A 54,417-nucleotide genomic window follows, 5' to 3' on the forward strand; every position below is an offset into this window, starting at 1 on the left:
AAAGAAACCCACCCCCCCCCCCCCCCCCCCCCCCCCCCCCCCCCTCCCCCCCCCCCCCCCCCCCGGGGGGGGGGGGGGGGGCCGGGCCCCCCCCCCCCCCCCCCCCCCCCCCCCCCCGGTGACCGGATGCGTCAGAACTTGACGTCGGAGCACGCGTAGAACGCGTTGGGTGTGTCCGCGACGTTCCAGACGGCGAGAATGACGTGCTTGCCGTTCTTCTGGGTGGGGATCGTGCCCTGGTGGGACAGGGTGGACGGGGGCTGCTTGTTCCCGTACGGCACGGTCATGAACGGCTGCGACTCGAGAGCCGCGCGGGTGAGCGGCTTGGTGGAGTCCCAGCCGTCCTTGGTGATGTAGTAGCGGAAGTCACTCGTGGAGTGACGGGCGGTGAACTGCCAGCGGAAGCTGTAGCCCTGTCCGCCGGTGACCTGGGTGGCGGGCCAGTTGCCGCCGCGCGGGTCGTCGAGCTGGGCGAACTGCCCGTTGCCGCCGGAGCAGATCTTGCCGTCCGCCGGTCCGGCCGCCGGGAAGCCCTTGGGCCCCTCGACGCTCTGCGGCTCCCACTGGATGTTGCCGCAGCCGGTCACCGTGCCGTTGGCACAGAGCTTCTGGCGGCTGATGGGGGAATCCGTGTAGCCGTGGCTGCTGGCCGGGTTGGCCGCGAGCACCGAGACGCCCGCGATCGCCAGGCCGAGTACGGCCGCGCTTGCCCTTTTCCGCATTGCTGTCGCTCCTCTTGAACGTGGGGGAGGCTCCTTGAGCATTGCTCACGTGCTGCGCGCTTGGTGCGGGGTCGTGCGTACTGCGGTCTAGACCAAGGTCCAGATTATTGACAGGACGTGAACATGTCCAGACCAATTCCCCTTGGATATTCCCGCGGCCCGCGACGGCGCTCCCCCGACGCTCACGCCGCGCCCCCGCCCCCTCCCCCGCCGCGACCGGTGTAGAAAGCCACCGTCAGATCCCTGACCAGCGCCTTGCGTTCGTAGTCGTCCAGCTCGACGAGGCCGCGCGAGGTGAGACGGTCGACCGTGTCGTCGACCGCGTCCACCACGGAGGTGAGCACGCTGTCGCGGTGCCGGGCGTCGATGGCGGCGACCCGCCGCCGCTGCATCGCCGCCGCCACCTCGGGGGCGTACTCGATGCCGGTCGGCTGCGCCGCGTACACCTCCACGCCCACGGGCGCGCACTCCGCCCTCAGCATCCCGGTCAGCGCGTCGCCGACCGCCTCCGCGTCGCGCAGCGTCGGCGCGTCCTCCAGGAACGCGTCGGCGGGCAACTGCGACAGGACGCGGGCCAGCGCCGCCTCGACCTGGGCGCTCAGGTACGCCTCGTGGTCCTCGACGCCGAACACGGCCCGCACGGTGTCCGTGATCCGCCACACCACCAGGACGACCACGCGCAGCGCGGTGCCGTGCGCGTCCACGGCGGGCAGCGGCTCGCTGCGCCAGTGCCGCAGCCGTACGTCGACGCGGCGGCGCAGCAGCAGGGGCGAGACCCAGACGAGCCCGGTGCGGCGGACGCTGCCCCGGTAGTCGCCGAAGAGCGTGAGCACCCACGCGTACCCGACCCGGCCCCGGCCGAGGCCGCCGAACGCGAGGAGCGCCACGGTGACCAGCACGGCCAGGAGGCCCCAGCCGACCGCGCCGACACCCGCGTCGGCGCGGGGGGCGAGGCCCACCGCCGTCTGCCAGGGAGCGGGCAGCGCTCCGCGCCACCACAGGACGGCCAGCCCCCCGGCGGTCGCGGCCGCGCCGACGAGGAGGGCGGCGGAACCGGGCAGGACGGGCCCGGCCCGCTCGACGAGCCGGGGATCGGCGTCCGGGGCGGGCCGGGTCGGCGGCCGCATCCGGGCCCGCGGCGCACGCGGCTGCGGGGGCCGCCGGGTGGCCGGCGCGCGGTCCCCGGCGGCGGGGCGGCGGGCCAGCGCGGCGGGCAGCGCCGCCGCTTCGGCGGACTCCGGGTCGTCGCGGAAGAGCAGGTGTACGGGGATGGAGGCGGTGGACTCGTTGGCGATGACGCAGGGGCGGCGGCCGGAGGACGAGGCGGTCGCGGCGGACGGCGCCGTGACGGCGGGGGCGGGCACGGAGAACGTGGCGGAGGCGGCCCGTTCGCCGGGGGCCAGGTCCAGCACGAGGTCCAGCCCGGTGTCGGGTCCGGGGCCGGCCGCCGCGCCCCGCCCTCGGGTTGCGCCGCCGGTCGGCTCCGCCCCGTACGGGGGATGCGGCGTCCGCTCCGCCGAGGAGCGCGTCGCCGTCTGCCGGGCGGGGGTGAGGCGCGCGGCCCCGTCCGGCGCGACGGTCCGCGCGGCGGACGCGGAGCCCGAGGCCGGGCGGTCGGCGACGCGGCGGTCCGGGGCCCCGCCGGGGGCGGCCTCGCGGTCGGGGCACGGGGCCGATCGGGACGGAGCCGCGTCCGGGGGCGCGGGGGGCGGGGGCGCGGCGTCCGTGATGGCGGCGTCCGAGGCGGGGCTCACGCCGGGACCGGGATGGGGGCCCGGACCGGGGCCAGGACCGGCACTGGGGCGGGCGGGGTCGGAGCCCGGACCGAAACCGGAGCCCGCACCTGAGCCCACGCCGGAGCCGGGGCCCACACCGGAGCCCACACCAGAGCCGGGGCCTGAGCCAAGGCCGGGACCGGCACCGGCACCGGGGCGGGCGGGGTCGGAGCCCGGACCGAAACCGGAGCCCGGACCTGAGCCCACACCGGAGCCGGGGCCCACACCGGAGCCCACACCAGAGCCGGGGCCTGAGCCAAGGCCGGGACCGGCACCGGGGCGGGCGGGGTCGGAGCCCGGACCTGAGCCCACACCGGAGCCGGGGCCCACACCGGAGCCCGGACCGCACTCAAGGCCGGGACCGGCACCGGGACCGGCGGGGTCGGGGAACACGGCGGCGGCCCGGCCCGGCTCCCCGTTCGCACCCGGCGGCGGGGCGGCCCCTTCCGCACCCCCGGCCACCGGCGACGGCCCACCGGCGGCCACACCCTGGGGCGACGGCAGCGGACCCCCACCGGCCACCCCCTGCGACACCGGCGACGGGCCCCCGCCGGGCACGCCCCGCGGTGTCGGCGGGGGCTCCTCCGCCACGCTTCTGAACAGGGGCGGCGGCGGCCCGGAGGGCACGGGCCGGGACACCGGCGGGGCCGTCTCCGCCACGCTCTCGAACAGCGGCGGCGGCGCCCCGGCCGGCCCGGTCCCGGACGGCGGCGGAGGCGCGGCGCTCCTGAACAGCGGCGGCGGGGTCCCCTTGTACGGCGGGCCTTGCAGGGGCGGCGGAAGGTGGTCGTCCGTGGGGCGGGGGGTCTGGTCGTCGTCTGGGGTCACCGGTTCCCGTTTCCTTTCCGTCACGTGCGTCACCTGCGTCCCGTCCGTCGCGTCCGCGACGTCCGTCACGCGAAGAGCCGGCGCCAGGTCTCCGGCCCCGGATAGCCGTCGGCCGCGCCGCCGCGCCAGCCCTGGGCCCGCTGGAACGCCTCGACGTTGCGGCGGTCGGCCTCGGTCCAGCGCCGGCCGGGTCCGGTCGCGTAGTGCCGGCCGTATCCCTTCTCCACCAACTGCCTGCCGAGCCGATCGACATGGCTGTTGGACCGACCCGGCCGGAAATAGTCCCGTCCGGGGAAGACCGGGACCGCTTCCGTGCCGCCGCTCGCGTCGGCGGCCGGGATGGAACGGCCGCCGCCGGTGGCCAGCAGCCGCCAGGTGCCCGGTCCGGGGATGCCGTCGGCCTCCTCGCCCCGCCAGCCCTGGGCGCGCTGGAACGCCTCCGTCGCGCGCCGGTCCGCCGACCCCCACACGGGCCCCGGTCCGACCGCGTAGAAGCGCCGGGCGCCCCGCTGGACCAGCATCCGGCCGAGTCGGGCGACGTGCTCGTTGTCGGCGCCGGGGCCGAACCGGTGGACGCCGGGGAAGGCCGTGGCGGAGTCCGACCCGGAGGCGCCGTCGCCGAGCCCCTTGTACCGGTACGCCACATAGCGGTCGGAGTTGTTCCAGTACGCCATGGGCGTCGACTGCTTCCGCGTCCGCGGGCGCGCCTGCTCGTAGGCGATGTAACGGGTGCGCGCGGAGTCGGCCCAGCCGCCGAAGATCGTGACGTGGGAGCCCATGGAGGGGTCGGCCGCGTCGTGGAAGAGGAGGATGTCGCCGGGCTGGAGGTCGGCGCGGGCGATCCGGGTGCCGAAGGCGGCGAGGCTGCCGGTCCACTCGTTGCCGCCGAGGTTCCAGGCCATCGAGACGTAGCCGGAGCAGTCCTGCCGGTAGCCGTCCGACCAGTGCCTGCCCATGTCGTACGGGACCTTCGCGGCCACCCACCTCTCGGCCCGCTCGATGATCTCGGCCCGCGTCGTCCTGGGCAGGGCCGACCCGGCGGACGGGGGCCCCGACGCGCCCGCGCCCTTCAGCGGGCCCCGCTCGCCCTGCGGCGTCGCCGGTTCGGGGTCGGCGCCCCCGTCGGCGTACGGGGGTCCGGGGGCGTGGCCCGCGGCCGCCGCGCCGGCGGCACCGCAGGACAGGACCACCCCGGCGGCGGTGGCCAGGACCAGGGCGCGGCGGGCGCCGTGGGCGGCCGGGTGGCCGCCGTGCCGCACCGGCAGGGCCCTCGCGGCGGCCCGCCGTCGCAGGGCGCACCCCGGACACGTGCAGTCGATGGCGGGCTCGTACTCCTCGAAGACCGGCACAGGCATGTGCTTCCCCTCCGCACTCGTCACTCGTCAGGATTTCTTCGGTCGCGGCCGGGGCGGACGCCACTGGCCCAACTCTGCCGATATAAGGCATTTTGACGGATTGATGGGAAAAAACGACCATCCGACGGGGCGTGGCGGCCGGTAAATGGTCTGGAGCACCCTTCGAGGTCGGGTAGAGTTCTCCAGGTCAGCAGGCGCCGTTAGCTCAGTTGGTTAGAGCAGCTGACTCTTAATCAGCGGGTCCGGGGTTCGAGTCCCTGACGGCGCACGCACAGGCGAAGCCCCCTCACGGAACGTGAGGGGGCTTCGCCGTTTCGCGCCCCCCTCGGCACCCAGCGCCGCGCGCGCGGCCGGAACGGCTCGCCCCGGGGACTTCGAACGGATTCCCCGCCCCATGCCCTGCCGTCGCCCGGCAGGAGGCGGCGCACACATCCGCGCCGCCGCGTCGACACGCGACCGCGAAGGGTGCGGTGCGCGGCCCGCGGCGCCCCCGGCCCGGCCCCCGACGGCGACGCGGCGGGCGGATCCGCCCCGGCGGAACACACGGCCGGACGGGCGGAGTCCGCCCGGCGTGTCACCTTGCGGACTCGTTCGTCCGGCGTCCGTTGACATCTATTTGATCTACGGCGAATATGCCTCTTGAGCCCGGCCCACAGGGCGTTCCGGGTGATTCCCCCTTCTCAGTGGCGCGTTGCGTGCTGCCATACGCGCGCCCTGGAGTCGATCTTCCAGCCGGGCTCCCTCCTGCCATGCATCAGAAAAAAAGGAAATCCATGCTGCACAGCTACGCCCGGCGTGTGCCGGTGTCCATAGCCCTGGTTCTCGGGGCGACCGTGGCGGCCACCGGCACCGCTGCCGCCGACGGCGGCGCCGGATGGCGCGACAAGGACGCCACCGGCTACACCCAGCCCCGGACGCTGCCGGGCGGCGTCGACCCGGCCGAGACCAAGTGCGCCTTCCTGTCGGACGGCAAGCCGTGGACCGCCCGCAAGGGCCTCCCCGGCATCACCCCGGCCGCCGACGGCACCATCAGCCTGGAGGTGCGCGGGGACGGTGGCGGCTGCACCGTCTCGCTGGCCTCCTACCTGGCGCACGGCCCGACGTTCGCGACGTCGGGGCAGCAGGTGCTGGTCGGCTTCGACACCGCCAGCGTCGCGGACGGGGCGTCCGACACGCTCACCATCCCCGTGCCCGACGCGGGCTGCTTCGGGCAGATCGACCTGTACAAGGGCAGCACGCGCTACGACGGCCAGACGGGCGAGGGCCACGGGCCCGCCCCGAAGGGCCCCGACAGCCCGGTCATCGGTGACAAGCTGATCGCCGCCTGGAACGGCCCCGAGGGTGGCGAGAACTGTGTGACGAAGCCGCCGGTTCCGGAGCCGAGCGCGCCGTCCCCGAGCCAGAGCCCGTCCACGGAGCCGTCCCCCGAGGCGACGCCGTCCACCACACCCTCGGACACGCCTTCGGACGTGCCCTCCGAGACGCCCTCCGACGCGCCTTCCACCGCCCCGTCGGACACGCCGTCGGCCACCCCGTCGACGCCGGGCGAGCCGGCCCCCACGCCGTCGGCGACCGAGTCGCAGCCCGCCGCGGGTGGTTCCGGCGACCTCGCCGAGACCGGCAGCAGCAACACCACGGCCATCGCGGGCGGGGCCGCGGCCCTGCTCCTGGCCGGTGGCGGCCTGCTGTTCGCCATGCGTCGCCGCAGCGCCCAGCGCAACGGCTGACACGGTCCGCTCCGTCTGCCCCGATGAACGGCCTCGGCCGTCCGTCGGGGCAGACGGCTGTCACGCGGGGCCCCGCGCGTCCCCCGCCCCCGTCGCGCCGGTGAGGTAGGCGGAGACCACCACGTTCGCGGAGTACGAGCGGGTCCGGCGGTCGTACGTGCCGCCGCAGGTGATCAGCCGCAGCTCGGCCCGGCCGTCCTCGCGGGGTCCGTAGGCCCGCCGGGCGTCGAAGCGTTCGCGGGTGACGACCTGGACGTCGTCCACGGTGAACTCCGCGACGGTGCCGTCGCTGCGGGCGACCCGCACCAGCGCGCCCGGCCTCACCGCGCTGAGCCCGTAGAAGACGGCCGGTTTCGTCTCGGTGTCCACGTGGCCGACGAACAGGGACGGGCCCTCGGCTCCGGGTGCGGCGCCGTCGCCGTACCAGCCGGCGGTCCCCGGCATCCCGTACGGGGGCGGTTCGACGGCCCCGTCCTCGTCCAGGCCGCGTGGGACGACGGGGGCCGAGATGCCCACGGAGGGAACCTCGACGCGCTCGGGGGCCGCCGCGTCGAGCGGTGCGCGGGCCGGGGGCAGCGGGGTGGCGAGCGGGCGGCCGACCGCGGCGACGTCGCCGGTGGTGGGCCCCGTCGGGCCGCCGGGCCCCCCGGTCTCCCGGCCCCAGAGCCAGAGGCCGAGCAGCAGCACGGCCCAGGCCACTCCGGTGAGCGGTCGCCCGGCGCCCGCCGGGCGGTCCGGGGCGCTCACGTCACTCCGCGGTCGGGCGGCGGCGGCGCGAGCTGCGCAGGGCGACGGCGACGGCCGCGACGGCGGCGAGCGCCAGACCGGTCACCGCGTGCCGGGCGCCGGGGCCCTGGGACGCGGACCGTTCGGCGAGGGCGGCCGTCCCTCCGCCGCCCGCCTTGACGGGGGCCGCGGGCGAGGGGCGGGTGTGGTGGATGACGGTGAGCGTGCCGGCGGCCCGGCCCCCGCCGCCCTCGCACACCACCCGGACGTCGTAGGAGCGGGGGGCGGCGTCGGGCCGGATGCGGGCCTCGGCGAAGAGGCCCTGTTCCTCGGCGGGGGTGAAGTGGGCCTCCGCGGCGAAGGCGTCGGACCGTCCCTTCGCCGCGCGGCCCCTGCCGCAGGCGTCGGTCCACAGCTCCACGCGCCCGCCGGGGGCGATCGTGGAGGGGGTGACCGAGACGGCGCCTCGGTCGTCGTCACCGGCCGGGGCGGCCGGGGACGCCAGAGCGGCGGGCGCCGGCGCGGCTATGAGCGCGGCCGCCGCCGCGGCACAGATGGTGAGGGGCAGTGAACGCATCGTGAACCTCCTACCGGAAGGTTCACGCCTGCGGGCGCGGCCCGCATCCGCAGTCCGCCGTTGGGGCGACCGCGGACGCGGGCCGCGCGCGGGTCAGGACCGGTCGGCCGGCTCGGCGGGGTCGGGCGCCTCGACGAGGTCGACCAGGTCGGCGATGGAGTCGACGATGGTCGAGGGCCGGAACGGGTAGCGGTCGATGTCCCCGAGCGACGTCAGCCCGGTGAGGACCAGGAAGGTCTGCATCCCCGCCTCCAGGCCCGCCAGCACGTCGGTGTCCATCCGGTCGCCGATCATGGCGCTGGTCTCGGAGTGCGCGCCGATGGCGTTGAGCCCGGTCCGCATCATCAGCGGGTTGGGCTTGCCCGCGAAGTACGGCTCCTTGCCGGTGGCCTTGGTGATGAGGGCGGCGACCGAGCCGGTGGCGGGCAGCGGGCCCTCGGCGGAGGGGCCGGTCTCGTCGGGGTTGGTGCAGATGAAGCGGGCGCCGGCGTTGATCAGCCGGATCGCCTTGGTGAGCGCCTCGAAGCTGTACGTGCGGGTCTCGCCGAGCACCACGTAGTCCGGGGCGTGGTCGGTGAGCACGTACCCGATGTCGTGCAGGGCGGTGGTGAGGCCGGCCTCGCCGATGACGTACGCGGTGCCGCCGGGGCGCTGGTCGTCCAGGAACTGGGCGGTGGCCAGCGCGGAGGTCCAGATGTTCTCCACCGGCACGTCCAGGCCCATGCGGTTCAGCCGGGCGTGGAGGTCGCGCGCGGTGTAGATGGAGTTGTTGGTGAGGACGAGGAAGGGCAGCCCGGAATCGCGCAGCCGCTTGATGAAGGCGTCGGCGCCGGGGATCGGCGTGCCCTCGTGGATGAGGACTCCGTCCATGTCGGTCAGCCAGGATGTGATCGGCTTGCGCTCTGCCATGTGTCGGGACTCCTGCCGTACGCACTGCGTGCTGGGGGTGCCCGGACCACGCCGTCCCGGCGCCCCCAGCATAATTAGTCGGAGGTCACGGTGACCCCGTCGATCACCCAGTACCAGTTGTTGGAGCCGGTGTAGCGGAAGCGGAAGCCCACGTTGGCGGCGCCGGGCGGGACGTCCAGGGTCAGCGACTGGGTCTGCGAGATGACGTCCGCGGTGTAGGAGCGGACGAGGACCGGGGCGCCGCCGTTCCAGGAGGCGAGGACCTGGGCGCTCTGGCTGCCCTCCTGCCGGTACAGGGTGGTGAAGCCGAGCGTCACGGTGCGCTTGCCGGCGACCGCGTACGCCGGGGTGGCGAGCGTGGAGTCGAACGTGCCGGAGTGGGTCTTGTCCGCCCACTCGTCGGAGTCGGCGACCGCGAAGACGCCCCGTGCGCGGACGTTCAGTTCGCGGTACTGGTCGCGCTGGCTGCGGCTCCAGAACTCGTCGGTGGCGAAGGACCAGCCGCGCCACTCCGCCACACCGCCGGTGCCCATCGCGGAGTTGGCGACGGACCAGCCGCTGGGCGCGGTGTGCGTCCAGCCGAGGACGCCCGCCGGGACGCCGGTCTCGTCCGCGCGGCCGGCGAGCGCCGGGTACAGCGTCTCGAACGGGTCGGTGGAGCGCTCCTGGATCGGCTTGCCGTCCAGGCCCCAGGCGGGGTCGGGGACGATGCCGAGCTGCCGGAACACGGTGGCGGCGACGTCGACCAGGCGGGTGTCGGCGGGGCGGGCGCCGGCCGCGATGCCGGGGCCCTGGGCGAGGACGAAGGTGCGCCGCTCCTCGACGGCGCTGCCGCCGTGGCCGCCGGCGTCGGTGTGGCCGTGGTCGGTGGTGACGATGACGGTCCACCGCTCGCTCGCGTACGCGGGGCGGGCCTTGATCGCGGCGAGGAGGCGGCCGAGGTGGGCGTCCTGGACGTCGATGGCCTCGCGGTACACGGCGCTGGCCGCGCCGGAGTTGTGGCCGACGATGTCGGTCTGGCCGAAGTAGACGAACAGGACGTCCGGGTTGCGGTCGCGCAGGACCGCCTCGGTCTCGGCGGCGATGGCGGCGTCGTGGCCGGTGTAGCCGTCGGCGTCGCCGTCCAGGACGAGCTTGGCGTCCGCCCCGGCGGTGACCGTGCCCTGGGTGTCCAGGGGCTTCCAGTCGACGGCCGCGTACGTGGAGAGCTGCGGCCGGACCTGGGAGAGGCGGGCGAGGAGGCCGGGGTACTTCCCGTAGTTCTTCCCGGCGAAGGTGTTGTCCCGCACGCCGTGCTTGTCGGGCCAGACGCCGGTGGAGATCGTGGACCAGCCGGGGCCGGAGGAGGTGGCGGCCATCGGGTTGGCGTACAGCAGCGAGGTGCCGTACGTGCCGTTCGCCATCATCGCCTTGAGGTGCGGGGCCCTGGCGGCGGCGATGACGTCGTGGCGCAGCCCGTCCATGCCGACGACCAGGACCTTGTCCCGGCTGGTGCCCTCGGGGAGGGCGGGTGCGGCGGTCGCCGCGGCGGAGGCGGCGGTGGCGGTGGCGAGCGGGGCGACGGCGGCGGCCGTGGCGGCCGCGGCGGTGGTGGTGAGCACGGAGCGTCGGGACATGCCTCGGGACACGTGGTCCTCCAAAGGAGCGGACGTGACGGGACAGGACGGGTGGTGACGGGTCGTGCGGTGGGACGTGCGCCGGGGCGTGCCGTGGCGCGGTGGGGCCGGTCCGGGGCGGTCGCCGCCCCGGACCGGACCCGTTACCCCGGCGAGATCAGTGGGCCGGGTCCGGACGTTCGCAGCCGTCCGTGGCCGGCGGGTGGCCGGTCAGCTTCCGGTGGCCGACTTCCAGGCGTCGATGTACGCGTCCAGGTTGGCGCCGATGTCCGCCCAGTCCGGCTCGAAGATCTCCACGCCCTCCATCAGCCCGGCCAGCTCCACGGCGTTGGCGTCGGTGGCCTTGATGTCCTTGCGGGCGGCGAAGCCCCCGCCGACGGCGCTGACGTCGCGCTGGGCCTGCTCGGAGAGCATGAAGTCGAGCAGCTTCTTGCCGTTCTCGCTGTGCGGGGCGTCGGCGACGAGCCCGGCCGCGTACGGCAGGGCGAAGCTGGTGGGCTTCCCGCCGCCCTTGGCGGGGAACCAGATGCCCAGGTTGGGCATGTCCTTGGACTGGGCGAAGTTCATCTGGACGTCCCCGTTGGCGACGAGGAGTTCGCCCTTGTCGACCTTGGGGGCGAGCTTGCCGGTGGAGGCGGACGGGCCGACGTTGTTGGTCTGGAGCTTCTTCAGGTACTCCATGGCCGGCTCCTGGCCGCCGAAGTCGTGCAGGGCCTTGATGAGGACGGCGGTGCCGTCGCCCGCGACGCCGGGGGTGGAGTACTGCACCTTCTCCTTGTAGGAGCCCTTCAGCAGCTCCTCCCAGGTCCGGGGCGGGGTGGTCAACTCCTTCTTGTTGTAGACGAACCCGAAGTAGTTGTTGACGACCGAGGTCCACTTCCCGTCGGCGGCCCGGTCGGCGCCGTCGACCTGGTCGGCGCCCTCGGGCTCGTACGCCGTCAGCAGCCCCTTGGCGTCGGCCTGCTGGATGAAGGGCGGCAGGGTGACCAGCACGTCGGCCTGGGTGTTGGACTTCTCGCGGGCGGCGCGCTGCACCATCTCGCCGGAGCCGCCCTCCACGTACCGGACCTTGATGCCGGTCTTCTTCTCGAAGTCCTTGAAGACCTTGTCGTACCAGCCGTCGCCGTTCTCGCCCTTGAGGCCGTCGGCGCTGTAGACGGTGACGGACTTCTCGTCGGAGGCGGTGGAGGCGCCCCCGCAGGCGGTGAGGGCGACGGCGGCGAGGGAGAGCGCGCCGAGGGCGGCGACGGGCCGGGTCAGGCGGTGGGTGGAGGTGCGCATGGGAGGTCTTCTCCTGGGAGGGGTGGGCGCCGGGTTCATCGGTAGGAGGCGCGGGTGCGGATGCGGGAGACGGCGGCCAGGACGAGGAGCGTCGCCGTCATCAGGACCACGGCGAGGGCGGCGCCGGTGAAGAGGGAGCCCCGGTCGGTGGCGGCGAAGATGTGCACCGGGAGCGGGGTCCAGTCGGGCGGGTAGAGCATCATGGTGGCGCTCAACTCCCCCATGGACAGGGCGAAGCAGAGCCCGGCCGCCGAGGTGAGCGAGGGCAGCAGGAGCGGCAGCCTGACCTGCCACAGGACCCGTGCGGGCCCCGCGCCGAGTCCGGCCGCGGCCTGTTCGTACATCGGGTCCAGCCGGCGTACGGCCGCCGCGACCGACTGGTAGGCGAACGCCGTGACCAGGACGGTGTGGGCGATGATCACGATCCACCGCGTCCCGTTGAGCAGGAGCGGCGGCTGGCTGAAGGCGACGAGCACGGCGAGGCCGACGACGACCGAGGGCACGGCGACCGGGAGGATGAACAGCGCGTCCAGGAGCCGCTTCCCGCGTTTGCGCAGGGAGGCGGCGGCCAGCGCCGCCCAGCCGCCGAGGCCCAGCGCGAACACGCTGGCGGCCAGGGCCGTGACCAGGCTGGTGGTGAGCGCCCGCAGCGAGTCGCCGCTCGTGGCGGCGGCGTACCGCTCGGCGGTGGGGCCGGAGGGGAAGGCGCCCGACCAGTTGGTGGAGAGGGACGCGGCGAGGATGACGAGCAGGGGGACCGCGAACAGCGGGACGAAGAGGAGGAGGAAGACGGCCCAGGTGGCCCACTTCCCGGCCCGGCTATGCACCAGCACGGCGGCTCACCACCCGGTAGAGGCCGTAGAGGCCCACGGAGATCGCGATGTTGACGACGGCGACGACGCAGGCGGCCGGGTAGTCCGACTCCAGGATCGCCTTGCTGTAGACGAGCATCGGCAGCGTCGTGACGCCCTTCGCCCCGGTGAACAGGACGATCCCGAACTCGTTGAGGCACATGACCAGGACGAGGCTGCCGCCCGCCGCGAGGGCCGGCAGCGCCTCGGGGAGGATCACCTGGCGCACGATCCGCACGGGCCCCGCGCCGAGGGAGGAGGCGACCTCCAACTGGCCGGTGTCGAGTTGGGAGAACGCGGCGAGCAGCGGGCGCATGACGAACGGCGTGAAGTAGGTGATCTCGGCCAGCAGGACGCCCCAGGGGGTGGTCAGGAAGTGGAACGGCCCGTCCGCCGCCCCCGTGGCCCCGGTCCACAGGCCGTTGGCCATGCCGACCGTGCCGTAGACGAACAGCAGGGCCAGGGTGATCAGGAAGGACGGGAAGGACAGGAAGACGTCGACGAACCGGGCGACCGCCCGGCCGCCGGGGAACGGGACGAACGCGATGACCAGCGCGAGCGTGAACCCGAGGACGAGGCAGCCCGCGGTCGAGCCGACGGCGAGCCAGACCGTGGTGGTCAGCGCGGAGCGGAAGACGTCGGAGGCGAAGACGTCGGCGTACGGGTCGAGCGAGACGCCGCCCTCGTCGGGGGTGAAGGACTGCTGGACGACGAGGGCCAGCGGGTAGAGGAAGCCGAGCGCGAGGACGACGACGGGCGGCAGCGCCCAGAGCCAGGCGGGGACGCGGCGGGGGGCGCGTGCGCCGGCCGGGGCCGGTCCGGTGGGCGTCGGCGTTTCGGCGGGCGTCGGCGTTTCGGCGGGTGCGTGCGTCGCGGCGGTGCTAGCCATGGCCGGCCCCCGCCTTCTGCACGGGGCTGTCCCGGACGGCCTCCGCGGGCTGGGAGGGCGCCGTGCCCGCCGGGAGCAGCACCGCGTCCTCGGCGGCGAAGTGGAGGGTGACGGGGGCGTCGAGGACCGGGGGCTCGCGCAGTTCGCGCAGGTCGGCCAGGACGCGGTGGCCGCCGACGTCGGCGTGGACGCGGTGGGTGGAGCCGCGCCACTGGACCTCGGTGACGGTGCCGGTGAGCGCGTTGGGCCCGTCGCCGAGGCCGACCAGGTGCGGCCGGACGCAGAGGGTGGCGGCGGCTTGCGGGGCGGCGTCGCCGGTGGGGGCGGTGAGCGCGGTGGTCCCGGCCCGGCCGTCGGCCCCGGCCAGGGCGACGCGGCCCGGTCCGGTGACGGTGACCGGGAGGAGGTTGGCGTTGCCGACGAACGAGGCGGTGAACTCGGTGCGCGGGCGGCGGTACAGCTCCTGGGGGGTGCCGCAGTCCTGGAGCCGGGCCCGGTCCATGACGGCGATCCGGTCCGCGAGGGTCAGCGCCTCGACCTGGTCGTGGGTGACGTAGAGGATGGAGACGTCCGGCAGCTCGCGGTGGAGCCGGGCCAGCTCCGCGAGCATCCCCGAGCGCAGGGTGGCGTCGAGCGCGGAGAGCGGTTCGTCCAGGAGCAGGACGCCGGGGCGGATGGCCAGGGCGCGGGCGATGGCGACGCGCTGCTGCTGGCCGCCGGAGAGTTCGCGGGGGTGGCGGTCGGCGTAGGCGGCCATGCCGACGAGGTCGAGCGCCTCGGCGACCCGGCCGGGGATGTCGGCCTTCGGGGTGCGGTGGGCCTTGAGCCCGAAGGCCACGTTGTCCTTGACCTTGAGGTGCGGGAAGAGGGCGTACTGCTGGACGACCATGCCGATGCCCCGCCGGTGCGGGGGCAGGGCGGTGACGTCCCGGCCCCCGAGGAGGACCCGCCCGGACGCCGGCCGGACGAACCCGGCGACGGCCCGCAGGGCGGTGGTCTTCCCGGAGCCGGAGGGCCCGAGGAGGGCCATCACCTCGCCCGGCTCCACGGTGAGGTCGAGCCGGTCCAGGACGACGTTGCTCCCGTACGCCACGGTGACGCCGTCGAAGCGGATGCCGCTGGGCGCGGCGGCGGCCCCGGTCACGCCTCGGCCCGCGCGATCAGGTCGGGCAGCTCCGCGACGGAGCCGAGGACGCCGGTCGCGCCGTGCCGGGCCAACTGGTCGGCGTCGTGCGCGCCGGTGAGGACCCCGGCGACGATCCCCGCGCCGGAGCGGACGCCGCTGAGCATGTCGTACGAGGTGTCCCCGGCCACCGCGACGTGCCGGACGTCGTCCACGGCTCCGGTGCGCAGGAAGGCGGCGAGGACCATGTCCGGGTAGGGGCGGCCCCGGCCGCCCGCGTCGGCCGGGCAGAGGGTGAGGGGGACGAGGTCCTGCCAGCCGAGGGCGGCGAGGATGGCGTCCTGGGTGGGGCGGGCGAAGCCGGTGGTCAGGACGACGGTGCGGCCCTCGTCGGTGAGCCGCTCCACGGTCTCGCGGGCGCCGGGGAGGGCGGCGACGCGGCCGCCGTCGACGAGGGACCCGTACGCCTCCTCGAAGGCGGTGTTGGCGTGCTGGGCCTTGTCCTCCCGGCCGAAGAGGTGCCGGAAGACGGAGATCTTGGACTCGCCCATGGTGGCCCGTACGTAGGCGAGTTGGCGGGCGTGCTCGGCCGATCCGGGCTCCACGCCGAGGCGTTCGGCGGCGGCGGAGAAAGCCTGCTCGACGAGGCCGCCGTCGGCGACGGTGGTCCCGGCCATGTCGAGGACGACGAGGTCGAAGCGGTCGTTCGCGGGATGCGCGGGGGAAGTCATCTGGTTCACCAGCCCAGTTCGTCGGCGGTCGTCTCTGCGATGGCGGGCGAGCACGTCATGCCGCGCCCGCCGGGCCCGGTGACGAGCCAGACCCCGTCGCGCACCTGCTGCCGGTGGACGACGCGGGAGGTGTCCGTGCACTGGGCGTAGACGCCCGCCCAGCGGCGCCGGACGCGGGGCAGCGGGCGGCCGAGGAAGTCCTCGACGACGCGGGTGAGGTGCTCGTACGGCTCCTCGACGGTGTCGAAGGCGAAGGGGTGCTCGTACTCGTGGGTGTCGCCGATGGTCAGCCCGCCGTCGCTCCGCTGCACCATGAGGAGTTGCATACGGTGCCGGGCGGCGACCGCGTCCTGCGGCTGGCCGGCGTTGAGGGCGTCCAGCGCGTCGCCCCGGTAGGCGGGGTAGTAGCGGAAGCTGTCGGCGTCGGCGACGGAGGTGGTGAGCGGTTCGCCGAGCGGGTCGGTCTGCATCATCTGGAGGCGGACGCGGCGCACGGGCAGATCGGGGCCGGCGAGTTCGCGGACGAGTCCGCCGAGCCAGGCGCCGGTCGCCAGGATCACGGCGTCGCCGGTGTGGACGTCGCCGTGGTCGTCGCGGACCGAACCGGCGCCCACCACCTCGCGGATCTCGCGGCCGCCGAGGAAGGTGTAGCGGCCGGAGGCGAGCAGGGCCTCCTTGAGGGCGAGTTGGGCGGTGCGGGGTTCGACCGCCGCGTCCCGCTCGCACCACAGGGCCGCGGTGAACGCGCCCCGCAGGGCGGGGTTGATCGCGCGGGCCTCCCCGGCGGTGAGCAGCTTGTAGCCGCGCGCCGCCGCGTCGGGGCGGGCGACGGCCGCCTCGGCGACGGCGGCCTCGCGGCCGGTGCGCAGCGGGGTGAGCGAGCCGCAGGGCCGGAAGCCGACCCGCGGCACCCGCTCCCCGATGCCCTCCCACAGCTCACGGGCGCGCAGGGCGGTCTCCAGCTCCTCGCCGCCGGCCCGGCCGCTGACCCATATCTGTCCGAAGTTGCGGAGGGATGCCCCGCGTGCCTCGCTCTCGCGCTCGATCTGGACGACCTCGTGGCCGCGGTTGACTGCGTGCCAGGCGTGCATGGTTCCCACCACGCCGGCTCCAACGACGATGACTCTCACGGCGGCCACGTTCCTCGCGGCGCGTGTCCCGCACGCGACCGGTCACCGACGGGACGGTGAACGACCCCCCAAGCTTGGACCAGACCCGTTACCTTTCCGTGATGCGAACGGGCGCTCCGGCGCGGGGAGTCGGGTCAGTCCTGGGGTCCGAGGCGGGCGGAGAAGGAGAAGCGGTCCCCCCGGAACAGCGTCCGCACCCGCTCCAGCGGCCGCCCGTCGGTGTCCCGCGAGAGCCGGTGGATCAGGAGCATCGGCAGGGCGGGCGGGGTCCCGACGAGCAGGGCCTCGCGGGGGGTGGCGAGCACGGTCTCGATGCGCTCGTCCGCGTCGCCGAAGGCGATGCCGAGGCGGTCGCGGAGGTGGGCGTAGAAGGAGGAGTCGGGGTCGAACCGGGTGTCCAGGTCCGGGACGCGGGCGACGCCGACGTACGTGCTCTCCAGGCCGACGCGCTCGTCGTCGGCGAGGAGCACCCGCTCCAGGTGCCAGACCGGCTCGCCCCGCTCGACCCCGATGTCGGCGGCGAGCGCCTCGGGGCAGGGGAAGCGCTCCAGGCCGATGAGGCGGCGGCCGGGCCGCCGGCCCTGGCGGCGGACGCCCTCGGTGTAGCTGGCGAGGGAGAGCGGCTGCTCCAGTTTGGGCCCGGCGACGACGGTGCCGCGCCCCTGCCGCCGCAGCCGCCCCTCCAGCAGGAGTTCGCGCAGGGCCTGGCGCACGGTCTCGCGCGAGACCTCGTGGCGCTGGGCCAGCTCCCGTTCGGTGGGCAGCAGTCCGCCTTCGCCCAACTCGCCCAGGAGCGAGGCGATGCGGGCCTTGACCGCGTAGTACTTCGGTATGCGGCCGTGCTCCGGGATGCCGGAGCGGATCGGTGCGCCAGGTGCCTGGTCGTTCGGGTAGTCCACGGCCCGATGGTGGCAGACGTACGTGAACTGCTCGGTACGGGCGGTGGACGGCGCTACGCGGCCGGCGGGCGGGCCCGCCCAATCGGCACCGACCGCTGTCGAGGCCCGACGCGACGGGCGACCCGACACCGGCCGGACGCACCCGGTCGGCACCGGCCGCCGTCAAGGCCCGACGCGACGGGCGACCCGACACCGGCCGGACGCACCCGGTCGGCACCGGCCGCCGTCAGGACCCGGCGCGGCGGGCGGCTCGGCGCGTGTACACCAGGAGGCCGGCCCCGCCGAGCAGGAGCGCCCCGCCGGCGGCCCCGGTCAGGGGCAGCGACGCCGGTCCGGTGCGGGCGAGTTCGGGCAGCGGGCGCCCCGCGCCGTCGTGCGGCGGGTGGCCGGGGCGTTCGACGGGGGCGGTGGGGTCGCCGTGCTCCGCCGCGGGGGCCGACGCGGTGGCGTCCGGTGCGGGGCTGGACGGCGGTGCGGGGCTTCCCGACGCGCGGGGCGACGGTTCGGCGGCGTCGGGGCGGACGCCGGAAGGCCGGGGGCTCTCCGGCCGGGCGCTCCGCGCCGGGGTCTCCCGGGGCCGGGCGCTTCCCGGTCGGCTGCCCTCGGGACGGGGGCTCTCCGGGCGCGGACTCTCCGGCCGGGCGCTTTCCGACCGGGTCTCCTGCGGGCGGGGGCTCTCCGGGCGGGGGCTCTCCGGGCGGGGGCTCTCCGGGCGGGGGCTCTCCGGTTCGCGGATCGCGCCCGTGACCCCGTCGGCGATCACGAAGTGGTACTGCTCCGACTCCCCCACCCAGTCCCCGTCCGCGCGGGCGCCGCCCTTGGCCTTGTCCTGGTGGCGGCGCTGGACGACGGCGGCGTGGGCGGTGACCGGTCCGGGGTCGGCATCGGAGGTGAACGCCATGCGCACGCGGACGGAGACGGTCTTCCCGGCCGGGACCGTGAAGCCGAGGAACGCCTCGCCGGCCTCCCCCTCTTCCTCCGGCTCACCCGCCCCGTCCGTCTCGCCCCCGAAGACCCCGATCTGCTCGTCGCGTTCGGTGGTCTCCCAGGTGACGCGGTGCTCGGCGTCGGGGCGACCGGGCTCGGTGAACTCCACCTGGATCTGCTCCGCCGTCAGCCGGCGGTCCCGGTCGGTGAGGACCAGGACCGGGTGGAGCGCGCGGCAGGCGGTGGCGGTGGTGTTGGTCAGCTCCAGGAACCAGGTCCCGTATCCGCCGCCGGAGGCGTACGTGTCCGGCGCCCCCTGGATACGGGTGCGGATGGGGAACTCCTCCGCGTCCGCGTCGCCGCAGACGGGCTGCCGGTCGGCGGAGGGGGCCGGGGCGGGCGGCACGGGCAGGGCGGTCGCCTGCGCACCGCCGAGGAGCGCGGCGGGCACCGCGATCCCCGCGGCCAGCCCGAGCGCCGCGCGCGTACGGCCGTCGCCCAGCCGTGGGCAGGAGGTGGGGGGCATGGGGGGACACCCTTCGCTGCTCGCGGACGACCGGGGCGGGGGCCCCGGTGACGTCGTCCGACGCAACCACGCCCGCGCGGCGCGGGAGAGTCGACATGCCGACACGGTTCATACGATCACCTGACTGCCGGATCATCGGAGTACGGGGCTCCACCCGACCGAGCCCATCCCCGCCGAGCCCGCTCCCACCGGCCCCGCACTCACCGAGCCCCGTTCCCGCCGACCCTGACCCCGCCCCCCTGCCGAGCCACCCCTCGCGGAACCGCCCGCTCCGAAGCGGTGCCGAGCCCCCGCCTCCCCCAGCGCCAGCGCCGCACCTCGCTCTACCCGCGCCCCCGCGGCCGCCCGAACACCGGCGCGAGCACCAACTGCGCCGCGCCCTCCGCGACCGGCCGGTCGCCGCCGCCGGCCGCGGTCACGGTGACTCCCGCACCCGGCCCGCCCCGTGCGGCACGGTCCTCGATCACGGCCCGGACGCCCCGGACGTACGCGTCCTCGTCGGCGGCCACCGTGCGGCCGCCCAGGACCACCCGGTCGATGTCGAGCAGCCGGACCAGGTTGGCCGCGCCCGTGCCCAGCACGCGGGCCGCCTCGGCCCGGTCGCCGCGCGCCTCGGCCGCCAGGCACAGGGCCTCGATGCAGCCGCGCCCGCCGCAACCGCACCGGGGCCCGTCCAGGAGGAGGACCTGGTGGCCGAACTCCCCCGCCCCCGTCCGCGCGCCCCGGTGCACCTCGCCGCCCAGGACCAGGCCGGCCCCGAGCCCCGTACCGAGGTGGAGGTAGGCGAAGTCGCCGCCGGGCGGTTCGGACAGCGCCAGGGCGAGGGCGGCGGCGTTGGTGTCCTTGTCGAGGACCACCGGCAGCCCGGTCCGCTCGGCCAGCGCGTCGCGCAGCGGGTAGCCGTCCCAGCGGGGGAAGCCGGTCACCCGGTGCAGGACGCCCGTCCGGTGGTCGAGCGGGCCGGGCACGGCGACGCCGACCCCGAGCACCTGCCTGTACGGTTCGGCGGCGCTCAGGTCCCGTACCGCGTCCGCCGCGGCCGCCAGCACCCGGTCGGCCGGGGCGCCGAGGTCGAGCGGGGTGGTGGAGACCGCGACCGGCCGGCCCGCGAGGTCGACCAGCACGGCGGTGAGCCCGTCGCGGTCCAGGTGGAGGCCGACGGCGAACCGCGCGTCGGGGACCAGCCGCAGCACCGTGCGCGGCTTGCCGCCGGTGGAGGGGCGCAGGCCCGCGTCGGCCGCGAGCCCGTCCGCCCGCAGCCGGGCGGTGATCTTGCTGACGGCCTGCGGGGTCAGGCCGGTGCCCTCGGCCAGCTCCAACCGGCTGATCCCGTCCGCCCCGGCCGCCCGCAGCAGGTCCAGGACCAGTGCGGCGTTGTGGTGGCGCAGCGCCGGCAGGTTGGCCCCGGCCGGCGCGTCCGTCCTGCTCCCGTTCACGGCTCGCTCCTGTTCACCGTCCCATTGTGCCGGTCGCTTGCACTTAGGCAACAGCGTTGCTTAAGTGGAGGCATGACTGCCACCGCCCCCCTCCGCGTCGCCCTCGTCGGCTACGGCCTGGCCGGCTCGGTCTTCCACGCCCCGCTGATCGCCGCGACGGACGGCCTGGTCCTCGACACGGTCGTGACGTCGAACGAGGAGCGCAGGGCCGAGGCCCGCGCCGCCTTCCCGGCCGTGCGGTTCGCCGCCTCGCCCGACGAGCTGTGGGAGCGCGCCGGCGAGCTGGACCTCGTCGTGATCGCCGCCCCCAACAAGACGCACGTCCCGCTGGCGACGGCCGCGCTGCGGGCCGGGCTGCCGGTGGTCGTGGACAAGCCGATCGCCGGGACCGCCGCCGAGGCGCGCGGGCTGGCGGCCCTGGCCGAGGAGCGCGGCCTGCTGCTCTCGGTCTTCCAGAACCGCCGCTGGGACAACGACTTCCGCACCCTGGCCGCGCTGATCGCCGACGGCGGGCTGGGCGAGGTCCAGCGCTTCGAGTCCCGGTTCGAGCGCTGGCGCCCGCGGCCGAAGGGCGGCTGGCGCGAGTCGGGCGACCCGCAGGAGATCGGCGGCCTGCTGTACGACCTGGGCAGCCACGTCGTCGACCAGGCGCTGGTCCTGTTCGGCCCTGCGGTCCGGGTGTACGCGGAGTCCGACGTACGGCGTCCGGGGGCGGCGGCCGACGACGACACGTTCATCGCGGTCACGCACGCGGGCGGGGTCCGCTCGCACCTGTACGTCAGCGCCACCACGGCGCAGCTCGGCCCGCGCTTCCGGGTGCTGGGCTCGGCGGCGGGCTATGTGAAGTACGGCCTGGACCCGCAGGAGTCCGCGCTGCGCGACGGCCTGCGCCCGGTCGCCGGAGAGCCGTGGGGCGAGGAGCCCGAGGAGCTGTGGGGCCGGCTCGGCTCCGGCGAGTCCCCGCTGACCGGCGGCGGCGCCCCGGTCCGCACCCTGCCCGGCGACTACCCCGCGTACTACGCGGCGGTCGCCGCCGCCCTGCGCGGCGAGGGAGAGAACCCGGTCACCGCGCTCCAGGCCGCCGCCGCGCTGGACGTCCTGGAGGCGGCCCGCCGGTCGGCCCGCGAGGGGGTCGCCGTCACCCTGTCCCCGCCCGGCGCGGGGGCCACTGGGACCGGGGAGGGCGGCGCGTGACCACCGCTCCCCCCACCGTCCCCGAGCTGATCGCCCAGGAACGCCGGCTCACCCTCCCGCGCTTCGGGTACGACGACGCGTACGCCCTCGGCGCCCTGCTGGTCGCGATGGCCCGCGAGCTGCACGCCCCGGTGGCCGTCGACGTCCGGCGCGGCCCGCAGCAGGTGTTCCACGCGGCGCTGCCCGGCTCCAGCGCGGACAACGATGCGTGGATCGACCGCAAGCGCCGGGTCGTCGAGCGGTACGGCGAGAGCTCGTACCTGGTCGGCGCCCGGTTCCGGGCCAAGGGGACCACGTTCGAGGAGTCCTCCCGCCTGGACCCGGACGTCTACGCCGCGCACGGCGGCTCGTTCCCGATCGCGGTGGAGGGCGCGGGCGTGATCGGCGCGGTCACGGTCTCCGGGCTGCCGCAGGTCGAGGACCACGCCCTGGTGGTCGCGGCCCTGGAGCGGTTCGCGGCGACGCTGGAGCCCTGACCGTACGCGCCGGAGCGGGGCGGCCCGCCCGCACGCCGGGGCGGGGAGGCTGCCCGGACGCCGGGGCATGGGACAGCCGCCGGAGCGCGGGGCGGCCGCCCGTACACGCCGGGGCGGGGCGGCCCGCCCGTACGCCGGGGCGGGGCAGCCGTACGCACCGGCGCGGAGCGGCCCCGCCCCTCCGCCGGAGCGCGGGCCGCTCCTCCGCGTGGTGGCGGTCCTACGCGCCCTTCAACTCCTGCCGTTGGCGGCCGAGTCCTTCCACTTCCAGCTCCACCACGTCACCGGCCCGCAGATACGGCTTGGGGTCGGGCCGCCCCATCGCGACCCCGGCGGGCGTGCCGGTGTTGACGATGTCGCCCGGATAGAGCGTCATGAAGTGACTCAGATAGCGGACGACCTCGCCGACCGGGAAGATCTGGTCGGCGGTGGTGCCGTCCTGCTTCAGCTCGCCGTTGACCCAGAGCCGCAGCGGCAGGGCCTGCGGATCGGGCACCTCGTCGGCGGTGACCAGCCAGGGGCCCAGCGGGTTGAACGTCTCGCAGTTCTTGCCCTTGTCCCAGGTGCCGCCGCGCTCGGTCTGGTACTCGCGCTCCGAGACGTCGTGCGCCGTCGCGTACCCGGCGACGTGCGCGAGCCCCTCCTCGGCGGACTCCAGGTAGCGGGCGGTGCGCCCGATGACGACGGCCAGCTCGACCTCCCAGTCCGTCTTCCGGCTCCCGCGCGGCACGAGCACCGTGTCCTCGGGGCCGACGACGGTGTCGGGGGCCTTGAGGAAGACGATCGGCTCCGCCGGGACCTCCGCACCCGTCTCGGCGGCGTGGTCGTGGTAGTTCAGCCCGATGCACACGATCTTGCCGATGCGCCCGACCGGCGGGCCGATGCGCAGCCCCACCGGGTCGAGGGCGGGCAGCACGCCGGGCGCGCCGGCGGCCGTCCGCACCCGGTCGAGCGCGGAGGCGTCGGCGAGCAGGCCGCCGTCGATGTCGGGGACGATTCCGGAGAGATCGCGCAGCGTCCCGTCGCGGTCGAGCAGCGCGGGGCGCTCGGCGCCCGCCGTACCCACGCGTAGCAGCTTCAACGGTCCAGCTCCTCCTGGTCGGGGTGGAGCCCTGCGACGGAGTGCGGCCGGCAGAGGGCTCGGCCGATCGTCCAAGAGATGCGATCACTCCGCAAGACCGCGTTCACACCCTGGACCGGCGGCCGGCCGGAGCGGGGGCGGTTCGGGCGCCGGGGGCCGGTTCACCCCGCCGCGGCCCCGGCCGCCCGGTCGGCGGCGGTCGGCAGGTCGCGGTGGAGCCGGGCCCGCTCGACGACGGTCCAGGCGGTCGTGGTGACGACGTACAGGGCGGCGGCCAGCGGCACGACGGCCACGGTGATCAGGGTCGCGAACGACAGCAGCGGCATCAGCTTCGTCATCGCGCCCAGACCGGGCAGGGGCTGCCCGTCGGGGCCGGTGGCGGGCGCCATCGGGTTGGCGGCCATCTGCCGCTTGGTGCGGGTGTAGCCGAAGGCGGCCACGGCCGTGACGATCGCGAAGAGCGCGAGGTAGACCAGCCCCTGCGCGCCGAACACCCCGCCGTGCGCGAGGGCGTCGTGCCAGCGCCCGCCGAGGGGCGCGCCGAGCAGGTCGTGGCGGAGGAGCGCGTTGGGCCCGCCGCCGATGGAGGAGCTGGAGAACAGGTGGTAGAGCAGGAAGAACGCGGGCATCTGGAGCAGGCTCGGCAGGCACCCCGAGAGCGGGGAGACCTGTTCGGCCGCGTGCAGTTCCATGATCGCCTTCTGCGCCCGCTCGGGGTTCTTCGCGTGCTTCCTGCGGAGTTCGGCGATCTGCGGCTGGAGTCGGCCGCGGGCCTTCTGCCCGCGTGCGGCGGCACGGGAGAGGGGGTGGACGGCGAGCCGTACGAGGGCGGTGAACAGGACGATCGCGGCGGCGGTGGACGCCGTGTGGAAGAACGGCTGGAGCAGGTCGGCGAGGGAGCCGACCAGGTGCGCGAAGGCGGACATGAAGGCGGACATGGGTGAGCCCTCCGGGGGTCTCGTCGTGCCGGGGGAGGTGCGTCTGCGGTACGCGGCATGACGACCCGCACGGGGGCGCGCCCGTACGCCGGCCCGCCACGGCGGCGGTCGCGGCGGCGCGTCACGGGGCGCGGACCGGGAGGACCGGTGGCCGGGGGCCCGTGGGCGGAAGCGGCGCGGGCGGGGCGGGGTGCGGAGGGGGCGGAGCCCTACGCGGGGGTCGTCAGGGGGGCGCGTCCGGGCGCGCGGGGCCTGGTGCGGCCACGTGCGTCGGGGTCGCGCTGCGGGAGGAACGCGGTGCGCTCCTCCCGGTCCCTGATCGCCGTGCGGACGCGGGTGCGGGGCACCGGGGGCGCGCAGCGGGCGCTGATGACGGAGCAGGCGAGGAGGGCGGATCCGGCGGCGGCGGTGGCGGCGAGCGCGACCGCGGCGGAGAGGCTGCCGCCCTCGGCGAGCAGGACCTCGGCGAGGAGGACGACGAGGAGTCCGGCGGGCCGGAGCAGGCGGGCGAAGGCGTGGCGCCAGGGCTGTGTGTCCCGCACCGGCCTCTCCCTCCCCTGTCGCGTACCGCTCGGCGCCGGGCCCCCGCGGGGCGCGCGCACCTCACTCGTACGCGTGTACGGCACTCCGTTCGTTATACACGACGCGTCGGACACGGGAGCCGGGCGCGGACCGGGCCGGGGTCAGCGGGCGGCCGGAGCGGCGGGTTGAGGGTCCTCCATCTCGTCGGTCGCCAGCACCTCGGCGTCGGGGCGCGGGTCCGCGTCCGGGGGCCCGGCGAAGGTGACGGCCAGCGCGACGGCCAGATTGGCGGCGAGGGCGACGAGCCCGGCGTTCACACCGCCCAGCGGGTCGTTCCCGGTGAAGACGAGGACGCACACCGCCGCGACGCCCACGATCAGCCCGCTGAACGCGCCCCGGAAGGTGAGCCGCCGCCAGACCAGCGCGAGCAGGACCATCGGGAGCAGTTGGGCCATGCCCTCGTAGGAGATCAGGGAGAGGCGGACGAGGGTGTTGGGCGCGGTGTACGTGAGGAGCAGCGCCAGCGACCCCGCGGCGACCACGACGACCTGGGCGGCGGCCTTCTCCCGCCGGGCGAGGCGGGGCACGGCCGTCAGCACGCTCCGGCCCCACATCGTGCCGATGACCAGCATGAAGACGGCCATGGGCACGATGGAGGAGAGCGCGGCGGCGGCCCCGATGACGCCGACCGCCCAGGCCGGCAGCGAGTCGACGACCAGCTTGAACAGGGCCAGGTTCGACTCCGCGCCGACCAGCCCCGGCACGGCGAACAGCGCGGCCATCCCGAGCAGCATCGGGACGAACAGCAGGACGTTGTAGGCGGGCAGGTACACGGCGTTGCGGCGCAGGGCGTCCGCGTTCCGGGCCCCGAGGTACCCGGCGACGGTGGTCGGGAAGATCACCACGGTCAACGCGTTGAGGAACGTGGTGCTGACGAACCACGCCTCCCCGAGCCCGCTCTGCCCGCCCCCGTGTCCGGGCAGGGTCAGCCAGTCGCCCTTCTCGGCGACGAGCCGGTCGAGGAAGGGCCCGTACCCGTCGAAGTAGTGGAACGGGACGTACAGCGCGAGGAACCCCAGGGTGGCGATGACCAGGAGGTCCTTCAGCACGGACACCCAGGCGCTGCCGCGCAGCCCGCTGACCACGACGAAGGCGGTGGTGACGGCGAAGGCGACGAAGTAGGCCCACTCCAGGCTGACGGTCCCGGCGGAGATGGTCGACAGGACCACGCCCATGCCGGTGATCTGGAGCTGGATGTACGGCAGCAGGAACACGGTGGCCAGCACCGCGATCACCGCGCCGAGCCAGGGCCGCCCGAAGCGGTGGGCGACGATGTCGGTGATCCCGACCAGGCCGTGGCGGTGGGCGTACCCCCGGAGCATCGGCCCGACGACGTAGCCGATCGCGTAACCGCAGGACATGTACGCGACGACGTAGAGGACGGGCGCCCCGTAGTTGTACCCCCAGCCCGCGGCCCCCAGGTAGCTGAAGCTCGTGTAGCCCTCCCCGGCCATCAGCACCCAGATGAAGACGGGCCCCAGGCTCCGCCCGCCCACCGACCACTCGGCGAGCCCGCCCTGGCCGCCGCGCCCGCGCAGGGCGAGGAGGCCGAGGACGACGGTGGCGACCATGAAGGCGGCGAAGACGGAGGTGGCGACGGCGGCGTTCACCGGCGGCCGCCCCGGCGGTCGCCGCGATGCGTCAGCCACACGGCGGCGGGGGTGAGGAGGGTCGCCCCGAACAGCCACACGAAGAGGAACGGCGCCCCGAAGACCAGGGGCGTGACCCGGTTCGCGAACGGCAGCGCGCCGAGGTACAGGACGTGGGGGACGAGCAGCCACAGCAGGTGGGGGCGTCGTCGGATCACTGCGAACACGCAGGGACCCTACTCCCCGGCGGCGTCGTCCCTCGCGGACGCGGTCCGCCGACGGCCGGCACACGGCGTCCCGCCGACCGGGCCCCGCCCCTCCACGCCCCTCCCGGCCTCTCCCCTTCCTCCCCCCCCTCCTCGCCTCCCCGCCGCCGCGCTGCGGCAGTACCGTGTGGTCCATGCGCCCCGACACGCCTGCCGACCACACCATCGAAGCCGAGCGCCTGCTGCGCACCGCGGTGCAGTACCCCGAGGACCGCGAACCGCTGGTCCTCCAGGCCGCGGCCCACCTGGAACTCGCCGGCGACCGTGCCCGCGCGAGCACCCTCTACGACGACCTGCTCGCCGCCCCCGGCTCCGCCGTCGACAACCCGCACCTGATCAAGGCCCTGAAGGCGGCCAACCTCTGGGAGTACGGCCACGAGGCCGAGGCCCGCGCGATCATCGAGGGCATCCGCACGACGGCCCCGCCGGACGCGGCCCCGTGGCAGGTCGCCGCCGAGACCCTGGAGGCGCACGACGAGTTGGAGTCGGCGCACGACTACTTCTCGACCGCGCTGACCCTGCTGCTGGCGCCGGGCGAGGACGTCCCGTACGCCGTCAAGTCCCTGCTGACCGGACGCCACCGGGTGCGGCGGCTGCTGGGCCGGGACCACGACGCCTGGGACGAGCTGGCCGGCGAACTCCACACGGCCCCGGTCCCGTTGGACGAACTCCACGACCCCAAGCGCCTGTGGTCGCTGGGCTCGTCGGACCCGGCGGAGCTGCGGGCCGAGATCACCCGCCTGCGCGCGGAGCTGGGCGCCTACCGCACGGCGCTCTCCCGCCCCTTCCCGGTCGCCGTCCTGTACTGGCCCGAGGACGAACTGCGCGAACTGCTCACCGCGTACCCGGCGTTGGCCGAGGAGTACGGGGACCGCGCCACGCACCTGGACCGCCTGGAGGCCGCGCTGCGCGACCTGCACGCGGCGGGCGCCCCGAACCTGGGCATCGTCGCGGGGACGGTGCCCTCCTACGAGGCGTTCGCCGCCTCCGAAGCCGCCTCCCCGGCCGATCCGGGCCTCCTCCCCCAGTACGCCACCACCCTCGCCGCCCGCGGCCGCGCCACCCCCTGGCCCCCGCCCCGCACGGCCCCGTGCTGGTGCGGGACGACGAAGACGTACGGCGGGTGCCACGGGGCGTAGGGGCCCCTGCGCGACCACGGCCCGGAGCCGCGCACGGAGGTGCGGGGGTCCGGGCCTCGGCCTGTGCCACGGCTTCCGCGGTCCGGTGGGGGGCTGCGGCGCTCCGCCTCCATGGGCGACATGCGGCTCCAGAAACTCCCCCCCTCGCCCCTCCGAACACCTATACGATACTGATCATGCGCAGCCCTGCATGGACCTGGGACGAACTGCTCCTGATCTGCTCTCGCGTGGTCGAGAACGACTGGCGCCAGCTACGGGCCTATCAGGCCACGACGAACGAACTCACCGAACTGCTCCGGTCCCTCCCCCTGCACGAAGGCGCCGCACAGCAACTGCCCGAGTTCCGCTCGGCGAAGAGCGTGAGCCGCAAGAGTGCCGACCTGCTGACGAGCCGCCCTGGTTACGCGGGGGCGGCGACCCGCGGCGGACGCCTCACCCAGTTGATCGCGACCGCCTTCACAGAGCGCGAAGCCGAGATGATGGCAGCGGCACAAGCGATCGAGGACGGTGTCAGCTCCGGCGAGCTGACCAAGATCCCCGTCCAGCCGGACGAAGTGGACGAGGACGGGTACACGGCGAACGAGGGGCAGTTGCTGACTCGTTGGGCCATCTACCGGGAGAGGAACCCGGCGCTTCGGCGGCGGAAGATCACTGATGCGCTGAAGCGGGGCCTGCCCCTCCAGTGCCACGTGTGCGACTTCCACTTCGGCCGTGTCTACGGCGGCCTCGGAGAGGGCTACATCGAGGTGCATCACAAACTCCCGCTCCACATCTCCGGCCCTCGGGAGACCGCACTGGAAGACCTCGCCTTCCTGTGCGCGAACTGCCACCGCATGTGCCACAGAAACCATCGCGGCGTCTCCTGGCGCACTCCGGACGCTCTGCGGGAGGAGTTGCACAGGATCCAGCCGCCACGTTAGCGGCTGCGCAAGGACACCTCAGACGTACGGCGCGACGAGGGCCGCCCGAACCCGCCGGTTCAGCGCGGAAGGCTCGCCCCAACGCATCCCTGTGCTCCCGTCGGTGCGCGGTCTCGGGTCCGCGACCGGTGGTGCGGACGGGTGCTCCCCCCACCGGCGCGCCGCCTCCTCCCCGCGCCGATCAGAACCGCTCGACCTTCTGCCCCTCCGGTACCTGATAGCACCCGGACACGACCATCAGGCTCAGCTTCGGAGGGTTGCGCCGGGCGTAGTAGACGATGTTGACGCTGTGCTTCTTCTCGTCGTTGTCGGCCGTGAGGTTGATGTTGCTGTTCTTGCTCGCATCGGCGCCGTACTCGACGACCTTCCAGCCGTGCGCGGGCAGTTGTGCCCTCAACCGCTCCATCACACCGTCGAGCTGGTCGGCCGACGCCGGCGAGAAGGTCCACGGGTGAAAGATCTGGAAGTACGTGTCCGGATCCTTGCCCTTGCAGTCGGTGACGCCCGCTCCGGTGTTGGACGCCTTCCCCTGGAGGCCGATCAGGTCATAGATCTCGCTGGAGACCTTCTTCGCCGTGTCGGCGGCTTCCCGCGACGTGCTGGTACCGGCCGCGGGAAGGTCTTCGGAGTCCTTGGAATCGCTCATGCTGCATCCCGTGAGAGTGATGAGGGCGACGGAAGCGACGAGTGCGCGTGCACCCCTTCCGTTCTTTTCAGAGAAGAGCCCCGGCCGACCGGCTCGTGAGGGGAGTCCTCGGTCACGCGGCCGCCTCATGGGACGGCGCTCTCCTCGACACGCGTCGAACACTGCTATCGCCCTCTCGAATGCGTCGGCGGTACCGGTTCCAGCGGGACTTCGTCGCCATATCCGGCGACTATCAGCCCCTGGTTCCGCAGGCTCTCGGTGCTCTCGTTCCAGTAGTCACTGTGCCCTGTGGTGTCGGTGGTCACCTGATGCGCGCCGAAGATCGGATCGCTGGGGACGATCCACACACCGTCGCCGTCGGCTCCGCCGTGCCCGAAACGCCCGATGTCCGGGACCAGGTCCCCGTCGGCTTCCTGATTCCAGACGTGCCCCTCGGGAACGTCCATCCGCTCCGCCTTGCTCACCTGGACACCAGGGCTGCCGACGAGAAGCACGTCGTCCGCGTTCAACTCCCCTTGCCGGGCCGCGGACCCGATGAGGGTGGTGCCGTAAGAGTGACCGATCGCCGTGCGATGGACGTCGGCGTCCGTGGTGCGAGAGGCGTCGAGACCGTCGAGGAAACGGTTGTAGGCCGGGGCCCCGTCGTTCGCGTAGTGGCTGAACGGCGCGTCCTTCACGACGTTCTGCGGCGCGTCGTACCCGAGCCAGGTGATGGTGGAGACCGATGCGCCGTCGGCCTCGGCGTCGGCCACACGCCACAGTCGCACCATCCGATCGATGTCCCCCCCGACGCTACTCAGGTTCGACGACGTACCCGGCACGTAGACCGCCTGGTGATCGGCCGTGTCGGGATTCCCGTTCGCGATGATGGCCCGACCGTTGCCGTCCGTGCCGAATCCCAGCAAGTACGCCTCGGGAAGGCCCTCCGTGCCCGTCTTGTCGAACCGCGCCTGAATGCTCCGCATCCCGTCCTTCGCCCGTGTGAGCTGCTCGTGCCGCTCACCGTGCTTCGCGTTCCACTCGCTCCAGGCGGCAGTCTGGATCACCGCCGGATACGTGCCGTGGGGGTTGGCGACATATCGCGTCGGTTCGGGGATCTTTCCGAGTTCCACCTGTGTCTCCGCCCAGGCCCCGGCCAACACCGTACGGTTCGCCTCGTCGCGGGTCTCCGCGGGCAGTCCGTCCAGCGCGCCGACCGAGGCCGGCCGCAGCGCGAGGTACGCGGACCGCTCCTCCGGGCTGAGCCCTCTCCACCACGACGCGTTGTCCTTCGGGGAGGCGTCCTTCGGGGGCTCCGGCAGGGAGCCGAGGTAGCTCTTGCCGGCCTCGCTGACACCGCCCATGTCCGACCGTGCGTCGACCCAGTCGCGGTCGGAGACCGCCAGGTCGTCGTCGGCCTTGAGCGCGCGCAGTCTGGGCGCCCACTTCGCGTCCGCTTCGGCGGCCAGTTCCAGCGCGTCGGCGATGCGGTTCGCGTACGCCAGCGCCTTGCCGTAGTGCGGGTTCGGGTGGATGTTCACGGCCTGGCGCTCCACGGCGTCCGACGTCGCGCTGCCTCCGGCGCTCCCGGTCACCGTGCCGCCCTCGGCCGTCTCCTCCTCACCGGGCTTCCTGCCCGCGGGGTAGGAGACGGAGCCGTTCCCGTTCACCGTGCAACCGTCGGCGTGGGCGTCCTCGATCGCCGCCTCCAGCCTCTTCCGGGCCACGGCCATGTCGAAGGCGAAGCCGTTCAACGCGGTGCTCACCAGGGCGCACTCGACCTGCACGTAGTGGAAGTTCGCCGCGAGGCTGCGGAGTTCGCCCAGCGCGGCTTCGGCCGCCTTGCCGTCCAACTGGCCGCGCACGCCCGCGCAGATCTGGTTGTCGATGGTGTCCTTGGCCGCGGCCGCCATCTCGCCCGCCGCCCGGTATCCGTCGGCGGCGTCCTCGTACTCCGGCGGCTGGAAAGCCTTCAGTGTCGCGAGATCCATGGTCGGGCTCACTTCGCCTTCGCCTGGCCGCCGAGGGCCTCGGTGTCCTCGTAACCGGCCTTGAGCCTGGTCAGCTCCTCCAGGACCGCCTGGTCGGTCTTGGCGAGGTCATGGCCCGACCTCTCCAGGAGTCCGCCCAGCGCACCGCAGCGCTTGCTCACATCACCGATGTACTTCTTCCACGACGCGTAGAGCTCCTGCTGCGCCGCGGCACTGCGCAGGCCGCCGGCGCCGCCGAGTCCCGCCTGGCCGTCGGCCAGGCTCGTCAACGCCTTGCCGATGCCGTCCTTGAGCCCCGTGACGCCTTCGCCGGCCTTGGTCCACGCCTTCTTGTCCGACTTCAGGTCCGCCGACGCCCCGGCCGGGGGCGCTCCGCCGCCCGAAGCCGGTGGAACCTGGTTCAGCCGCATCTCCGTGGGGCGGCTCGCCATCACGTCGGCCTTGGCCTGCTCCCACTCGTCCCACGCCACCCTGGTGCCCCCGCTTCCCCGTTCCCGCACGCCCGAGCCGAGCCGCCGTGCCATCCAGCACCTCGGAAGTAAATCAAACACCGCCGGCGCGCTCGGCCCGGCCCGCGGGGCGGTCGCAGCGGCCCGCGCGACGAGAACCGTTCCACCGGGTGCGTCGTCCTGGGGGGGGCAAGGGGCCGAACGGACGGGAAGACATGGCGGAACGGCGGGCGGGAAGGGGCGCGGCGGCGGTGCTCGGGAGCGGGCCGTCACGGCGGGGGCTCATCGTCGCCGCCTTCGCGGTGGTCCTGGCCGCGATCCTCGCGTTCCCTCGGACGGTGCCCAACTCGCCGGGTCGGGTGGGGAGTCTGCTGGAGACTTTCCTGCCGTGGCTCGGGATCGCCGTGGTCGGGCTCTTCGGGGTGGCCGCGGTGCGGCGGTCACCCGTGGCGCTGCTCGCCCTGCTGCTGCCCGCGGGGGCGTGGGCGCATCTCGTCGGAGGACTGCTGCTGCCGGAACCTCCGCCAGGTCTGCGGGAGTTGACGGTCGTGCAGCACAACGTCGGCGACGGGAACCGCGATCCGGCGGGGACCGCCCGTGCGCTGGCGGCCGCCCGGCCCGACCTCATCGCGTTGGAGGAGTTGGTCGTCCCGCATCTGCCGGTGTACGAGAGGGCCCTCGCGCCCGACTACCCGCACCACGTCGTCCGGGGCACCGTCGGGCTCTGGTCGAAGTACCCGCTCTCCGGCGGCGCGTCGGTGGACATCAGGCCGCGCGGCATCGCGGAGGGGTGGAGCCGAGGGGTGCGCGCCGTGGTGCACTCGCCGTACGGGGAGGTCGCGGCGTACGTCGCCCACCTGCCCTCCGTCCGGGTCGGGGCGGGCGGCCTCGCGTCCTCCCGGCGCGACGAGAGCGCCGCGCTGCTGGGGCGCGCCATCGCCGCCGAGGAGGTCCCCGCGGTGGTCCTGCTCGGCGACCTCAACGGAACAGTGGACGACCGGGGGTTGAGGCCGCTCACCACGCGGCTGAACGTGGCCGGGCGCGGCTTGGCGTTCAGCTTTCCCGGCGCCTTCCCGCTGGCCCGGATCGACCAGGTCATGGCCCGTTCCGCCACCGTGCCCCACATCCGGGCCCTGCCCGCCACCGGCAGCGACCACCTGCCCGTCGCCGCCCGCGTCGCCCTGGAGTGAGGCCGGTGAGGCCCCGCCGCCCGGACGCACTCGCCGGCGCGGGCCCGCCGGAACGACGGGAGCCCCCGTCGCCGCCGGGAACGCGCCGCCACCAGGCTCCCCCTCACGCTTCGTCCACGCCTTCATCACAATTCCGCTTCGTTCCCCCCATGCCCCTGATGCGACTCCCACCCCGCTGCCACCATCGCTCCTCCAACCGCACGGAGTTCGGCCTTGGGGGCAGCACATGCAGACGATCAAGCAGTCACGGCGGCCGAGGCGCGGGCTCTTCTTGATACCGGCGGGAGCCGCCGCGCTCGGGCTCCTGCTGGCGGGGTGCGGGGACGACGGCGGCGCGGGCGACCGGACCGGGAAGGCCGCGGCGGTCGCGCCCTCGGCCAGCCCCTCGCCCTCCGTCGAACGGGCCCTGGCGCTCATGGACGACCAGCAGAGCGCGGACGCCGGGAAGCGTCTGGCCGTGGACGTCCTCGACAACGACTCGATCATCCTGGAGAGCGGGGTCCGAACGGCGCTGCTCGACACCTACGACCCGGCCGAGCTGACCCTGAGCATCGACGCCGATCCCCGCCACGGCACCGCCGCGGTGTCCGGGGCCTCGGTCGCGTACACCGCCGCCGAGGGACACTTCGGCGAGGACGAGTTCACGTACCGGGTCCTCGTGAAGGGGACGAAGGTCCCCGCCGCCACCGCCGTCGTCCGGATCACCGTCACCGCGCCCGCCCCCGCCTCGACCCCGCCCCCCGCGCCGGAACCCGCACCGACGAAGGCGGCCCCGGCGGCCGTGTACTACGAGAACTGCGACGCCGCCCGCGCCGACGGGGCGGCCCCGGTCAAGGACGGCGACCCCGGCTACGCGCCCCACCTGGACCGCGACGGCGACGGCGTGGGATGCGAGCCGTGGGGCGGCGGGTCGTCGTCCTCCACCGGAGGCGGCGGCAGCGGTACGAGCGGGGGCGGCGGCAGCGCGTCCTACGCGAACTGCACCGGCGTACGGGACGCGGGCGCCGCGCCCATCCACGCCGGGGACCCCGGCTACGGGCGGCACCTGGACCGCGACGGGGACGGCGTCGCCTGCGAATAGGCCGGACGGGACGGGCCGTCGAGCCGGGGCGGCCCGGGCCGCCCCGGCCACCCGAGCCCCCCGACGGGCCCGGCGGCCGGGGACGTGCCGGCCGGGGCGGACGCCGACCGCGGACCGGCCGCTCCCGAGCCGCGGCGGCCCGCCCGGCGGCGGCGCCGCGCCGGGCGCTAGCCTCGGGAGGAGGATCGGTCCGCGGGTGCCGCAGGCGTGCGCGACGGGGGTGCGGGCCGCGGGCGGAGCGGACGAGGGAAGCGATGACGAGGGTTCCGGCAGCGGTGGTGGCGGCGAGCGGGCTCGTCGGCGGGTACGGGGTCGTCCGGTGGACCGGGAAGCGGCCGCTCGGCGGGGTCGCGCTCGCCGTCGCCGGGTCCGTCGCCGCGTACGGGTGGAACCGGCAGGCCGGGCCGCGTGCGGCGGCGGGGCTGACGGCGGCGTACGTCGCCGCGTTCGCCGGTTCGCACCCGCTCGCCAAGAAGGTCGGCGCCTGGCCGGCCGTGTTCGCCGTCGCGGGCGGGGTCGCCGCCGCGTCCCGCGCCGTCACCCGCCGCGCGGCCCGCTGAGGGCCCGGCCCGCGCGGGGTCAGCCGCCCAGGGCCCGCGACACCGTGTAGATCGCCAGACCGGCCAGCGCACCGACCACCGTGCCGTTGATCCGGATGAACTGGAGGTCGCGGCCGATGTGCGCCTCGATCTTCTTCGAGGTCTGGTCCGCGTCCCAGCCCGCGACCGTCTCGCTGATCAGCGAGGTGATCTCGGTCCGGTACGTCGTCACCACGTACACCGCCGCGTCCTCCAGCCAGCCGTCCACCTTGCCCTGGAGGCGCTGGTCGCCCTCCAGCCGGGCCCCCAGCGACAGCAGTGACGCACGGGTGCGCAGCCGCAGTTCGCTGTGCTCGTCCTCCGCCGCCGAGAGGATCATCGTCCGGACGGAGGACCAGGCCGACGCGATGACGTCCTGCACCTCGCGGCGGCCCAGGATCTCCGACTTCAGCCGCTCCACGCGGGCGCGGGTGTCCGCGTCGTTCTGGAGGTCGGCCGCGAAGTCGTTGAGGAAGGTGTCGATGGAGGCGCGCGCCGGGTGCTCGGGCATGTCCCGCATCTCCGTGACGAACCGCAGCAGCTCCTTGTAGACCCGCTCCCCCACCCGCTTGTCGACGAACCTCGGCGTCCAGCCCGGCGCCCCGCCCTGCACCGCGTTCATCACCGAGTCGCCGTGCTCCACGAGCCAGTCGTGCGCCCGTACGCAGACGAGGTCGACGACCTTGCGGTGGCCGCCGTCGGTGACGACCTTCTCCAGCATCCGGCCCAGGCTCGGGCCCACCTCCGCCGCGTCCGCGCGCCGGGTGATGGCCTCGCCGACCACCGCCTGCACGTCGGAGTCGCGCAGCACCGTCAGCGCGCCGCGCAGCGCCGTCGCGGACTCGGCGGTGACCCGGTCGGCGTGGGCGGGCTCCGCCAGCCACACGCCGAGCCGCCGGCCGACCCCGAGCGTGTGAATCCGGTCACGAATGACGTCTCCGGAGAGGAAGTTCTCGCCGACGAAGGAACCGAGGGACTGCCCCAACTGATCCTTCTTGGTGGGGATGATCGCGGTGTGCGGGATGGGCAGGCCGAGCGGGCGCCGGAAGAGCGCCGTCACGGCGAACCAGTCCGCCAGGGCGCCGACCATCCCCGCTTCGGCGGCCGCGGCGACGTAGCCCGGCCAGCCCCCCACACCCGCGTTCTTCGCCCAGGTGGCCAGGACGTACACGACCGCGACGAGCAGGAGGAGGCCGGTGGCCGTGGCCTTCATACGCCGTACGCCGCGCTGCTTCTCCTCGTCGGCGGCGGTGTACGCGAACGAGGCCAGCGGCGCCGCGGGCGGCGAGCCCGTACCGCCCTCCGCCTCCCGTGCCGCGTCCCGCTGCCCGTGTCCGGTCCGTTCCATGCGCTCCACCCGTCCCGCGTACCCCTCGGCCCCGTGCCGTACGCATTGTCCCCGCTCCTGCGGTCCCCGGCCCGCGGGTCGGGCCCGCCGCGGCCTGCCGCATCATGGGACCCGCACGACCATCACGAGGAGAACCACCGCACATGCCCAGGCGTCAGGGGTATGCCCTGCTCATCGCCCTTGTGGCGGGCACCGCCGTGCTCGCCGCCGCCATCGCCTCCGCCACGGCCCTGCTCTCCGGCCCCCGGTCGTCGCCGCGCCCCCCGGCCGAGACGCGGGCGGCCGTGCGCAACCCGGTCGCGCCCGCCGTCTCGGGCGGCCACTGGGTCGCCACCTGGACCGCCGCGCCGGTCCGCGCCGAGCCCGGCACCGAGAACGGGCGGCCCGGTCACACCGTCCGCGACATCGTCCACACCAGCGTCGGCGGGGACGCCGCCCGCATCACGCTGTCGAACCTCTTCGGCAAGGCCCCGCTCGTCATCGACCAGGCCGCCGTCGCCTCCCGCCCGGTCACCTTCAAGGGGGCCTCCGCCGTCACCGTCGCCGCGGGCGGACGGGTCGTCAGCGACCCCGTCGCGGTGCCGGTGGCCCCCGACTCCCCGCTCCAGGTCAGCTTCCGCACCCCGCGGGCGGGCGGGCCGGTCACGTACCACCCCAACAGCCACCAGACGTCCTATCTGGTCGACCACCGGGGCGCCCGGAGCACCCCCCACTGGCGCTACCTCACCGCCGTCGACGTCCGCACCGACACCGCGCACGGCGCCGTCGTCACCCTCGGGGACTCCCTGACGGCGGGCAGCGGCTCCTCCACCGACGCCAACGCCCGCTGGCCCGACCGGCTCGCCGACCGGCTCGGCGGCCGGTACGGAGTGGCCAACGCGGGCATCTCCGGCAACCGGATCGCGGGCGTCGGCCGCGGCACCGGCGGCCAGTCCGGCATCGACCGGTTCGACCGCGACGTCCTGTCGGTCACCGGGGTCCGCACGGTCATCGTGGCGCTCGGCATCAACGACGTGCAGCAGCCGCCCCAGGAGACCGACCCCCAGCGCGTCGTGGACGGCCTGCGCTCCCTCGCCGAGCGGGCGCGCGCCCGCGGGCTGACGGTGATCGGCGCGACGCTCACCCCGTTCGAGGGCTTCCGCTCCTGGACGCCCGAGCGCAACGCCGTACGCCTGGCGGTCAACGAGCGGATACGGGCGGGCGAGGTCTTCGACGCGTACGTGGACTTCGACGCGGCGGTACGCGACCCCGCCGCACCGAACCGGCTCCGGCCCGCGTACGACTCCGGCGACCACCTGCACTTCAGCGACGAGGGCTACCGCGCGCTCGGCGACCGGGTGGACCTGAAGCTCCTGGACCGGGCGCGCGGCCCGCGCTCGGACATGCTGTGAGCCGCTGACCGGAGCGACCGGGCCGCGCGTCCCGCGCTCCGGGCGGAGCGGCCGTCAGGGCGCGGACTCGTACATCCTGGCGATCACGGACTCGATGTCGGGCTCCCGTACCGACAGGTCGACCAGCGGGTACGCCGCCGCGATCCGGGCCACCAGCGGGGCCGCCGACGCCGAGGCGGGGAAGGCCAGCCACTGGCGGGCGCCCTCCACCCGGACCGTCCGCACCCCCGGCACCGGTGGTGCACCGGTCTCCGACTCCAGGGAGATCGGGGGGAGTTCGCGCTCCAGGTCGACGACCAGGATCCGCTCGCTCCCACCCGCCTCGTGGAGGCCCGCCGGCGTACCGTCGTACACCAGGCGGCCGTGGTCGATCACCATGACCCGGCCGCACAACTGCTCGATGTCGGTGAGGTCGTGCGTCGTCAGCAGGACCGTCGTCCCGCGCTCCTCGTTCAACTCCGCGAGGAACCGGCGGACTCGGGTCTTGGAGATCACGTCGAGCCCGATCGTCGGCTCGTCCAGGTAGAGCACCTCCGGGTCGTGCAGCAGGGCCGCCGCGATGTCGCCGCGCATCCGCTGCCCCAGGGAGAGCTGCCGCACCGGCACGTCCAACAGCGCGCCCAGGTCGAGGAGTTCGACGCATCGGTCCAGGTTCTCCCGGTAGCGGCGGTCCGGGATGCGGTACATCCGGTGCATCAGCCGGTAGGAGTCGCGCAGCGGGAGGTCCCACCACAGCGTCGTCCGCTGCCCGAAGACGACGCCGATGCGGTGCGCCAGCCGGGTGCGCTCGCGCGAGGGGTCGATGCCCGCGACGCGCAGCCGGCCGCCGCTCGGGGTGAGGATGCCCGTCAGCATCTTGATCGTGGTCGACTTGCCGGCCCCGTTCGGCCCGATGTAGCCGACCATCTCGCCGCGCGCCACGCGGAAGCTGATCCCGTCGACCGCCCGCACCTCGTGCCGCTCGCGGCGCAGCAGGCCCGCGCGGCGGCGGACCCGGAAGACCTTCTCCACGCCGTCCAGCTCGATGAAGCCCCCGTCGGCGCGCGGGCCCGCCGCCGCGAAGGGCGTGCCCGTCCCCGTGCCCGTCCCCGTGTCCGTGCCGTCGTCCATGCCCGTCCCCTCCGCCGTCGTCCCCGTCTCCCGGCCGCTCAACTGCCCGTGCTCCGGTACGCCCGCAGCCCCGCCCGCCAGGCGAGGCCCGCCAGCGCCCAGCAGCCCGCCGCCACCAGCGGCGGCAGGAACGCCACCCACCGCGGCAGGTCCACCGGGTACTCCCGCCCCAGCACGTACAGCGCGGGCAGCCAGCTCACGAAGGCCAGCGGCACCACGAACGTCACGCCGCGCACCAGGTCCTTCGCGAAGATCGTCGGCGGGTACTGGAGCAGCGTGGTCCCGCCGTACGTGAAGGAGTTCTGCACCTCCGAGGCGTCCTGCGCGACGAACTGGAAGGCCGCGCCCGCCACGAACACCGCCCCGAAGATGGCCGCACCGCTCAGCACCATCAGGGGCAGCATCGCCGCCTTCAGCGGCGTCCACGCGATGTCCAGGGACACCAGCGCGTAGCCGAGCACCAGCAGCCCCTGGGTGACCCGGCCGAGCCGGCGCAGCGCGAACCGGTCCGCCGCCACCTGCGCCAGCACCGGGGCCGGCCGCACCAGCAGGGTGTCCAGCGTGCCGTCCCGCACCCGCCGGCCCAGCCGGTCCATCGACCCCAGCAGCAGGTCGCAGAGCCCGAACGCCGTCGCCGACACCCCGTACAGCAGCGCGATCTCCGGCAGGGTGTAGCCGCCCAACGCGTCGACGTGCGAGAACATCAGCAGGATCGCGACGAAGTCGAAGCCGGTGACGGCGAGGTTCCCGAGCGTCGTCATCACGAACGAGGCCCGGTAGGCCATCGTCGAGCGCACCCACATCGCCACGATCAGCCCGTACGCCCGGACGCCCTCCAGCAGGCGGGACCGCCGCGGGAACGGGACCGCCGCCCGTCCGGCGGCCGGCTCCCGCCCGGCCCGGTCGGCCACCGCGCTCTCAGCCACCCTGCACCACCACCCTCCTGGTCGCCGCGGTCTGCACCAGCCGGCCCGCCAGCAGCAGCGCCGCCGCCCAGCCGCCCTGGAAGGCGTACGCCCTCACCAGCCCCCACCCCGTGTGCTCGCCCAGGAACACGTCGGCCGGGATCTGGAGCAGCGACGACCACGGCAGGGCCCGCGCCACCTCGCCCAGCGCTCCGGGGAAGAGGTTCAGCGGCAGCAGCATCCCGGAGAAGAACAGCCCGGCCAGCCAGGCGATCTGCGCCGCCCCCGTCCCGTCCAGCAGCCAGAAGGCGCAGAGCGCGACCAGGTAGCGCACCGCGAAGCTGACGACCACGCCCAGCAGCACCGAGAGGAGGAACGCCGGCCAGGTCCACGGGGAGCCGGGCAGCGCCAGGTCGAAGGCGAGCGCCCCGAGGACCATCGGCGCGATGCCCCGGCCCAGCAGGTGGAAGGCCGCCCGGCCCAGGTCCTGGGCGAGCCACCACGCCTGGAGGTCGACGGGGCGGTACAGGTCGACGGCGATGTCCCCGGTGCGGATGCGCTCCATCAGCTCGTCCTCGAAGCCGCCGCCCATCATGGCGCAGGTCATCAGCAGGGCCTGGCCGAGCCAGACGTAGGTGAGCGCCTGCGCGGTGTCGTAGCCGCCGAGCTGCGGGCGTTCGTTCCACAGGGCGATGTAGGCGTACGCCATGATGAAGCCGAAGACGGTGTTGGTGAAGACGCCCGCCGCCGTCGCCGTCCGGTACGTGGCATGGCGCCGGAACCCGCCCGCCGCCACCACCGCGTAGAGCCGCACGCCGCCCCCTCTCCCCCGCCGCCACCGGCCCCCGCCGCCAAAGGGCAAGACCCTAGTGCGCGCCCGCGGGCCGCCGCGACCGGATTTCCGGCGGGCGGCCGGGGGCGATCGGGTCGACCGGGCGAGGCGATCGGAGGAGATCCCGAGGGTTTTGCCCGGAAATGGGCACTATGAGGACACTGTCCACGCCCGAGGAGCCCCACCGACATGAGCGACGAGCCAGAGAACTGGGCCCCCCGCGATCCCTCGGACGCGGCGGACGCGCACGCGGACGACCGGGAGGAGCCGTCCGCCGCACCGCGGAAGCGCCGGCGCACCGGCTGGCGGCGCGCCGTCCCGACCTGGCGGACGGCCCTCGGCTCCGTGCTGGGCCTCGCCGTCCTGGTCATCGGCGGGTTCGCCGTCGGGTACCGGCTCGTCGACATCCCGGCGGCCAACGCCGCCGCCACCGCCCAGTCCAACGTCTACCTCTACGCGGACGGCAGCGTCATCGCCCGCGACGGCGACGTCAACCGGGAGAAGGTGCGGCTCTCCCAGGTCCCGACGACCGTCCGGCACGCCGTGCTCGCCGCCGAGGACCGCGACTTCTACTCGCAGCACGCCGTGGACGTGAAGGCGATGGTCCGGGCCGGCTGGAACACCGTGACCGGCAAGGGCAAGCAGGGCGGCTCGACCATCACCCAGCAGTACGTCAAGAACTACTACCTCGGCCAGGAGCGGACCGTTCCGCGCAAGGCCAAGGAGTTCTTCATCGCGATCAAGCTCGACCGCGAGCAGAGCAAGGACCAGATCCTGGAGGGCTACCTCAACACCAGCTACTTCGGCCGCAACGCCTACGGCGTCCAGGCCGCCGCCCAGGCGTACTACGGCAAGAACGTCGAGGACCTCACCACCGCCGAGGGCGCGTACCTCGCCTCCCTGCTCAACGCGCCCAGCGCCTACGACGTGGTCACCCGCCCCGGCAGCAGGGACGCGGCGCTGCGCCGCTGGAACTACGTCCTGGACGGCATGGTCGAGGAAGGCTGGCTGGACGCCGCCGAACGGAGGACGACCGCGTTCCCCACACCGGGCGAGGCCAAGCCGCCCAACGGGCTCTCCGGGCAGCGGGGCTACCTGGTCCAGGCCGTCGAGGACCACCTCGACCAGCGCGGCATCCTCGACGGGAAGACCCTCGCCACCGGCGGCTACCGCATCACCACCACCCTCGTCCGGGCCAAGCAGGAGGCCCTGGTCGAGGCGGTCGACGCCAACGTCATGGCGAAGACCAGCGACGAGCGCGAGGCGGACCGCAACGTCCGCGTCGGGGGCGCGTCGATCGTCCCGGCCACCGGCGAGGTCGTCGCCCTGTACGGCGGCGTCGACTTCACCCGGCAGTACGTGAGCAACGCGACCCGCCGCGACTACCAGGTCGGCTCCACCTTCAAGCCGTTCGTCCTGACGGCCGCCGTCGTCCACGGCTCCACCACGCGGGACGGCCGGCGCATCACCCCGGACACCGTCTACGACGGGACCAACGAACGCCCGGTCGTCGGCCCACGGGGCTCCACCGGGTACGCCCCCGCCAACGAGGACGACGTCGACTACGGCTCCATCACCGTGAGCACGGCCACCGACAAGTCCGTCAACGCCGTCTACGCCCAGATGGCCCAGGACGTCGGCCCCGCCAAGGTCCGGCAGACCGCGATCGCCCTCGGCATCCCCGCCGACACCCCCGACCTCACCGCGTCGCCCTCCATCGCGCTCGGCCCCGCCAACGCCAGCGTCCTGGACATGGCCGAGGCGTACGCCACCCTCGCCGACCACGGCCGGCACGGGCGGCACGTCCTCGTCGAGAGGATCACCAAGGACGGCGCGGAGATCGAGCTGCCCGACCGCAGGACCGTGCAGGCCGTCAGCCGCGAGGCCGCCGACACCACCACCTCGGTCCTGCGCGGCGTCGTCGAGGGCGGCACCGCCACGGCGGCCCAGGCGGCGGGCCGCCCCGCCGCGGGCAAGACCGGCACCGCCGAGGAGGACCGGGCCGCCTGGTTCGCCGGGTACACCCCCGACCTGGCGACCGTCATCGCCGTGATGGGCCAGAACCCCGACACCGGGGCGCAGACCCCGCTGTACGGGGCCCTCGGGCTGCCCCGCGTCAACGGCGGCGGGGCCCCCGCCGAGACCTGGGCCGCCTACACGGAGGCGGCGCTGCGCTCCTCACCGGTGCGGGAGTTCGACCTGCGCCCGGCGCCCGGCTCCGAGGAGGGGGTGGAGCCGCCGGTGGACGAGGACCCCGACAGCCGCACGGACCCGTCCGCGCCCGCCGCCACCCGTACCGGGGCGCCCCCGAGCGACCGGGACGGCGGCTCCACGGGCGGCACCGCCTCCCCGGACGGCGACCGGCGGCCGGACCGCGAGGGCGCAGAGGTTTCGGGCGGCGGGGCGGACGGCGGCACGAGCGGCGGGGCGGACGGCGCCGGCGGCTCGCCGGCCCCCTCCCCCGCCCCTCAGTGACCGGAGGTCGCCTTCAGGCCGACCACGGCCACCAGCAGCAGGCAGACGAAGAAGATCCGGGCGGCGGTCACCGGCTCGTTCAGCACGACCATGCCCAGGATCGCCGCGCCGGCCGCGCCGATGCCGACCCACACGCCGTACGCCGTGCCGATCGGCAGCGTCTTCGCCGCGTGCGACAGCAGCACCATGCTCGCCACGATCCCGAGACCGGTGAACACGCTCGGCCACAGCCGGGTGAACCCCTCGGTGTACTTCATCCCGATCGACCAGCCCACTTCCAGCAGACCGGCGACGACCAGCAGCACCCACGCCATGACAGAACCTCCGACGACGACTCGCGGACAGATGCGGATGCGTCGTCTTTGCCAACCCGGTACGGCGCGTCTCGTCGGGGTGGCCCCACCGTAGCAAAGCAGGGGAAGGGGCCCGGTGACAGCGGTCACCGGGCCCTCGGGGACCACGGGCGGGGGGGAGGGGCTAGAGGTAGAGCCCGGTCGAGTCCACCGAGCCCTCGAACCGGTCCGCCGCCACCGCGTGCAGGTCCCGCTCCCGCATCAGGACGTACGCCACGCCCCGCACCTCGACCTCGGCGCGGTCCTCGGGGTCGTACAGCACGCGGTCGCCGGGCTCGACCGTCCGCACGTTCTGCCCGACCGCGACCACCACGGCCCAGGCGAGGCGGCGGCCCACCGCGGCCGTCGCCGGGATCAGGATGCCGCCGCCGGAACGCCGCTCGCCCTCGGAGGCGTCGTTGCGCACCAGCACCCGGTCGTGGAGCATCCGGATGGGCAGCTTGTCGTCGCGGGTGGGGGCGCCGGCGGTGTCGTGGGTGTTCTCGCTCACGCCCGCAACCTACCTGGCCCGCCCCGGACGGCCCGCCTCCGGGTGGGCGTCCCTCATGTGCTGCGGCGCCGGGAGACGGTGAGCAGCCCCACCACCCCGACCAGGAGCAGCGCCGCGGGGATCACCCGCTCCAGCCGCGGCGAGCCGTCCTCCGCGACGAACCGCGCCTTCACGTCCGAGACCGAACGGTTCACCGCGACGAAGGCACGGCCTGCCGTACGGTCCACCGTCTGGGCCGCCTTCGCCTTCGCGTCCCCGATGATCGTCTTCGGGTGTACCCGCACCCCGATCTCGTCGAGCACCACAGCGAGCTTCTCGCGCCTGCTGATGATGTCCGCCTCGATCTGCGCAGGGGTCCTGGCATCCGACACTGCGCCGCCTCCGTGGTCGTCGTCCGTAAACCTTCATCGACAGTCTGTCAGCTCAACCCCCGGCGCACCCGGCGGCACCCCTATTACGCTCGGTCCCGTCCGACCCGTGCGCCACCCGAGGAGAACCCATGAGCGAGCGACTGAAGCCCGGCGACACCGCTCCCGCCTTCACCCTTCCCGACGCCGACGGCAAAGAGGTGTCGCTCGCGGACCACAGGGGCCGCAAGGTCATCGTCTACTTCTACCCGGCGGCGCTTACCCCCGGATGCACTAAGCAGGCCTGCGATTTCACGGACAACCTCGACCTGCTCGCCGAGGCCGGGTACGACGTCATCGGCGTATCGCCCGACAAGCCGGAGAAGCTCGCGAAGTTCCGCGACGCCGAGAGCCTCAAGGTGACGCTGGTGGGCGACCCCGCCAAGGAGACCCTGGCGGCGTACGGCGCGTTCGGCGAGAAGAAGCTGTACGGCAAGGTGGTGACGGGCGTCATCCGCTCCACGGTCGTCGTCGACGAGGAGGGCAAGGTCGAGCACGCGTTCTACAACGTGAAGGCGACCGGGCATGTCGCCAAGATCATCAGGGACCTGGGCATCTGACCCCCGGCCCGCCGGGCCCCCTCCCGTCCCTCCCCCGCTTCCGGACCGCATAAGGACCGTGTGAGGGACGTCGCATCGGGCCATGGAGTCGGTTTGCGGCCGCCATGACTGCGCAGAAGCCTTTCCTGGAACACCCTGCGAGGAAAGGAACCGGCCATGGCGGCCTCCGACCCCCACCAGGCGGCCGACCCCGAAGCGGTCAAACGCCACCCCATGCTCTTCCGGGCCATCCGCAAGCGCCAGAACCCGCGGCTGCGCCGGACGGACATCACGGTCACGGACGACGCCGCGGTCAAGCGGGCCGTCAAGGCCGCCTCTCTGGGCAACGCTATGGAGTGGTTCGACTTCGGCATCTACTCCTACCTGGCCGTCACCATCGGGCACGTCTTCTTCCCGTCCGGGAACGAGACGACCCAGCTCCTCTCCTCCTTCGCGACCTTCGCGGTGGCCTTCCTCGTACGGCCGCTGGGCGGGATGTTCTTCGGCCCGATGGGCGACAGGCTCGGGCGCAAGAAGGTCCTCGCGCTCACGATGATCCTGATGGCCGTGGGCACGTTCGCCATCGGCCTGATCCCCTCGCACGCCACGATCGGCGTCTGGGCCCCCGTCCTGCTGATCGTGTTCCGGATGCTCCAGGGCTTCTCGACGGGCGGCGAGTACGGCGGCGCCTCGACGTTCATCGCCGAGTACGCCCCCGACAAGCGGCGCGGCTTCTTCGGCAGCTTCCTGGAGTTCGGCACCCTGGCCGGCTACGTCGGCGCGGCGGGCCTGGTGACGGCCCTGTACGCGATCCTGGACACCGGGCAGATGGAGTCCTGGGGGTGGAGGATCCCGTTCCTCGTCGCGGGCCCGCTGGGCCTGGTCGGCCTCTACCTGCGGCTGCGCCTGGACGAGACCCCGGCCTTCCAGAAGCTGGAGGGCGGCACCGCGCACGCCTCCGAGGCGGCGGACGGCGTGGAGTCCACCGCCAAGGGCGACCTGGCGAAGATCTTCCGGCTCCACTGGCCGACGCTGATCCTCTGCATCTGCCTCGTCGGCGCGTACAACATCACCGACTACATGCTGCTGTCGTACATGCCGACGTACCTCTCCGACGAGCTCGGCTACAGCGAGACCCACGGGCTGCTGATCCTGCTGGCCGTGATGGTGTTCCTGATGCTGATCATCAGCCAGGTCGGCAAGCTCTCCGACCGCTTCGGCCGCAAGCCGCTGCTGATGACGGGGATGCTGGGCTTCCTGTTCCTGTCGCTGCCCTCGTTCCTGCTCATCCGGATCGACGGCGTCCTGCCCATCACCGCCGGGATGCTCATGCTCGGCCTCTCCCTCGTCTGTATGCTCGGCACGATGTCGGCGGCGCTCCCGGCCCTGTTCCCGACGAACGTGCGCTACGGGTCGCTCTCGGTCGGCTACAACCTCTCCGCCTCGATCTTCGGCGGGACGACGCCGCTGGTGATCACGGCCCTGATCAGTTGGACCGGCTCCAACCTGATGCCCGCCTACTACGCGATGGCGGCCGCGCTGGTCGGTGTGATCGCGGTGGCGTGCATGAAGGAGACCGCCCAGCAGCCGCTGGCCGGCTCGCCGCCGTCGGTCGAGACCGACGAGGAGGCGGCGGAGCTGGTCCAGGCGCAGTCGCCCGACCCCAAGTTCTGAAGCCCGCCCGGCTGCCCGGTCACCCGGAGGACGCGGGGCGCCGGGCGCCGCACAACTCACCGGACCGACGCCGCCTCCCCTTGTAGACTGCCGGGGACGCGCGAGTGCTGGAATTGGTGAGACAGGCTGGTTTTAGGTACCAGTGTCCTAGTGGCGTGAGGGTTCGAGTCCCTCCTCGCGCACCGAGACGGAAGGCCCGGCCCCGCTGGACGGGGGCCGGGCCTTCGGCTGTCGCGGGGCGGCCCCTACCCCACCAGCTCCCGCACCACCGGCGCGAGCGCCCGGAACGCCTGGCCCCGGTGGCTGATCGCGTTCTTCTCCGCCGGGGTCAGCTCGGCGCAGGTGCGCGTCTCGCCCTCGGGCTGGAGGATCGGGTCGTAGCCGAAGCCGTTCGCACCGGCGGGGGCGCGGCGCAGCGCGCCCCGCAGGCGGCCCTCGACGACGCGCTCGGCGCCGTCGGGCAGGGCGAGGGCGGCGGCGCAGGCGAAGTGGGCGGCGCGGTGCTCGTCCGCGATGTCGCCGAGCTGGGCCAGCAGCAGGTTCAGGTTGGCGGTGTCGTCGCCGTGGACGCCGGACCAGCGGGCCGAGAAGATGCCGGGCGCGCCGCCCAGGACGTCCACGCAGAGGCCGGAGTCGTCGGCGACGGCCGGCAGGCCGGTGGCGCGGGCCAGGGCGCGGGCCTTGAGGAGCGCGTTCTCGGCGAAGGTGGTGCCGGTCTCCTTGACGTCGGGGATCTCGGGGTACGCGTCCGCGCCGACGAGTTCGAGGTCGAGCCCGGCGTCGGCGAGGATGGCGTGGAGTTCGGTGATTTTCCCCGCGTTGCGGGTGGCGAGGATCAGGCGCTTCATGGCCCGATTATCGCCGGGCCGCCGCGGGGGCCCGGCGACGCCCCCGCGGTGCGGCCCGCCGTGCCGGTCAGGGGCTGCAGACCTTGCCGATCTCGGCGGCCGCGTCGGTCACCGGGGTGATGTCGGGGGTGGCGTCGCCGCCCTCGACGGACCGGCGCACGTTGCTGACGCCCGTCTGGAGGTCGTCGACGGCCTTGGCGAGGTCGGCGTTGTCCGTGGTGTCGTCGAGCTTCTTCAGCTCCCGGTCGATCTCGTCCAGGGACTCGGAGGCTCGGGTGACGTCCTCGGAGGCGCCGGAGACGGCTTCCTGGAGCTTGCCGACGCTGGTGGCGATGGCGTCGGCGGTGCGGACGCAGTCGAGGGCCTTGTCGAGTCCGGCGCAGCCCGCCGCGGTGGTGGCGGCGAGCACGGCGGCGGCGGTGGCGAGTGCGAGACGTTGGCGGCGCGAGGCCATGGTGCGGTCCCCCTGGGGTCGTTGCGCGGACGGGCGCACGGTTCGATCCGTGCGCCCGTATCCCTCACGACGCTCTGCGGTGCGTCCGTGGTTGCTCCCTACCCCGGCGGAGGCGGGGTTCACGCCTCCCGCGTACGGGCGAGCGCCTCGGTCTGGAGGGCGGCGAGGTCCACGCACCCGGCCGTGGCGAGGTCGAGAAGCGCGCCGAGTTCCGCGCGGTCGAAGGGCGCGCCCTCGGCGGTGCCCTGGACCTCGACGAAGCGGCCGTCGCCGGTGCAGACGACGTTCATGTCGGTCTCGGCGCGCACGTCCTCCTCGTAGCAGAGGTCCAGGAGCGGGACGCCGTCGACGATGCCGACGCTGACGGCGGCGACGGTGCCGGTCAGCGGCTTGCGCCCGGCCTTGACGAGCTTCCTGCCCTGCGCCCAGGCGACGGCGTCGGCGAGGGCGACGTACGCGCCGGTGACGGCGGCGGTGCGGGTGCCGCCGTCGGCCTGGAGGACGTCGCAGTCCAGGACGACGGTGTTCTCGCCGAGCGCCTTGTAGTCGATGACGGCGCGCAGGGAACGGCCGATGAGACGGCTGATCTCGTGGGTGCGCCCACCGATCCTGCCGCGCACGGCTTCGCGGTCGCCGCGGGTGTTGGTGGCGCGGGGGAGCATGGAGTACTCGGCGGTGACCCAGCCCTCGCCGCTGCCCTTGCGCCAGCGCGGGACGCCTTCGGTGACGGAGGCGGTGCAGAGTACGCGGGTGTCGCCGAAGGAGATGAGGACGGAGCCTTCGGCGTGCTTGCTCCAGCCGCGTTCGATGGTGACGGGGCGGAGCTGTTCGGGGGTGCGGCCGTCGATGCGAGACATGGGCCCGACTGTATCCGTTGGCGGGGTCGGCTCCGTTCGGGTGCGGCGGGCGGCCGTCCGGGTGAGGAGCCGTGCGGTACGGGCGCGGGGGCGGGCGGTCCGGTGGGCGCGTCCGGCTCCGGACATGCCGCAGGCCCCGCCCACCGGTGGGGTGCGCGGGGCCTGCGGGGTGCGGGGCCCTCAAAGCGGGTCCGCGGGGTCCGGCGGGGTTCAGCCGGTCACATCATGTCTTCGATGTCGGCGGCGATGGGGTCCGCGTCGGTGCCGATGACGACCTGGATCGCGGTGCCCATCTTGACGACGCCGTGGGCGCCGGCGGCCTTCAGGGCGGCCTCGTCGACCTTGCTGGGGTCGTGGACCTCGGTGCGGAGGCGGGTGATGCAGCCTTCGATCTCGTCGATGTTGTCGATGCCGCCGAGCCCGGCGACGATCTTCTCAGCCTTGGTGGCCATGTCCTTCTCCCTGGTTTCGCGCGCAGACGGCCGCCCGCTGCGGTTCCGTTTCGTCACGGTAACGCACGGTTGGCCCAACTTCGCAGGCGGGTAACCGGATAATCCCGAAGGATGACGGTCACCGGCCCCCTGCCTTCGGGAGGGCTCCGAAGCGTGACGCGACTGGTCTACACCAGTTTGCAACGACCGCCAAACGCGACCTGTTCCGGGAGGACGCCGATGAGTGCGAACACCGCTGCGGCCTCGCAGCGTAAATGGTGGAACGGCCCGATCCAAGGCCTCCAGAAGATCGGGCGCAGTCTGCAGCTCCCGGTGGCCGTCCTCCCGGCGGCCGGCCTGCTGGTCAGCCTGGGGAACCTGTTCGACTCCTACCTGCACGGGGCCTTCTGGGAGAAGACCTCCGCGGTCCTCCTCAACGGCGGCACCGCGATCCTCGACGGCGAGGTCGGCCTGCCGCTGCTGTTCTGCATCGGCGTGGCCATCGGCTTCGCGAAGAAGGCGGACGGCTCGACCGCGCTGGCGGCCGTGGTGGGCTTCCTGGTCTACCGGGGCGTCCTCGCGGCGTTCCCCATGGACGGCACGGTGACCGACGAACTGCCCGCGGGCGAGCCGCAGAACCCCGGCGTGCTGGGCGGCATCCTCATCGGGCTGCTGACCGCCGTGGTCTGGCAGCGCTACCACCGCACCAAGCTGGTGGACTGGCTCGGCTTCTTCAACGGACGACGCCTGGTGCCGATCCTGATGGCCTTCCTCTGCGTCGTCCTCGGCGTGCTGTTCGGGCTGCTGTGGCAGCCGGTGGGCGACGGGCTGACCTGGTTCTCCAAGCAGTTGATCGACCTCGGCTCCTGGGGGGCCGCGATCTTCGGCTTCGCCAACCGGCTGCTGATCCCGATCGGGATGCACCAGTTCCTGAACACGTTCTTCTGGTTCCAGGCGGGCGAGTTCACCGGGGCGGACGGCGCGGCGGTGCAGGGCGACATCTCACGGTTCTTCGCCGGGGACCCGTCGGCGGGCCAGTTCACCTCCGGCTTCTTCCCGATCATGATGTTCGGGCTGCCCGCCGCGGCCCTGGCCATCACCCACACCGCGCGGCCCGAACGCCGCAAGGAGGTGGCGGGCCTGATGGTCTCGGTGGCGCTGACGTCGTTCGTGACGGGGGTGACCGAGCCGCTGGAGTTCTCGTTCATGTTCGTCGCGCCGCTGCTGTACGGGGTGCACGCGGTGCTCACCGGGGCCTCGATGGGCATCACCTGGCTGCTGGGGGTGCACGCGGGGTTCAGCTTCTCGGCGGGGCTGATCGACTACGTCGTCAACTGGCACCTGGACACCAAGCCCTGGCTGATCATCCCGATCGGCGCGGGCTTCGCGGTGGTCTACTACGCGGTCTTCCGCTTCGCGATCACCAAGTTCGACCTGAAGACTCCGGGGCGGGAGCCGGAGGAGGTCGAGAAGGAGATCGAGCAGGACCTCACCAAGTAGCGCGCCGGGTCCGCCGACCCGCCCGCACCCCCACTCCAGGCCCTCGGACCGCACGGTCCGGGGGCCTACCCCTGTCACCGAACGTGCCAGGTCCACTACTGTAACAATGGGGAAATTGAAGGTTCCTTATCTAACCCCCACCGTGCTAAAACTGGTCTACACCACTGAGTGGTCCAGACCACGGCGCTCTGCCGCGTCTGGCGAGTCCGCCGCCTCCCCGCATCAATGACCCTGGGCGGCACCGTGCCCCAATGGAGGATGTTGATGACCACGGCTGAGACCGCGCCCGCGGCCGAGAAGAAGAAGGGCGCCGGCGTGATGGCCGTCATGCAGCGCATCGGCCGCAGCCTCATGCTGCCGGTCGCCGTGCTGCCGGCCGCCGCGCTCCTGGTCCGCCTCGGCAACGGGGACATGCTGGGCCGCGAGTCGTTCCCGACCTTCATAACCAAGCTCGCCGGCTACATGTCCGCGGGCGGCAACGCGATCCTCGACAACATGGCGCTGCTGTTCGCCGTCGGCATCGCGATCGGCTTCGCCAAGAAGTCGGACGGCTCCACCGCGCTGGCCGCCGTCACCGGTTACCTGGTCTTCCAGCGGGTGCTCGCCACCTTCACGGACAGCAACCTGCCCCAGGTCGCCAGCGTCGCCGACGGCAAGATCGTGATGAACGACGCCCCGGTCAACGCCGGCGTCCTCGGCGGTGTCGTGATGGGCATCGTCGTGGCCCTGCTCTACCAGAAGTTCTACCGGACGAAGCTGCCCGACTGGGCCGGCTTCTTCAGCGGCCGCCGCCTGGTGCCGATCCTCTCCGCCTTCGCGGGCCTGCTCATCGGCATCGTCTTCGGTCTGATCTGGCCCATCCTCGGCACGGGCCTGCACAACTTCGGTGAGTGGCTGGTCGGTTCCGGCGCGGTGGGCGCGGGCATCTTCGGTGTCGCCAACCGTGCGCTGATCCCGGTCGGGATGCACCACCTGCTGAACTCCTTCCCGTGGTTCCAGGCGGGCGAGTACAACGGCGCCCACGGCGACATCGCCCGCTTCCTCGCCGGCGACCCCGAGGCCGGCCAGTTCATGACGGGCTTCTTCCCGATCATGATGTTCGCCCTCCCGGCGGCCTGCCTCGCGATCGTCCACTGCGCCCGCCCCGAGCGCCGCAAGGTCGTCGGCGGCATGATGTTCTCCCTCGCGCTCACCTCGTTCGTCACCGGCGTGACCGAGCCGATCGAGTTCACGTTCATGTTCGTCGCCCCGGTGCTGTACGCGATCCACGCGGTGCTGACCGGTGTGTCGATGGCCCTGACCTGGGCGCTCGGCATGAAGGACGGCTTCGGCTTCTCGGCCGGCCTCGTCGACTTCCTGCTGAACCTGGGCATCGCGTCGAAGCCCTGGCTGCTGGTCCTGGTCGGCCTCTGCTTCGCGGCGGTCTACTACGTGGTCTTCCGCTTCGCGATCACCAAGTTCAACCTGCCGACTCCGGGACGGGAGTCGGACGAGGAGCTCGCCGAGCTGCTCAAGGCCGAGGCGAAGTAGCCCCGCCGCACCCGCACGACGAAGCCCCCGTTTCCCCGAAGGACGTCCTTCGCGGAAACGGGGGCTTCGTCGTGCGTCCGGCCGTCAGACCTCGTACACCGCGCCCGGCGCGGCCAGCTCCACCGGGCCCGGATAGACGGCGCGGGCGTCGGCGGCGTTGCGCTCGGCGTCGGTCCACGGCGGGATGTGGGTGAGCACGAGCCGGCGGGCCCCGGCGCGGGCGGCCGCCTCCCCGGCCTCGCGGCCGTTGAGGTGCAGGTCCGGGATGTCTTCCTTGCCGTCGACGAACGACGCCTCGCACAGGAACAGGTCCACGCCCTCCGCCAACTCCTCCAGCGCCGAACAGACCCCCGTGTCCCCGGAGTAGGCGAGGCTCGCGCCGCCGTGCTCGATGCGGATGCCGAAGGTGTCGACGGGGTGGCGGAGCTTCTCCGTACGGACCGCGAAGGGGCCGATCTCGCAGGAGCCGGAGGTCAGCGTGTGGAAGTCGAACACCTCGCTCATCGCCCGGTCCGAGGGGGTGTCGCCGTGGGCGGCGATCAGGCGCTGCTCGGTGCCCTCGGGCCCGTAGACCGGGATCGGCACGGGGCGGGCCCCGTCATGGCGGTAGTAGCGCACGACGAAGTACGCGCACATGTCGACGCAGTGGTCGGCGTGCAGATGGCTGAGGAAGATCGCGTCGAGGTCGTAGAGACCGACGTGGCGCTGCAACTCGCCGAGGGCGCCGTTGCCCATGTCGAGGAGCAGCCGGAAGCCGTCGGCCTCTACGAGGTAGCTCGAGCAGGCCGAACCCGTGGACGGGAACGAGCCGGAGCAACCGACGACGGTGAGCTTCATGGAGCGTGAACCTCCGGGGCATGGGACGGGGAGGGTTCGTGCATGACTGCCGGAACGTTTTGCGGTTCGTCGAGCGTAAGGCGCACACCTGCGGGCCGCTCCTCCGCCGCCTGCCGTTGTGGGGCAACTCACCTGCTCTGTCACCGGTTCGATGGAAGCGCGCCGGGCCCCGGTACGGTCGGGGGATGAACACGTTCTGGTGGGCGGCCCTGGTCGCCGTGGTCCTGCTGGCGCTGGTCGCCGCGGTGGTGGACGGGCGCGGGCGGTCGGACCGGGGCCCCCGGTCGCGGCGGCCGGCGGCACGGACCCGGCCGCCGGGGCGGCCATCCGGCCCCGCGGGCCCGGCCGGGCGCGGCGACGGGCGCACGCCGAGGGCCGGCGAGGTGTGGTGGGCCGACGTGCCGTACGAGGACGGGCCCGGCTCCAAGGACCGGCCGTGCCTGGTGCTCTCGGTACGGGGGCGGGGCCGGCGGCGCACCGTGCTGGTCGCCAAGATCACCAGCAGGCTCCACGAGGGGCGGCCCGGAGTGATCGCGCTCCCCGCCGGCACGGTGGGCGACCAGCGGGGGCGGCAGAGCTTCCTGGAGACGGACGAGCTGCGGGAGGTGCCGCTGGGCGGGTTCCGGCGGCGGGCCGGGACCGTGGACCCGCAGGTGTGGGAGCGGGTGCGGGGGCTGGGAGCGGGCTGAGGGGCGGGGCCGTCCGGCGCCCCCGCTCGACCGCGCCCCTCAGCCCCGCCCCTCGGCCGCCGGTGCGCCGGGCTCGGGGCTCAGGCCCAGAGCTGGCCCTGCAGCGTCTCGATCGCGGCCTCGGTCGTGGGAGCGGTGTAGACGCCCGTGGACAGGTACTTCCAGCCGCCGTCCGCGACGACGAAGACGATGTCGGCGCTCTCCCCCGCCTTGACGGCCTTGGCGCCCGTGCCGATGGCGGCGTGGAGGGCCGCGCCGGTGGAGACGCCCGCGAAGATGCCCTCCCGCTGGAGGAGTTCGCGGGTGCGGGTGACCGCGTCGGCGGACCCGACGGAGTAGCGCGTGGTGAGGACCGAGGCGTCGTACAGCTCGGGGACGAACCCCTCGTCGAGGTTGCGCAGGCCGTAGACGAGGTCGTCGTAGCGGGGCTCGGCGGCGACGATGTGGATGCCGGGGCGGTGCTCGCGGAGGTAGCGGCCGACGCCCATGAGGGTGCCGGTGGTGCCGAGGCCCGCGACGAAGTGCGTGATGGAGGGGAGGTCGGCGAGGATCTCCGGCCCGGTGGTGGCGTAGTGGGCGCCCGCGTTGTCCGGGTTGCCGTACTGGTAGAGCATCACCCAGTCGGGGTGCTCGGCCGCCAGCTCCTTGGCGACCCGGACGGCGGTGTTGGAGCCGCCCGCCGCCGGGGAGGAGATGATCTCCGCCCCCCACATGGCGAGCAGGTCGCGCCGCTCCTGCGAGGTGTTCTCCGGCATGACGCACACGATGCGGTAGCCCTTGAGCTTGGCCGCCATGGCGAGCGAGATGCCGGTGTTGCCGCTGGTGGGCTCCAGGATGGTGCAACCGGGCGTCAGCCGGCCGTCCTTCTCCGCCTGTTCGACCATGTGGAGCGCGGGGCGGTCCTTGATCGAGCCGGTGGGGTTGCGGTCCTCCAGCTTGGCCCATATGCGGACGTCCTCGGAGGGCGACAGCCGCGGCAGGCGGACGAGGGGGGTGTTCCCCACGGCCGCCAGCGGGGAGTCGTACCGCATCAGCGCATTCCGCCGGCGACGGCCGGGAGGATGGTGACGTTGTCGCCGTCGTTGAGCTTGGTGCTGATGCCGTCGAGGAAGCGGACGTCCTCGTCGTTGAGGTAGACGTTGACGAAGCGGCGCAACTGCTCGCCGTCGACGATGCGCTCACGGATGCCGGTGTGGCGGCTCTCCAGGTCGGCGAAGAGGTCGGCGAGGGTCTCCCCGGTGCCTTCGACGGCCTTGGCGCCGTCGGTGTAGGTGCGGAGGATGGTCGGGATGCGGACCTCGATGGCCATGGCGTGGGCTCCTGTCGAAAGCGGGGAGGTGGCGTGGGGCGCGCGTTCTCGCCCCCGCGCGGGGGTGGTGCGGGCGGACGGGCGCGCGGACCGCGGCTCAGGCCGTGCGGTGCGCGGGCAGGCCGCGGGCGGGACAGATGGCGCTCGCGAGCCGGCACAGGTCGACGTGCAGCCGCGCGACGAGCGGCGTGCCCGGCGTCGTGTCGCTCACGTCAGGGGGAACCATGCGGGCATCGTATCGATTCCCGGCCCGGAAACCCGAGTGTCGTCCCACATCGCGGATGCCGAGCGACCACTATGCGGACACATGG

At 73.9% G+C, this 54,417-nt stretch carries 55 protein-coding genes, 2 tRNA genes and 1 riboswitch (1 of these 58 running past the window's edge); of the genes, 17 read left to right on the forward strand and 40 right to left on the reverse strand.

All coding sequences use genetic code 11. The features are described 5' to 3' along the window. Positions 1–131: 131 nt before the first annotated feature. The 3 genes from ACZ6EJ_RS07490 to ACZ6EJ_RS07500 form a co-directional block, all read right to left on the reverse strand. The gene (locus ACZ6EJ_RS07490) at positions 132–722 is read right to left on the reverse strand and encodes a lytic polysaccharide monooxygenase auxiliary activity family 9 protein (protein WP_469265199.1); all 591 of its coding nucleotides are present in this window, start codon (positions 720–722) and stop codon (positions 132–134) included. Positions 723–904: 182 nt separating this feature from the next. Next, the gene (locus tag ACZ6EJ_RS07495; protein WP_469265200.1) at positions 905–2,476 is read right to left on the reverse strand and encodes an SPFH domain-containing protein; all 1,572 of its coding nucleotides are present in this window, start codon (positions 2,474–2,476) and stop codon (positions 905–907) included. Between the two features lie 914 nt (positions 2,477–3,390). Continuing rightward, the gene (locus tag ACZ6EJ_RS07500; RefSeq protein WP_469265201.1) at positions 3,391–4,680 is read right to left on the reverse strand and encodes a peptidoglycan-binding protein; all 1,290 of its coding nucleotides are present in this window, start codon (positions 4,678–4,680) and stop codon (positions 3,391–3,393) included. Between the two features lie 194 nt (positions 4,681–4,874). Here ACZ6EJ_RS07500 and ACZ6EJ_RS07505 point away from each other — a divergent pair. Together ACZ6EJ_RS07505 and ACZ6EJ_RS07510 are read left to right on the forward strand one after the other, a co-directional pair. Next, positions 4,875–4,948 (forward strand) — tRNA-Lys (locus tag ACZ6EJ_RS07505). 505 nt (positions 4,949–5,453) lie between these two features. Further along, positions 5,454–6,407, forward strand: a complete 954-nt coding sequence (locus ACZ6EJ_RS07510; protein ID WP_469265202.1) for an LAETG motif-containing sortase-dependent surface protein — start codon at positions 5,454–5,456, stop codon at positions 6,405–6,407. A 60-nt stretch (positions 6,408–6,467) separates the two neighbouring features. On the opposite strand, the gene ACZ6EJ_RS07515 is transcribed toward ACZ6EJ_RS07510, so the two are convergent. From ACZ6EJ_RS07515 to ACZ6EJ_RS07575, 13 genes are all read right to left on the reverse strand, one after another. Further along, entirely contained in the window at positions 6,468–7,154 is a 687-nt protein-coding gene (locus tag ACZ6EJ_RS07515; RefSeq protein WP_469265203.1) for a class F sortase, read from the reverse strand. A gap of 1 nt (position 7,155) precedes the next feature. Then, entirely contained in the window at positions 7,156–7,710 is a 555-nt protein-coding gene (locus tag ACZ6EJ_RS07520; RefSeq protein ID WP_469265204.1) for a hypothetical protein, read from the reverse strand. A 93-nt stretch (positions 7,711–7,803) separates the two neighbouring features. Beyond that, positions 7,804–8,619, reverse strand: a complete 816-nt coding sequence (locus tag ACZ6EJ_RS07525; protein ID WP_469265205.1) for an HAD-IIA family hydrolase — start codon at positions 8,617–8,619, stop codon at positions 7,804–7,806. Between the two features lie 74 nt (positions 8,620–8,693). Further along, positions 8,694–10,247 carry an alkaline phosphatase family protein gene (locus tag ACZ6EJ_RS07530; RefSeq protein ID WP_469265206.1) on the reverse strand — a complete coding sequence of 518 codons (1,554 nt, stop codon included), beginning with the start codon at positions 10,245–10,247 and terminating at the stop codon, positions 8,694–8,696. Between the two features lie 198 nt (positions 10,248–10,445). Beyond that, a complete protein-coding gene (locus ACZ6EJ_RS07535; RefSeq protein ID WP_469265207.1) occupies positions 10,446–11,516 on the reverse strand; it encodes a 2-aminoethylphosphonate ABC transporter substrate-binding protein in 1,071 nt (356 codons plus the stop codon). A gap of 35 nt (positions 11,517–11,551) precedes the next feature. Then, positions 11,552–12,349, reverse strand: a complete 798-nt coding sequence (locus ACZ6EJ_RS07540) for an ABC transporter permease (RefSeq protein WP_469265208.1) — start codon at positions 12,347–12,349, stop codon at positions 11,552–11,554. Beyond that, a complete protein-coding gene (locus ACZ6EJ_RS07545; RefSeq protein ID WP_469265209.1) occupies positions 12,336–13,256 on the reverse strand; it encodes a 2-aminoethylphosphonate ABC transporter permease subunit in 921 nt (306 codons plus the stop codon). The genes ACZ6EJ_RS07540 and ACZ6EJ_RS07545 overlap by 14 nt, the downstream gene beginning before the upstream one ends. Next, complete coding sequence (locus ACZ6EJ_RS07550) at positions 13,249–14,400, reverse strand: ABC transporter ATP-binding protein (protein ID WP_469265210.1); 1,152 nt, start codon at positions 14,398–14,400, stop codon at positions 13,249–13,251. The genes ACZ6EJ_RS07545 and ACZ6EJ_RS07550 overlap by 8 nt, the downstream gene beginning before the upstream one ends. Continuing rightward, positions 14,397–15,110, reverse strand: a complete 714-nt coding sequence (locus ACZ6EJ_RS07555) for a phosphonatase-like hydrolase (RefSeq protein WP_469265285.1) — start codon at positions 15,108–15,110, stop codon at positions 14,397–14,399. Before ACZ6EJ_RS07555 ends, ACZ6EJ_RS07550 begins: the two co-directional genes overlap by 4 nt. A 5-nt stretch (positions 15,111–15,115) precedes the next feature. Then, positions 15,116–16,240, reverse strand: a complete 1,125-nt coding sequence (locus ACZ6EJ_RS07560; protein ID WP_469265211.1) for a TIGR03364 family FAD-dependent oxidoreductase — start codon at positions 16,238–16,240, stop codon at positions 15,116–15,118. Positions 16,241–16,374: 134 nt separating this feature from the next. Beyond that, positions 16,375–17,139 (reverse strand): GntR family transcriptional regulator, encoded by a 765-nt coding sequence (locus ACZ6EJ_RS07565; RefSeq protein WP_469265212.1) that lies wholly within the window; start codon positions 17,137–17,139, stop codon positions 16,375–16,377. A 226-nt stretch (positions 17,140–17,365) separates the two neighbouring features. After that, a complete protein-coding gene (locus ACZ6EJ_RS07570) occupies positions 17,366–18,592 on the reverse strand; it encodes a peptidase (protein ID WP_469265213.1) in 1,227 nt (408 codons plus the stop codon). A gap of 323 nt (positions 18,593–18,915) precedes the next feature. Further along, positions 18,916–20,028 carry an ROK family transcriptional regulator gene (locus ACZ6EJ_RS07575; RefSeq protein WP_469265214.1) on the reverse strand — a complete coding sequence of 371 codons (1,113 nt, stop codon included), beginning with the start codon at positions 20,026–20,028 and terminating at the stop codon, positions 18,916–18,918. Positions 20,029–20,100: 72 nt separating this feature from the next. Between ACZ6EJ_RS07575 and ACZ6EJ_RS07580 the strand changes: the two genes are divergently transcribed. Next, positions 20,101–21,222 (forward strand): Gfo/Idh/MocA family oxidoreductase, encoded by a 1,122-nt coding sequence (locus ACZ6EJ_RS07580; protein WP_469265215.1) that lies wholly within the window; start codon positions 20,101–20,103, stop codon positions 21,220–21,222. Then, a complete protein-coding gene (locus tag ACZ6EJ_RS07585) occupies positions 21,219–21,698 on the forward strand; it encodes a heme-degrading domain-containing protein (RefSeq protein WP_469265216.1) in 480 nt (159 codons plus the stop codon). The genes ACZ6EJ_RS07580 and ACZ6EJ_RS07585 overlap by 4 nt, the downstream gene beginning before the upstream one ends. 220 nt (positions 21,699–21,918) lie before the next feature. Here the strand turns inward: ACZ6EJ_RS07585 and ACZ6EJ_RS07590 are convergent, their stop codons facing one another. The 5 genes from ACZ6EJ_RS07590 to ACZ6EJ_RS07610 form a co-directional block, all read right to left on the reverse strand. Continuing rightward, positions 21,919–22,779, reverse strand: a complete 861-nt coding sequence (locus ACZ6EJ_RS07590; RefSeq protein ID WP_469265217.1) for a fumarylacetoacetate hydrolase family protein — start codon at positions 22,777–22,779, stop codon at positions 21,919–21,921. 161 nt (positions 22,780–22,940) lie between these two features. Further along, a complete protein-coding gene (locus ACZ6EJ_RS07595) occupies positions 22,941–23,717 on the reverse strand; it encodes a YidC/Oxa1 family membrane protein insertase (protein ID WP_469265218.1) in 777 nt (258 codons plus the stop codon). A 209-nt stretch (positions 23,718–23,926) separates the two neighbouring features. After that, positions 23,927–24,259, reverse strand: coding sequence for a DUF6412 domain-containing protein (locus tag ACZ6EJ_RS07600; RefSeq protein ID WP_469265219.1), 333 nt, complete (start codon positions 24,257–24,259; stop codon positions 23,927–23,929). A 141-nt stretch (positions 24,260–24,400) separates the two neighbouring features. Further along, complete coding sequence (locus ACZ6EJ_RS07605; RefSeq protein ID WP_469265220.1) at positions 24,401–25,909, reverse strand: sodium:solute symporter family protein; 1,509 nt, start codon at positions 25,907–25,909, stop codon at positions 24,401–24,403. After that, positions 25,906–26,115 (reverse strand): DUF3311 domain-containing protein, encoded by a 210-nt coding sequence (locus tag ACZ6EJ_RS07610; RefSeq protein ID WP_469265221.1) that lies wholly within the window; start codon positions 26,113–26,115, stop codon positions 25,906–25,908. The genes ACZ6EJ_RS07605 and ACZ6EJ_RS07610 overlap by 4 nt, the downstream gene beginning before the upstream one ends. 173 nt (positions 26,116–26,288) lie before the next feature. Between ACZ6EJ_RS07610 and ACZ6EJ_RS07615 the strand changes: the two genes are divergently transcribed. After that, positions 26,289–27,293: an SEC-C domain-containing protein gene (locus tag ACZ6EJ_RS07615; RefSeq protein ID WP_469265222.1), complete on the forward strand. Its 1,005-nt coding sequence runs from the start codon at positions 26,289–26,291 to the stop codon at positions 27,291–27,293. A 176-nt stretch (positions 27,294–27,469) separates the two neighbouring features. Then, the gene (locus tag ACZ6EJ_RS07620) at positions 27,470–28,213 is read left to right on the forward strand and encodes an HNH endonuclease (RefSeq protein ID WP_469265223.1); all 744 of its coding nucleotides are present in this window, start codon (positions 27,470–27,472) and stop codon (positions 28,211–28,213) included. Between the two features lie 181 nt (positions 28,214–28,394). Here ACZ6EJ_RS07620 and ACZ6EJ_RS07625 read toward each other — a convergent pair whose 3' ends face one another. From ACZ6EJ_RS07625 to ACZ6EJ_RS07635, 3 genes are all read right to left on the reverse strand, one after another. Further along, entirely contained in the window at positions 28,395–28,859 is a 465-nt protein-coding gene (locus tag ACZ6EJ_RS07625; RefSeq protein ID WP_469265224.1) for a hypothetical protein, read from the reverse strand. 164 nt (positions 28,860–29,023) lie between these two features. Continuing rightward, positions 29,024–30,829, reverse strand: coding sequence for an alpha/beta hydrolase (locus tag ACZ6EJ_RS07630; protein WP_469265225.1), 1,806 nt, complete (start codon positions 30,827–30,829; stop codon positions 29,024–29,026). Between the two features lie 8 nt (positions 30,830–30,837). Then, positions 30,838–31,353: a hypothetical protein gene (locus tag ACZ6EJ_RS07635; protein ID WP_469265226.1), complete on the reverse strand. Its 516-nt coding sequence runs from the start codon at positions 31,351–31,353 to the stop codon at positions 30,838–30,840. Between the two features lie 140 nt (positions 31,354–31,493). On the opposite strand from ACZ6EJ_RS07635, the gene ACZ6EJ_RS07640 reads away from it, so the two are divergent. The 3 genes from ACZ6EJ_RS07640 to ACZ6EJ_RS07650 all read left to right on the forward strand — a co-directional run bounded on the left by ACZ6EJ_RS07640 (position 31,494) and on the right by ACZ6EJ_RS07650 (position 34,109). Further along, complete coding sequence (locus ACZ6EJ_RS07640) at positions 31,494–32,468, forward strand: endonuclease/exonuclease/phosphatase family protein (protein ID WP_469265227.1); 975 nt, start codon at positions 31,494–31,496, stop codon at positions 32,466–32,468. A gap of 226 nt (positions 32,469–32,694) precedes the next feature. After that, on the forward strand, positions 32,695–33,549 hold the full coding sequence (locus ACZ6EJ_RS07645) for an excalibur calcium-binding domain-containing protein (protein WP_469265228.1): 855 nt from the start codon (positions 32,695–32,697) through the stop codon (positions 33,547–33,549). A 254-nt stretch (positions 33,550–33,803) separates the two neighbouring features. Then, positions 33,804–34,109 (forward strand): hypothetical protein, encoded by a 306-nt coding sequence (locus ACZ6EJ_RS07650; protein WP_469265229.1) that lies wholly within the window; start codon positions 33,804–33,806, stop codon positions 34,107–34,109. Between the two features lie 19 nt (positions 34,110–34,128). Here ACZ6EJ_RS07650 and ACZ6EJ_RS07655 read toward each other — a convergent pair whose 3' ends face one another. After that, entirely contained in the window at positions 34,129–35,475 is a 1,347-nt protein-coding gene (locus tag ACZ6EJ_RS07655; protein ID WP_469265230.1) for a DUF445 domain-containing protein, read from the reverse strand. A gap of 143 nt (positions 35,476–35,618) precedes the next feature. Here ACZ6EJ_RS07655 and ACZ6EJ_RS07660 point away from each other — a divergent pair, with 143 nt between their 5' ends. Beyond that, on the forward strand, positions 35,619–36,866 hold the full coding sequence (locus ACZ6EJ_RS07660; RefSeq protein ID WP_469265231.1) for an SGNH/GDSL hydrolase family protein: 1,248 nt from the start codon (positions 35,619–35,621) through the stop codon (positions 36,864–36,866). A 54-nt stretch (positions 36,867–36,920) separates the two neighbouring features. On the opposite strand, the gene ACZ6EJ_RS07665 is transcribed toward ACZ6EJ_RS07660, so the two are convergent. The 3 genes from ACZ6EJ_RS07665 to ACZ6EJ_RS07675 are packed head-to-tail and all read right to left on the reverse strand — an operon-like array spanning position 36,921 to position 39,695. Continuing rightward, on the reverse strand, positions 36,921–37,976 hold the full coding sequence (locus ACZ6EJ_RS07665; RefSeq protein WP_469265232.1) for an ABC transporter ATP-binding protein: 1,056 nt from the start codon (positions 37,974–37,976) through the stop codon (positions 36,921–36,923). A 38-nt stretch (positions 37,977–38,014) separates the two neighbouring features. Beyond that, the gene (locus ACZ6EJ_RS07670; protein ID WP_469265233.1) at positions 38,015–38,902 is read right to left on the reverse strand and encodes an ABC transporter permease; all 888 of its coding nucleotides are present in this window, start codon (positions 38,900–38,902) and stop codon (positions 38,015–38,017) included. Then, positions 38,895–39,695, reverse strand: coding sequence for an ABC transporter permease (locus ACZ6EJ_RS07675; protein WP_469265234.1), 801 nt, complete (start codon positions 39,693–39,695; stop codon positions 38,895–38,897). The genes ACZ6EJ_RS07670 and ACZ6EJ_RS07675 overlap by 8 nt, the downstream gene beginning before the upstream one ends. Positions 39,696–39,902: 207 nt before the next feature. Here ACZ6EJ_RS07675 and ACZ6EJ_RS07680 point away from each other — a divergent pair, with 207 nt between their 5' ends. Further along, entirely contained in the window at positions 39,903–42,188 is a 2,286-nt protein-coding gene (locus tag ACZ6EJ_RS07680) for a transglycosylase domain-containing protein (protein ID WP_469265235.1), read from the forward strand. Here the strand turns inward: ACZ6EJ_RS07680 and ACZ6EJ_RS07685 are convergent. The 3 genes from ACZ6EJ_RS07685 to ACZ6EJ_RS07695 all read right to left on the reverse strand — a co-directional run bounded on the left by ACZ6EJ_RS07685 (position 42,182) and on the right by ACZ6EJ_RS07695 (position 43,402). Then, complete coding sequence (locus ACZ6EJ_RS07685; protein ID WP_006124859.1) at positions 42,182–42,502, reverse strand: DMT family transporter; 321 nt, start codon at positions 42,500–42,502, stop codon at positions 42,182–42,184. The genes ACZ6EJ_RS07680 and ACZ6EJ_RS07685 overlap by 7 nt on opposite strands. A 36-nt stretch (positions 42,503–42,538) precedes the next feature. After that, positions 42,539–42,602, reverse strand: a riboswitch (guanidine-III (ykkC-III) riboswitch). A gap of 63 nt (positions 42,603–42,665) precedes the next feature. Beyond that, the gene (locus ACZ6EJ_RS07690; protein WP_469265236.1) at positions 42,666–43,031 is read right to left on the reverse strand and encodes a GroES family chaperonin; all 366 of its coding nucleotides are present in this window, start codon (positions 43,029–43,031) and stop codon (positions 42,666–42,668) included. A 53-nt stretch (positions 43,032–43,084) separates the two neighbouring features. Further along, a complete protein-coding gene (locus tag ACZ6EJ_RS07695) occupies positions 43,085–43,402 on the reverse strand; it encodes a DUF3618 domain-containing protein (protein ID WP_469265237.1) in 318 nt (105 codons plus the stop codon). Positions 43,403–43,530: 128 nt separating this feature from the next. On the opposite strand from ACZ6EJ_RS07695, the gene bcp reads away from it, so the two are divergent. The 3 genes from bcp to ACZ6EJ_RS07710 all read left to right on the forward strand — a co-directional run bounded on the left by bcp (position 43,531) and on the right by ACZ6EJ_RS07710 (position 45,833). Next, positions 43,531–43,998 carry a thioredoxin-dependent thiol peroxidase gene (gene bcp / locus ACZ6EJ_RS07700; protein WP_469265238.1) on the forward strand — a complete coding sequence of 156 codons (468 nt, stop codon included), beginning with the start codon at positions 43,531–43,533 and terminating at the stop codon, positions 43,996–43,998. A 156-nt stretch (positions 43,999–44,154) separates the two neighbouring features. Beyond that, a complete protein-coding gene (gene proP, locus ACZ6EJ_RS07705; RefSeq protein ID WP_469265239.1) occupies positions 44,155–45,651 on the forward strand; it encodes a glycine betaine/L-proline transporter ProP in 1,497 nt (498 codons plus the stop codon). A gap of 98 nt (positions 45,652–45,749) precedes the next feature. Beyond that, positions 45,750–45,833, forward strand: a tRNA-Leu gene (locus ACZ6EJ_RS07710). Between the two features lie 63 nt (positions 45,834–45,896). Here the strand turns inward: ACZ6EJ_RS07710 and rdgB are convergent. The 4 genes from rdgB to ACZ6EJ_RS07730 all read right to left on the reverse strand — a co-directional run bounded on the left by rdgB (position 45,897) and on the right by ACZ6EJ_RS07730 (position 48,319). Continuing rightward, positions 45,897–46,499 carry an RdgB/HAM1 family non-canonical purine NTP pyrophosphatase gene (gene rdgB / locus ACZ6EJ_RS07715; RefSeq protein ID WP_469265240.1) on the reverse strand — a complete coding sequence of 201 codons (603 nt, stop codon included), beginning with the start codon at positions 46,497–46,499 and terminating at the stop codon, positions 45,897–45,899. Between the two features lie 67 nt (positions 46,500–46,566). After that, positions 46,567–46,953 (reverse strand): hypothetical protein, encoded by a 387-nt coding sequence (locus ACZ6EJ_RS07720; protein WP_469265241.1) that lies wholly within the window; start codon positions 46,951–46,953, stop codon positions 46,567–46,569. 119 nt (positions 46,954–47,072) lie between these two features. Continuing rightward, positions 47,073–47,810, reverse strand: coding sequence for a ribonuclease PH (gene rph, locus ACZ6EJ_RS07725; RefSeq protein WP_469265242.1), 738 nt, complete (start codon positions 47,808–47,810; stop codon positions 47,073–47,075). A gap of 218 nt (positions 47,811–48,028) precedes the next feature. Next, complete coding sequence (locus ACZ6EJ_RS07730) at positions 48,029–48,319, reverse strand: PTS sugar transporter subunit IIB (RefSeq protein ID WP_392945985.1); 291 nt, start codon at positions 48,317–48,319, stop codon at positions 48,029–48,031. 162 nt (positions 48,320–48,481) lie between these two features. Between ACZ6EJ_RS07730 and ACZ6EJ_RS07735 the strand changes: the two genes are divergently transcribed. After that, a complete protein-coding gene (locus ACZ6EJ_RS07735; RefSeq protein ID WP_469265243.1) occupies positions 48,482–49,741 on the forward strand; it encodes a PTS transporter subunit EIIC in 1,260 nt (419 codons plus the stop codon). A 264-nt stretch (positions 49,742–50,005) separates the two neighbouring features. Next, positions 50,006–51,271: a PTS transporter subunit EIIC gene (locus tag ACZ6EJ_RS07740; protein WP_469265244.1), complete on the forward strand. Its 1,266-nt coding sequence runs from the start codon at positions 50,006–50,008 to the stop codon at positions 51,269–51,271. Positions 51,272–51,355: 84 nt separating this feature from the next. On the opposite strand, the gene ACZ6EJ_RS07745 is transcribed toward ACZ6EJ_RS07740, so the two are convergent. Further along, positions 51,356–52,108 carry an MBL fold metallo-hydrolase gene (locus ACZ6EJ_RS07745; protein WP_469265245.1) on the reverse strand — a complete coding sequence of 251 codons (753 nt, stop codon included), beginning with the start codon at positions 52,106–52,108 and terminating at the stop codon, positions 51,356–51,358. 185 nt (positions 52,109–52,293) lie between these two features. On the opposite strand from ACZ6EJ_RS07745, the gene ACZ6EJ_RS07750 reads away from it, so the two are divergent. Beyond that, positions 52,294–52,797: a type II toxin-antitoxin system PemK/MazF family toxin gene (locus ACZ6EJ_RS07750; RefSeq protein ID WP_469265246.1), complete on the forward strand. Its 504-nt coding sequence runs from the start codon at positions 52,294–52,296 to the stop codon at positions 52,795–52,797. An 80-nt stretch (positions 52,798–52,877) separates the two neighbouring features. On the opposite strand, the gene ACZ6EJ_RS07755 is transcribed toward ACZ6EJ_RS07750, so the two are convergent. The 4 genes from ACZ6EJ_RS07755 to ACZ6EJ_RS07770 all read right to left on the reverse strand — a co-directional run. Then, positions 52,878–53,828, reverse strand: coding sequence for a PLP-dependent cysteine synthase family protein (locus ACZ6EJ_RS07755; RefSeq protein ID WP_469265247.1), 951 nt, complete (start codon positions 53,826–53,828; stop codon positions 52,878–52,880). After that, positions 53,828–54,106, reverse strand: a complete 279-nt coding sequence (locus tag ACZ6EJ_RS07760; protein WP_469265248.1) for a MoaD/ThiS family protein — start codon at positions 54,104–54,106, stop codon at positions 53,828–53,830. The genes ACZ6EJ_RS07755 and ACZ6EJ_RS07760 overlap by 1 nt, the downstream gene beginning before the upstream one ends. A 97-nt stretch (positions 54,107–54,203) precedes the next feature. Then, the gene (locus ACZ6EJ_RS07765) at positions 54,204–54,332 is read right to left on the reverse strand and encodes a putative leader peptide (protein WP_469265249.1); all 129 of its coding nucleotides are present in this window, start codon (positions 54,330–54,332) and stop codon (positions 54,204–54,206) included. A 69-nt stretch (positions 54,333–54,401) separates the two neighbouring features. Then, on the reverse strand, positions 54,402–54,417 hold the 3' portion of the coding sequence (locus ACZ6EJ_RS07770; protein ID WP_469265250.1) for an ABC transporter ATP-binding protein. Its footprint extends 782 nt past the window's final position; only the last 16 of its 798 coding nucleotides appear in the window; the start codon falls outside the window, past its right edge — the gene reads right to left on this strand; its stop codon occupies positions 54,402–54,404.

This window comes from Streptomyces sp. NPDC041970, from assembly GCF_055588985.1.

Coding starts and splice junctions, on each gene's coding strand:
- ACZ6EJ_RS07525 (WP_469265205.1), bottom strand. CDS start 8,619: ATGGCAGAGCGCAAGCCGATCACATCCTGGCTGACCGACATGGACGGA.
- ACZ6EJ_RS07500 (WP_469265201.1), bottom strand. CDS start 4,680: ATGCCTGTGCCGGTCTTCGAGGAGTACGAGCCCGCCATCGACTGCACG.
- ACZ6EJ_RS07760 (WP_469265248.1), bottom strand. CDS start 54,106: ATGGCCATCGAGGTCCGCATCCCGACCATCCTCCGCACCTACACCGAC.
- ACZ6EJ_RS07615 (WP_469265222.1), top strand. CDS start 26,289: ATGCGCCCCGACACGCCTGCCGACCACACCATCGAAGCCGAGCGCCTG.
- ACZ6EJ_RS07640 (WP_469265227.1), top strand. CDS start 31,494: ATGGCGGAACGGCGGGCGGGAAGGGGCGCGGCGGCGGTGCTCGGGAGC.
- ACZ6EJ_RS07490 (WP_469265199.1), bottom strand. CDS start 722: ATGCGGAAAAGGGCAAGCGCGGCCGTACTCGGCCTGGCGATCGCGGGC.
- ACZ6EJ_RS07680 (WP_469265235.1), top strand. CDS start 39,903: ATGAGCGACGAGCCAGAGAACTGGGCCCCCCGCGATCCCTCGGACGCG.
- ACZ6EJ_RS07685 (WP_006124859.1), bottom strand. CDS start 42,502: ATGGCGTGGGTGCTGCTGGTCGTCGCCGGTCTGCTGGAAGTGGGCTGG.
- rph (WP_469265242.1), bottom strand. CDS start 47,810: ATGTCTCGCATCGACGGCCGCACCCCCGAACAGCTCCGCCCCGTCACC.
- ACZ6EJ_RS07580 (WP_469265215.1), top strand. CDS start 20,101: ATGACTGCCACCGCCCCCCTCCGCGTCGCCCTCGTCGGCTACGGCCTG.
- ACZ6EJ_RS07570 (WP_469265213.1), bottom strand. CDS start 18,592: ATGCCCCCCACCTCCTGCCCACGGCTGGGCGACGGCCGTACGCGCGCG.
- ACZ6EJ_RS07520 (WP_469265204.1), bottom strand. CDS start 7,710: ATGCGTTCACTGCCCCTCACCATCTGTGCCGCGGCGGCGGCCGCGCTC.
- ACZ6EJ_RS07660 (WP_469265231.1), top strand. CDS start 35,619: ATGCCCAGGCGTCAGGGGTATGCCCTGCTCATCGCCCTTGTGGCGGGC.
- ACZ6EJ_RS07535 (WP_469265207.1), bottom strand. CDS start 11,516: ATGCGCACCTCCACCCACCGCCTGACCCGGCCCGTCGCCGCCCTCGGC.
- bcp (WP_469265238.1), top strand. CDS start 43,531: ATGAGCGAGCGACTGAAGCCCGGCGACACCGCTCCCGCCTTCACCCTT.
- ACZ6EJ_RS07765 (WP_469265249.1), bottom strand. CDS start 54,332: ATGGTTCCCCCTGACGTGAGCGACACGACGCCGGGCACGCCGCTCGTC.
- ACZ6EJ_RS07620 (WP_469265223.1), top strand. CDS start 27,470: ATGCGCAGCCCTGCATGGACCTGGGACGAACTGCTCCTGATCTGCTCT.
- ACZ6EJ_RS07510 (WP_469265202.1), top strand. CDS start 5,454: ATGCTGCACAGCTACGCCCGGCGTGTGCCGGTGTCCATAGCCCTGGTT.
- ACZ6EJ_RS07655 (WP_469265230.1), bottom strand. CDS start 35,475: ATGGAACGGACCGGACACGGGCAGCGGGACGCGGCACGGGAGGCGGAG.
- proP (WP_469265239.1), top strand. CDS start 44,155: ATGGCGGCCTCCGACCCCCACCAGGCGGCCGACCCCGAAGCGGTCAAA.
- ACZ6EJ_RS07750 (WP_469265246.1), top strand. CDS start 52,294: ATGAACACGTTCTGGTGGGCGGCCCTGGTCGCCGTGGTCCTGCTGGCG.
- ACZ6EJ_RS07625 (WP_469265224.1), bottom strand. CDS start 28,859: ATGAGCGATTCCAAGGACTCCGAAGACCTTCCCGCGGCCGGTACCAGC.
- ACZ6EJ_RS07720 (WP_469265241.1), bottom strand. CDS start 46,953: ATGGCCTCGCGCCGCCAACGTCTCGCACTCGCCACCGCCGCCGCCGTG.
- ACZ6EJ_RS07755 (WP_469265247.1), bottom strand. CDS start 53,828: ATGCGGTACGACTCCCCGCTGGCGGCCGTGGGGAACACCCCCCTCGTC.
- ACZ6EJ_RS07745 (WP_469265245.1), bottom strand. CDS start 52,108: ATGAAGCTCACCGTCGTCGGTTGCTCCGGCTCGTTCCCGTCCACGGGT.
- ACZ6EJ_RS07555 (WP_469265285.1), bottom strand. CDS start 15,110: ATGACTTCCCCCGCGCATCCCGCGAACGACCGCTTCGACCTCGTCGTC.
- ACZ6EJ_RS07595 (WP_469265218.1), bottom strand. CDS start 23,717: ATGTCCGCCTTCATGTCCGCCTTCGCGCACCTGGTCGGCTCCCTCGCC.
- ACZ6EJ_RS07735 (WP_469265243.1), top strand. CDS start 48,482: ATGAGTGCGAACACCGCTGCGGCCTCGCAGCGTAAATGGTGGAACGGC.
- ACZ6EJ_RS07645 (WP_469265228.1), top strand. CDS start 32,695: ATGCAGACGATCAAGCAGTCACGGCGGCCGAGGCGCGGGCTCTTCTTG.
- ACZ6EJ_RS07630 (WP_469265225.1), bottom strand. CDS start 30,829: ATGGATCTCGCGACACTGAAGGCTTTCCAGCCGCCGGAGTACGAGGAC.
- ACZ6EJ_RS07665 (WP_469265232.1), bottom strand. CDS start 37,976: ATGGACGACGGCACGGACACGGGGACGGGCACGGGGACGGGCACGCCC.
- ACZ6EJ_RS07635 (WP_469265226.1), bottom strand. CDS start 31,353: ATGGCACGGCGGCTCGGCTCGGGCGTGCGGGAACGGGGAAGCGGGGGC.
- ACZ6EJ_RS07650 (WP_469265229.1), top strand. CDS start 33,804: ATGACGAGGGTTCCGGCAGCGGTGGTGGCGGCGAGCGGGCTCGTCGGC.
- rdgB (WP_469265240.1), bottom strand. CDS start 46,499: ATGAAGCGCCTGATCCTCGCCACCCGCAACGCGGGGAAAATCACCGAA.
- ACZ6EJ_RS07740 (WP_469265244.1), top strand. CDS start 50,006: ATGACCACGGCTGAGACCGCGCCCGCGGCCGAGAAGAAGAAGGGCGCC.
- ACZ6EJ_RS07545 (WP_469265209.1), bottom strand. CDS start 13,256: ATGGCTAGCACCGCCGCGACGCACGCACCCGCCGAAACGCCGACGCCC.